This is a genomic window from Allorhizobium sp. GW101-3B10 (assembly GCF_059424725.1).
The window spans coordinates 4,893,341-4,951,011 of sequence record NZ_JBWKZR010000001.1 but is presented as its reverse complement, the minus strand read 5'-3'; the positions used below and the strand labels follow the sequence as shown (position 1 = coordinate 4,951,011).

Below are 57,671 nucleotides of genomic sequence, written 5' to 3'. Positions count from 1 at the left end.
GACCAGCCGGTGCCGAGGCCGTGTGCGGCGGCAGCGTGGCTTTACCGGCACGCCGTACCCGCCGGCCGGCCGAGGAAACGCGCGAGGACATCCTCAACACCGCTGAACATCTGTTCCGTACCCGCGGTTACGGAAGCGTGGCGATCGCCGACATTGCAGCGGCGCTTGGCATGTCGCCGGCGAATGTGTTCAAGCACTTCCACACGAAGACCAGCCTGGTCGATGCCATCTCCTCGCGCCATATCGAAAACATGATCGCCCGCCTGGGCTGTCTCGATACGGCTAGAAGGGCGCCCGGGCGTCTGCTGGATTTCGTCAAGCAGCTGATGGAAAGCCACCTCGGCGACCTCGAGCGTAACCCTCACCTTTTTGAAATGGTCCTGCTGACCGCCAAGGACGACCTCCAGTGTGGCCATCGCTATCGGGATATGCTCGTGGACGAGCTGTCGTCCATTGTCGAAGATGGCATTGCCGAGGGCGTGTACACGGTCACGGAAAGCCGCAAGGCTGCAAATTCGGCCTTTTTGGCCCTCGCCTGCGTTCTTCACCCTGTCATGATTGCGAACGAAAAGGCTGACATATTGGCAACACGCTGCGAAGATGTTGTCTCGCTGATCAATGCCGCACTGCAAAGCCCCCTTGCAAAGTGACGATAGTATCAATACGTCACTTGGAAATTGATACCAAGCATTTTGTTCCATTGCCCCAGTGCGTGTTCGGTCGACCGATTAACAAATGTCAATTTCGATGACGGACCGTCATGCTTTAGCGCTTCACTGCCCTGCCCCAATGATGACCCGGAAAAGACGATGAAAAGACACCTCAAGCTGACCACGGCCCTTTTGGCACTCTCCGCCGCTCTCGCAGGCTGTAACGATGCAGCGACCGAGAGCAAGGCGCCCACCGGAGCTGGTGCCGAACGCCCTCCGTCACCGGTCAGTGTCGTCATCATGAAGAAGGGGGAACAGCCGCTCACCACCCTGCTTCCGGGTCGCGCCGCAGCCTTCCAGGTCGCCGAGATCCGCCCGCGCGTCAGCGGCATCATCAAGGAAATCGCCTTCAAGGAAGGCGGCGAGGTGAAGGCAGGCGACCTGCTTTACAAGATTGAGGACGATACCTACCGCGCCCAGGTGGCGCAGGCGGAAGCCAGCCTCTCCAAGGCCGAAGCGGGCGTTCCGAGCGCCGAGGCAAATCTTGCGCGCTACGAACGTCTGGTCGGCAGCGGTGCCACCCAGATCGAATTCGAAAACGCCAAGGTCACGCTGCTCCAGGCCAAGGCCGACGTGGCGGAAGCCAAGGCGTCGCTGAACTCCGCGCAGATCAACCTCGACCTCACCAGCATCGAAGCGCCGTTCGACGGCGTCACCAGCGCCTCGAATTTCTCAATCGGCAACGTCGTGACAGCCAATCAGACCGATGCGCTGACGACACTGCGTCGCCTCGATCCGATCTATATCGAACTGACGGAATCGAGCGCCAACCTGCTGCGTCTCAAGCAATCGATCGCCGCCGGCCGGTTGAACGAAGGCAAGAGCGACGGCACCGCCGACATCCACCTGACTCTGGAGGACGGCATTGAATATCCACATGTGGGCAAGCTCGACATGTCGGATATGGCGGTCAGCGAGACGACCGGCACCTATTCGATCCGGGCCGTTTTCGACAACCCCGACGACATGATTCTGCCCGGCATGTATGTCCGCGCCAGCGTGACTGTCGGCAAGGAGAACGGCTATCTGATTCCCCAGCGCGCCGCCACGCGCGACGCCCGGGGTGAACTGACCGCCAAGTTCGTCAACGCCCAGAACACCGTGGAAACCCGCACCTTCTCCGAAAGTGTCGTTTCCGGCAACAATTGGCTGGTCACCGAAGGCATCAACGACGGCGACAAGCTGATCGTCGACGGCTTTCAGTGGATCGGCGACGGCGCCCCGGTAGCCCCGGTGGAAGCAACTGTCGATGCAAAGGGCCTGGTCGTCGAGGCGCCCAAGGCGCCGGAAGCAACCCCGGCCGCAAAGCCGTGATTTTGCGGCTCAGCAAGCAGCATACAGGCGCTAAGGGGTAACCAATGGCCAAGTTTTTCATTCGCCGTCCAATCTTTGCCTGGGTGATCGCAATCGTGATCATGCTGGGTGGAGCTCTGGCGATCTCATCGCTCTCCATTTCTCAATATCCGGAGATCGCGCCGACCACCGTGCGCATTTCCGCAACCTACAACGGTGCCAGCGCCGAGACGGTCGAGAAGTCGGTCACATCGATCATCGAAGACGGCATGACCGGCCTCGACGACCTGACCTATATGACCTCCTCCTCGAGCACAGGTCAGGCGTCGGTAACGTTGACATTCGGCAACAGCATCGAGCCGGACATTGCCCAGGTGCAGGTGCAGAACAAGCTGCAGTTGGTTCAGTCTCAGCTTCCCGACGTCGTGCAGTCGGCCGGTATCTCGGTAACCCGCTCCACCTCGAGCATCCTGCTCGTGGGTGCTCTGGTATCGACGGATTCGAACCGCAGCCCCGTGGAACTCGGCGACATCTTCTCCTCGAAGATCGAAGATCAGATCAAGCGCCTGGAAGGCGTCGGCAGCATCGAGGTCTTCGGCACGGGCTACGCCATGCGCGTGTGGCTCGACCCCTTCAAGCTCAACAAGTTCCAACTGACCCCGACCGACGTCACCTCGGCCATCAAGGCTCAGAACACGCAGGTTTCGGTCGGCTCGATCGGCGGGCAGCCGGTCGCGGAGGGGCAGCAGATCGACGTCACCGTTACCGCCCAGAGCCAGCTCACCAGCGTTTCGGATTTCGAATCCATCATCCTGAAGGTCGAGACTGACGGCGCGACCGTTCGACTGAGCGACGTCGCCCGCATCGAGATCGGCCAGGAAAGCTATTCCACGAATACCCGCTCCAATCGCAAGCCCGCGACCGGCTTCGCAGTGAACCTCGCAACCGGCGCAAACGCGCTGGATACGGCGGAGCGCGTCAAGACTGCGCTTTCGGCGATTGCTCCGGCACTGCCCGAAAACGTCATCATCACCTATCCGTATGACACCACCCCCTTCGTCCAGCTCTCGATCGAGAAGGTGGTCCACACGCTGATCGAAGCCATCGTGCTTGTCTTCTTCGTGCTGTTGATTTTCCTGCAGAACCTGCGCGCCACCTTCATTCCGATGATCGCGGTTCCCGTCGTGCTGCTCGGAACCTTCGGCATCCTGGCGGTGACCGGCTACTCGATCAACACGCTCACCATGTTCGCCATGGTTCTCGCCATCGGCCTGCTCGTCGACGACGCCATCGTCGTGGTGGAGAACGTTGAGCGCATCATGTCGGAGGAAGGCCTCTCGCCACTTGAGGCGACCGAGAAGTCGATGGGCGAAATCACCGGCGCCATCGTCGGCATCGCTCTGGTTCTCACGGCTGTGTTCATCCCCATGGCCTTCTTCGGAGGCTCGACCGGGATCATCTATCGCCAGTTCTCGGTCACTATCGTCTCGGCCATGCTGCTCTCAGCCATCGTCGCCATCGTGCTCACTCCGGCGCTCTGCGCCACGATGCTGAAGCCGATCGACCACACCAAGGAGCGTCGCGGACCGGGCGCTTGGTTCAACCGCAACTTCGACCGGACGACGGGCGGTTATGTCTCCAGCATCGGCTATCTTCTGAAGCGTCCGTTGCGCGTCATGATGATGTTCGTGGTCGTGATTGTCGGTTGCGCCTGGATCTTCTGGCGCCTGCCAAGCTCCTTCCTGCCCCAGGAAGACCAGGGCGTGCTGATGACGATCGTCCAGCTGCCAAACGGCGCGACCACGGCGCGCACCGAGGAAGTCCTCAAGAAGATCGAGGACTACTACCTTGAGAAGGAAAAGGACGCGATTCAGGACGTCTTCTCCGTGTCCGGTTTCAGCTTCGTCGGGCAGGGCCAGAATTATGCGCTGGTCTTCGCCAAGCTCAAGGACTTCGACGAACGCACGGCGCCGGAAATGGCCGCCTCTGCGATTGTCCAGCGTGCGATGGGCTACTTCTTTACCCTGCGCGATGCCATGGTCTTCCCGCTTCAGCCGCCGGCAATTCCGGGTCTGGGCAACTCCAGCGGCTTTTCCATGTACCTTGTCGACAGCGGCAACACCGGCACCGATGCGCTGACCGCGGCCTCGAAGCAACTGATCGGACAGGGCAGCGCGAATGCCAAGGTCAGTTCGCTCAGGTCCAACAGTCCGGATGCCGAAAGCCAGCTCAAGATCCTGCTCGATCAAGAGAAGATGGGCGCCATGGGGCTCGACCTCGCAACGGTCAACTCCATGCTGTCGACCATCTTCGCCGGCCTCGACGTGAACGACTTCACGCTCAACAACGAGCTGAAGCCGGTCTACGTCCAAGGCGACGCTCCGTACCGGATGCAGCCGGACGACCTCGGTCACTGGTATGCGCGCAATACGGCGGGCGAAATGGTGCCCTTCTCGGCGTTCAGCCAGGTGTCGTGGGTCGGTGGACCACCCACTCTGGCGCGCTTCAACGGCATCAGCGCCATTTCATTGGAAGGCGCTGCGGGTCCCGGCGTCAGCTCCGGTGATGCGATGGACGAGATGGAAAGGATGACTGCAAGCCTTGACGGTGGTTACACCGTCGCTTGGCAGGGTATCTCCTATCAGGAGCGTCTGTCTGGCTCCCAGGCTCCCTTGCTCTACGGCCTCGCCGTGCTGATCGTCTTTCTCTGCCTCGCCGCCCTCTACGAAAGCTGGTCGATCCCGTTCTCGGTCATCATGGCGGTGCCGGTCGGCGTACTCGGCGCGCTCGCAGCGGCCTATTTCTTCGGCCAGGCGAACGACGTCTACTTCAAGGTCGGCCTGCTGACCACGATCGGGCTTGCCGCAAAGAACGCCATCCTGATTGTGGAATTCGCCAGAGACCGCATGGATCGCGGCGTAGGTCTGATGGATGCGACGCTGGAAGCAGCGCGCCTGCGCCTGCGGCCGATCATCATGACCTCGCTTGCCTTCATCCTCGGCGTCGTCCCCTTGGCCGTCGCCACCGGTGCAGGCTCGGCGGCGCAGAACTCGATCGGTATCGGCGTGCTCGGCGGCATGCTGGCCGCGACCCTGCTAGGCATTTTCTTCGTGCCGTCCTTCTTTGTCATTGTGCGCAGGCTTACAACCCGTACAAAAATCGAAGAGGCCCTGTCATGACATTCGATGAGTTGATAAGCTAAAAATGATCTGCGCCGCGATTAGCGAATCACGGCGCGGTTGAGGCACGGGGCGCGCGGCGACAGGTGATGACAACCTTGACCGATGCGTTCGACACCCTGAATGCAATCTAGGATAAGACGATGGTATCCATTCGCGTAGCCGCCCCCCTCATATTGTTGCTGCTGTCCAGCTGTGTAACCGGCCCGGACCATACGCCGCCCCAGACCCCGTTGCCGGAAAAATTCGCCGAAGGCGGAAAGAAGAGCAATGGCGAGGTCGCCATGGCCGCCTGGTGGACCGCCTTCAACGACAAGCGTCTCAATGGTCTGGTCGAACAGGGCCTCAACCAGAATCTCGACGTCCTGCAGGCGCTCGAGCGCATCACTGCTGCGGAAGCGAATGTCGTCGTGGCCGGCGCCGGCGGCCTTCCCTCGTTGAACGTGTCGGGCGACGAAACTGTCTCGAAGTCCAAGGGCACCGGCGACTATGGCACCCGCACCACGGATACGACCTCCACGGCGAGCGGCGGCGTAAGCGTGTCCTGGCTTCTGGACCTCTTCGGCCAGTATCGCCGCGCCAAGGAAGGCGCCACGGCCTCGCTCGATGCGGCCTATGCCAGCGCCGATGTCGCCAAGCTGTCCTATCTTTCCGACCTGGTGACCTCCTATATCAACGCGCGCTACTATCAGGAGCGCATCGCGATCGCCCGCAAGAACCTCGCTTCGCGGCGCGAGACCCTGGATCTGACCAAACTGCAGCTCGAAGCAGGCGCGGCTTCGCGTCTCGACGTCGTGCAGTCGGAAGGTCTGGTCAACTCGACGCTGGCCGACCTTCCGGGCCTCGAAACGAGCTTCCGCCAGTCGGCCCATCACATCGCCACGCTGCTCGGCCTGCCCGCCTCTTCGCTGATCGCCGACCTGCAGAAGGGTGCGCCTCAGCCCCTCGCCCGCCGGAGCATCAATGCCGGCGTACCGGCCGACCTCATTCGGAACCGCCCGGATATTCGCAAGGCCGAGCGCGAACTCGCGGCAGCCGTCGCCGAGATCGGTGTCGCCGAGGCACAGCTCTATCCGTCGATCACGCTCGGCGGTTCGATTTCGCCCCAGTGGATCTCGACCAAGTCGCTCGCCGGCAGCCTGACCTCCTGGTCGTTCGGCCCGAGCCTGACCCTGCCGATCTTCGATGGCGGCCGCCTGAAGGCCAATGTCAACATCGCCGAGTCCTCGGCTCGCGAGGCATATCTCGCCTGGAAGGCTTCCGTGCTCAACGCGGTCGAGGAGGTCGAGAATGCGCTCGCCGCCGTCAACCGCGACAGCCAGACCGTCAGCGCGCTGACCGCGACCGTCCGCTCCTACGAGGAAGCCCTGGCACTCTCTACGGCAAGCTACAAGGACGGCGCATCCTCGCTGCTCGACGTGCTCGACGCCCAGCGTTCGGTCTCCACCGCGCAGGCGAGCCTCGCCCAGGCCGTCCAGCAGATGGCAGCCGACTACGTTGCGCTCAACGTCGCTATCGGCGGCGGCTATGCCTTCGACAAAAAGGCCGGCATGTAACTGCCTTCGATCAGAGAAACAGGAAAATCGACGGCCGGAAACGGTCGCCGATTTTTTCTTTTTCAGGAAACAGACCGTGATGGGCCGATCGAGCCCAGCCCGTCAGAAGGTGGCGGGCGTATTGATCCACAGCAGCACCGTCTCGCCGTCGAAGCTATTGTGCCAGGAGTGCGGTCTGCGGCTCTCGAAATAGAAACTGTCGCCTGCATGCAGTTCGAAGAAACGGTCCCCGTCGAGAATGATCTCCAGGCTGCCCGACAGCACATGGATGAACTCTTCGCCTTCGTGCTGATAGGCCCCTTCGCTGGAGGCACCGGGCGCCAGCTGGAAGCGGTTGCATTCCATCTGGTTGCGGCCTTCGGCCAGCACCTGCACCTTCACCCCGGAGGTGGTGGTCGGCCAGGTCGGCCATTTGCCGTCGCGGATAAGGGACTCTCCGCCCTGGCCCTGTTCCTGACCGCTCAGCGAAGCAAGCGTCGTACCCAGAAACGCCGCAACGCCATGCAGCGCCGTAAAGGAAAGCCCTTGTGATGTCCTCTCGAAGGTGGACAGCTGCGAAACCGAGACGCCGGTCGCCTGGGCAACGGCCTCAAGCGTCTTGCCCGCATCTCGCCGCAGACGGCGGATCTTCAGGCCGACGGGCATTTCTGCCGGCTCGGAACCAACCTCCGCTTCGCCCTCTGGAAAGCCTGCCGCATCCGCAGCATCTTCGTCCCGAAGGCTTTGGCGGATCGCCGCGGGATTGAGCCCCTTTTCGCTGCGCAACCAGGCAATCGTCTTCAGGCGCTCGACAAGCGCGCGATCATAGAGCCGCTGACCGGACGGGGTTCGGATCGGCTCGATCAAATCCTGCGTTTCCCACAGCCGGAGAGTCGAAGGGGAAACCCCCACCATCCGGGCGGCTTCGGCAATCTTGAAACGGATATCATCCATGCGGATCGAACCTGTCAGCGCGATGTCATCGCCATGCGTGATAATTGCGACAAACCATATTGCAAGTCTACAGAAAAAATGTAGGAAATATTGCAGCCTTGCGATCGAACACGAATGGCCGACGCCGAGGGTCAAACCGTCACCAGAGGAATTTTTGAAATGAAGAACTCCGAAATCGCAGTTCGCAAGAACGAAGCCATCTCGCGCGGCGTCGGCATGACCACCCAGGTCTATGCCGCCAAGGCCGAAAATGCCGAGGTCTGGGATGTCGAGGGTCGTCGCTACATCGACTTCGCCGGCGGTATCGCGGTTCTCAACACCGGCCATCGCCATCCGAAGGTCATCGAGGCGGTGAAGAAGCAGCTCGATTGCTTCACGCACACCTGCCACCAGGTCATGCCCTACGAGAACTATGTCGCGCTGGCCGAACGCCTCAACAAGCTGGTTCCGATCGCCGGCCCGAAGAAGACCATTTTCGCCACGACCGGCGCCGAAGCCGTCGAGAACGCCGTCAAGATCGCCCGTTGCGCCACCGGCCGCTCGGCCGTCATCGCCTTTACCGGCGCCTTCCACGGCCGCACCTTCATGGGCATGGCGCTGACCGGCAAGGTCGTTCCCTACAAGGTCGGTTTCGGCCAGATGATGGGCGACGTCTTCCACGTCCCCTTCCCGATCGAACTGCACGGCATCAGCGTCGAGGAATCGCTCGACGTTCTCGACAAGCTGTTCAAGGCCGACGTCGACCCAAAGCGCGTCGCAGCGATCATTCTCGAACCGGTTCAGGGCGAAGGCGGCTTCTACGAAGTGCCGCGCGCGCTGATGAAGGCCGTGCGCCAGATCTGCGACGAGCACGGCATCCTGCTGATCGCCGACGAGGTCCAGACCGGTTTTGCCCGTACCGGCAAGCTGTTCGGCATGGAAAACTACGACGTCCAGCCTGACCTGATGACCATGGCCAAGAGCCTGGCCGGCGGCTTCCCGCTGTCCGCCGTCACCGGCCGCGCCGAACTGATGGACGCCCCCGGCCCCGGCGGCCTCGGCGGTACCTATGCCGGCAACCCGCTGGCGATCGCCGCGTCCCATGCCGTGCTCGACGTCATCGAGGAAGAGAAGCTCTGCGACCGCGCCAACCAGCTCGGCGGCCGTCTCAAGCAGCGCCTTGAGGCCCTGCGCGCCGACATTCCGCAGATCTCCGACATCCGCGGCCCGGGCTTCATGGTTGCCGTTGAGTTCGGCCAGGCCGGTTCGACCAAGCCGGATGCCGACCTCACCAACGCCATCCGCCTGAAGGCGCTGGAAAAGGGTCTTATCCTTCTCACCTGCGGCGTCTATGGTAACGTCATTCGTTTCCTGTCGCCGATCACCATCCAGGACGAGGTCTTCAACGAAGCGCTCGACATCATCGAAGCCTCGATCCGCGAAGTTGTGGGAGAAAAGAAGTAATGACCATTTCCAACATCCTCGCCTCGAAGCTGAAGGATGCCTCCCTCGCTACCGACAAGGCTCTTGTCGGCGACGAGTGGGTTTCGGCGTCCACCAGTGGCAAGACTTTTGAAGTGACCAATCCGGCGACCGGCGACGTAATCGCCGTCCTCCCGGATCTCGGCAAGGCGGAGGTCGCCCGTGCGATCGCCGTCGCCGACAAGGCGCAGAAGAGCTGGGCCAGGAAGACCGGCAAGGAACGCGCCGGCATTCTGCGCAAGCTCTTCGACCTGATGGTCGCCAATGCCGACGACCTGGCCACCATCCTGACGATGGAAATGGGCAAGCCCTGGCCGGAAGCCCGCGGGGAAATCCTCTATGGCGCGTCCTATGTCGAATGGTTCGGCGAAGAAGCCAAGCGCGTCTATGGCGACACCATTCCGGGTCACCAGGCCGACAAGCGCATCATGGTCATCCGCCAGCCGGTCGGCGTCGTCGGCGCCATTACGCCGTGGAACTTCCCCAACGCCATGCTGGCACGCAAGATGGCCCCCGCCGTCGCTGTTGGCTGCGCCATGGTGTCGAAGCCCGCCGCCCAGACTCCGCTTTCGGCCCTGGCGCTCGCCATCCTCGCCGAACGTGCCGGCCTGCCGCTCGGCGTCTTCTCGGTCGTCACCTCGACCGACGCCGCCATGGTCGGCAAGGAGTTCTGCGACAACGACAAGGTCCGCAAGCTGACCTTCACCGGCTCGACCAATGTCGGCCGCATTCTGATGCGCCAGGGCGCCGACCAGATCATGAAGCTCGGCCTTGAACTCGGCGGCAACGCCCCGTTCATCGTCTTCGACGACGCGGATCTCGACGCTGCCGTCGAGGGCGCGATGATCTCCAAGTACCGCAATGCCGGCCAGACCTGCGTCTGCGCCAACCGCCTCTATATCCAGTCCGGCGTCTATGATGCCTTCGCCGCCAAGCTCGCCGAGCGCGTCGGCCAGATGAAGGTGGGCGACGGCTTTGCCGAAGGCGTGACCACCGGTCCGCTGATCGACACCAACGCCCTGAAGAAGGTCGAGGAGCATGTCGCCGACGCCGTCTCCAAGGGCGCCAAGGTGGCATTGGGCGGCAAGCCGGCCGACCAGGGCGGCCTGTTCTTCCAGCCGACGATTCTCACCGGCGTGACCTCCGACATGAAGGTCGCCGTCGAGGAGACCTTCGGCCCAGTCGCACCGCTCTTCAAGTTCGAGACCGAAGAGGAAGTGATCGAGCTCGCCAACAACACCGAGTTCGGCCTTGCCTCCTACTTCTACTCGAAGGACGTGGCGAAGATCTTCCGCGTTGCAGAGGCGCTCGAATACGGAATGGTCGGCATCAATACCGGCCTGATCTCTACCGAGGTCGCGCCGTTCGGCGGCATCAAGCAGTCCGGCCTCGGCCGCGAAGGCTCGAAATACGGCATCGACGACTATACCGAGCTGAAATACATGTGCCTGGGCGGCATCGAATAAGCCTCAGACATTCAGATCGATCCATCCCCGGCGCTCGCGCCGGGGATTTGTTTTGCCCTGTTGCGCAATTGAAAAGGCCCGGCGCCAACGGCGGCCGGGCCTTTTCGTCAGATGGAAATGGACGCGAAAATCAGCTCTTCGCACGCTCGACGTAGGAATTGTCTTCGGTCGCGATGACGACGCGCGTGCCAGCATCGATATGCGGCGGAACCAGCGTGCGCAGGCCGTTCGACAGGATGGCCGGCTTGTAGGAAGACGACGCCGTCTGGCCCTTGGTGACCGGTTCGGTCTCGACGATCTCGAGAATCACGTGACGCGGCAGCTGGATGGCGAGCGCGATGCCTTCGTGCATCGACAGGACGCAGGTCATGCCTTCCTGCAGATAGGCCTTCTGGTCGCCCATGGTCTCGGCATCGACGACGACCTGGTCATAGGTTTCCGGGTTCATGAAATGGAAGCCTTCGCCGTCCTCGTAGAGGAACTGGAAGTTGACGTCTTCGACGAAGGCGCGCTCGACCTGCTCGGTGGTGCGCCAGCGTTCCGACACCTTCACACCGTCGACGATGCGGCGCATGTTCACCTGGGTGACCGGCGTACCCTTGCCAGGATGGAAGTTTTCGGCGGTAAGAACGACATAGAGCTTGCCGTCCACATCGATAACGTTGCCCTTGCGAACCGAAGAGGCGATGACCTTGACCATTGGAATTCCTTGTAACTGCGAGAGTCCCGTCGTAAAGGACGACCCGCCGTCCCTGCTGACGTTTTTTTGAATTTTCCTGCGCGCAACTAACCCAAAATCGTCCGAATAGCCAGCCCGCGTTGCAACAAGGACCGAGAAAGCCGGAATGAACGATCGCCGCCGCTCCTCTGCCCAATGGTGGACGCCTTCGGCCCATGCCGACCGGCGCCCCTTCCTGCTCGGCCGCAATGCCATCCAGGCGGCATTCCGTGGCTATTTCGCCGATCGCGACTTCATCGAGGTGGATACGGCGACGCTGCAGGTTTCGCCCGGCAACGAGGCCCATCTGCACGCCTTTGCCACCGAAGCGATCGGCAATGACGGCATAGCGTCCCCGCTCTACCTGCACACCTCGCCCGAATTCGCCTGCAAGAAGCTGCTGGCCGCCGGGGAGCGCCGCATCTCCTGCTTCGCCCATGTCTACCGCAATCGCGAGCGCGGACCGCTGCACCACCCCGAATTCACTATGCTGGAGTGGTACCGCGCCGGCGAAGGATACGAGGTCCTGATGCAGGACTGCGCCGCCCTTCTCGCCCTGTCCGCGGAAACGACGAAGACGCGCAGCTTCGCCTATCGCGGCCGGACCTGCGATCCCTTCCTGGAGCCGGAACGCCTGTCCATCGCCGATGCCTTCAAGCGCCATGCCGCGATCGACCTGCTCGCCTCGGTGCGGGCAGACGGTTCCACCGATCGCGATCATCTGGCAGCCGAACTGCGCAAGGCCGGCATGCGGGTCGCCGAAGACGACACCTGGGCGGACCTGTTCAGCCGGGTGATCGTCGAGAAGGTCGAACCGCATCTGGGCTTCGGCCGTGCCACGATCCTCGACGAATACCCCGTCTGCGAGGCGGCGCTCGCCCGGCCTTCCGCAAGCGACCCGCGCGTTGCCGAACGCTTCGAGCTCTATGCATGCGGCGTCGAGCTTGCCAATGCCTTTGGTGAACTGACGGACTCCGACGAACAGCGTCGCCGCTTCGAGGCCGAGATGGCGGAAAAGGAGCGCGTCTATGGCGAGACCTATCCGCTCGACGAGGATTTCCTCGACGCGCTTGCCATCATGCCGGACGCCTCCGGCATCGCCCTTGGCTTCGACCGCCTGGTCATGCTGGCGACGGGTGCCCTGCGCATCGACCAGGTAATGTGGGCGCCGGTGTCGGAGACGTCGTTGTGAGCACGGCCGGCCTGCGCAATGTCGAAGACCTGATCACCGCCGGCCTTGTTCGCCCGGACGAGCGTAGTGCGCTCGAGCGCGTGGCTGCGAAATATGCGATCGGTCTCACCCCGACCGTAGAGGCACTGATCGACAAGTCGGACCCGGCCGATCCCATCGCCCTGCAATATGTGCCGACAGCGGCGGAAATGATGGAAACGCCCGACGAACGGGCCGATCCGATCGGTGACCATGTCCACAGCCCCGTCGAGGGCATCGTCCACCGCTATCCGGACCGCGTGCTGCTGAAGGTCGTGCATGTCTGCCCGGTCTACTGCCGATTCTGCTTCCGCCGCGAAATGGTCGGGCCACAGGGCGACGGCACCCTGCCGCCGGCACAGCTGGAGGCGGCCCTGGCCTATATTCGCTCCCAGACGGAGATCTGGGAAGTCATCCTGACGGGCGGCGATCCGCTGATCCTGTCCCCCCGTCGCCTGCACGAAATCATGACCGCGCTCGCCGCGATCCCCCATGTGAAGATCGTGCGCATCCACAGCCGCGTCCCGGCCGTCGATCCTGCCCGGATCAATGGCGAACTCGTCGATGCCCTCAAGGCGAGCGACAAGACGATCTATGTCGCCCTGCACGCCAACCATCCGCGTGAAATGTCCACAGCCGTCCGGGATGCCTGCGCCCGGCTCGTCGATGCCGGTATCGCCATGGTCAGCCAGAGCGTACTCTTGAAGGGCATCAACGACGATCCGGACGTGCTCGCGGAGCTGATGCGTGCCTTCGTCGAAGCCAGGGTCAAGCCATATTACCTGCATCACCCGGATATGGCGCCGGGAACCGGCCATTTCCGCCTGTCGATCGCCGAGGGCCAGGCGATCATGCAGGCCCTGCGCAGCAAGGTCTCCGGCCTCTGCATTCCCACCTACATCCTCGATCTGCCGGGAGGGCACGGAAAAGTGTCCATAGGCGACGGCATGCTGAGCGAAATCGAACCCGGGCGCTATGCGGTCACGGATCGCAACGGCGATATTCGCCACTACCCCTAGACCGGAAATTCTTCCCGATCTCACGCTTTTTGCCGCGTCGCGGAACGCGCGTATCCGTCATTCCGGCATTCGTTGACGATCGTCAGCGCCGCTCAGTTTTCCTTAACTACGGCATTTAGCGGAATCTTATGCTTTCGCGCCTAAGAAATTACCCAACATTTTGGAAGAATAGCATCCGGGAAGGGTAAGTAGATGAACGAAACAATTCGGACTTTGCTGGCAAAGCTCGGTGGCCTGCCTGTCTCCGTTGAGACCGTTGCCGACGACGCCGATCTCTATGCGGCCGGCCTTTCGTCGTTCGCTTCGGTGCAGCTGATGCTCGGCCTCGAGGAAGCCTTCGACATCGAGTTTCCGGACCACCTGCTGAACCGCAAGTCGTTCGCCAGCATCGATGCGATCGAAGCCACCGTCAAATCCATCATCGAGGATAGAAAGGTCGCCTGATGGACCTCTCCACGAAACAGCAAGAAATGCACCTGAAGGCCCGCGCCATTCGGGTCGCTACCGTCGCCGCCGCCCATGCCGAAGACGTCGACAAAGCAGGACGTTTTCCCCGCGAAGCGATCGAGGAAATGAAGGCCGTCAAGCTGATGGGCATCATGATCCCCGAGGAACTGGGCGGCGAAGGTCTGTCCACGTCCGAGATCGCCGAGGTCTGCACCATCATCGGCCAGGCCTGTGCGTCGAGCGCGATGATTTTCGCCATGCACCAGATCAAGGTCTCGAGCCTTGTCTCGCACGGCCATGAAGCCGAGTGGCACCGCAACTTCATGCGCAGGGTCGCCTCGGAACAGTTGCTCCTCGGCTCGGCAACGACCGAGGCCGGTATCGGCGGCAACATGCGCAACAGCATCTGCGCGATCGAAGTGATGGACGGACGCTGCTATCTGGAGAAGGACGCAACCGTCATCTCCTACGGCATCGACTGCGACGCCATCCTGATCACCTCGCGCAGCCACAAGGACGCCGCTTCTTCCGACCAGGTGATGACCGTCTTCCTCAAGGACCAGTACACCCTCGAGCATACCCAGACCTGGGACACGCTCGGCATGCGCGGCACCTGCTCCGACGGTTTCATCTTCAAGGGCGAGGCGCCGGCCGAACAGATCCTTCCGCAACCCTTCGCCGAGATCGCCGCGCAGTCCATGCTGGCCAGCGCCCACCTGTTGTGGAGTTCGCTCTGGTACGGCATCGCGGTCGACGCCTTCGCGCGTGCCCAGAACTTCGTGCGCGCCGTCGCCCGCAAGGCACCCGGCACGCAGCCGCCCGGCCTCGTCCAACTGGCCGAGATGTCGAGCCAGCTTCAGGTGATCCGCGCCAATATCGTCAACGGCCTCCAGTCCTTCGAGGCGGCCCGCAAGGACCAGGACCGGCTTTCGTCGATGGGATTCGCCGTGGCGATGAACAACGTGAAGATCGCATCCTCGGAAATGATCCTGCCGGTCATCAACCAGGCCATGCGGATCTGCGGCATTCTCGGTTACAAGAACGGGACTCCCTACAGTCTCGGCCGGCATCTCCGCGATGCCCATTCCGCGCAGCTCATGATCTCGAACGATCGCATCCTGGCGAACACCTCGAACATGCTGCTGGTCCATAAACAGGAAACAGGTTTGTTGGGGTGAAGCCAATGGATATGCAGACGAGCTTTCTGGACCGCCTCTTCGAGAGCGGCCTGCTGATCGAGACCGGCGTCGACGGCCTTTATGGACGCGGTGGCCGTTTCGAGGATGTCATTGCCGCCTTCGAGCGGCTGATCGACCGCTACGGCGCGGCCGACGGTGCGGAAGCGATCCGCTTCCCGCCGGGCATGAACCGCGCCTATTTCGAAAAAAGCGGCTACATGAAGAGCTTTCCGCAGCTGGCCGGCACCGTGCACAGCTTCTGCGGCAACGAGCTCGACCATGTCAGCCTGCTGAAATGCATGGACGCCGACGAGGATTGGACGGCCGAGCAGAAGGCGACCGACATCGTGCTGACGCCGGCGGCCTGCTACCCGCTCTATCCGACGATCGCCAAGCGCGGCAACCTGCCGGAAAAGGGCGGGCTCTACGACCTGCAGTCCTACTGCTTCCGTCATGAGCCCTCGAACGACCCGGCCCGCCAGCAGCTGTTCCGCATGCGCGAATATGTCTGCATGGGCAGCCAGGACCACGTCACCGACTTCCGCCAGACCTGGATGGATCGCGGCGTGAAGATCATGGCCGAAGTCGGCCTGCCGGTCGAAATCGACGTCGCCAACGACCCGTTTTTCGGCCGCGCCGGCGAGATGCTCGCCAACAACCAGCGCGACCAGAACCTCAAGTTCGAGCTGCTGATCCCGATCACCTCGGTCGCCAATCCGACGGCCTGCATGAGCTTCAACTATCACCAGGATGCCTTCGGGTCTAAATGGGGCCTGAACCTCGCCGACGGCTCGGTCGCCCATACCGCCTGCGTCGGCTTCGGTCTGGAGCGCATTGCGCTGGCGCTGTTCCATCACCACGGTCTGGACGTCGACCAGTGGCCCGCATCGGTCCGCGCGGCACTCTGGGGCTGACCCGGTGACGTCTGCGGTCTTTCCCGGACTGGATCCGGCCACCTACACGCCCCATGCATTGCATGCGAGCGAACGCATGTGGCCGGAAACCAATTGCTATGTCGATCTTTGGATCGAGGTTCTGGCAACGCTCGGCCTCGCGCCCGAGGCCATGCTCGGCTTCACGCTGACCCAGGACTTCGAGGGCGACCAGCTGACTTTCTTCAAGGTGCCGTTGGAAGACCTCGAAGAGCTCTACGGCATTCGCGTCACCGAATTGGCGATCTTCGACACCGTCGAGGCCCATGTAGCCCAGCAGATCGCGCGTGGCCGCCTCTGCCTCGTCGAGATGGACAGCTATTTCATGCCGGACACTCGCGGCGTCGGCTACCGCCAGGAGCATGGAAAGACCACGGTTGCCATCAATCGCCTGGATCTCGACGCCAGGACGATGGACTATTTCCACAATGGCGGCTTCTTCCGTGTCGAAGGGGAAGACTTCGACGGGCTATTCCAGCATCATTTGCCGGAAAGCGCCCTGCCCTTCCTTCCCTACACCGAGTTCGCCAAGTTTCCAGCCACAAGGCCTTCGAACGAGCACCAGCACGAAACCGCCCGGCGCCTGCTGAAGCGGCATTTTGCCCGCCGTCCCGACGCCAATCCGATTGCCGCCTTCGCCGAAGTCTTCCCGACTCAGGTCGAGGCGATCGCGGAACGGCCATTCGGCTATTTCCACACATACGCCTTCAACACGCTGCGCCAGTTCGGCGCCAACTTCGAACTCCTTGCCAGCCATCTGGCCTGGCTTTCGCCCTTGCAGTTCGAGGAGGCCGCAGCGCATGCCTTGAAGATTTCGGAGACGGCCAAGACCGTACAGTTTCAGCTGGCCCGTGCGGTGACGCGGAAAAAGTTCGATCCGTTGCGATCCGCTCTGGACCCGGCGGCCGAGGCTTGGGACAAGCTCATCGGAGAACTTGGCAAAACCCTCGCCTGAGGAGGCATGATGACGGGCATGACCACTTACCTCGCAGCGGACGAACGCCCGCTGGAGCACGGCTGGACGCTGCTCGTCACCGAGGCGGGACGCTATGGCGGCCCCAAGGAGGTGCATCGCCCCGCGGCCCGCATTCCCGCACCTGTTCCCGGCACGGTGGCTTCGGCGCTGACAACCGCCGGCCTCTTCGATCCGGAAAGACCGCAACCGCTGCACGACAAGGATGCCTGGTATTTCCGCTCGCTCGAAGGCGAAGCGGAAGGCCCGGCGATCCTGCGTCTTGCCGGACTTGCAACCATCGCTGAGATTTATGTGAACAGCGAACTGCGCCTGTCCTCGGACAGCATGTTCGAGGCCCATGATCTGGACCTCGTCCTCACCGGCCGCGACGAGATCGCCATCTGCTTCCGGGCCCTTGCGCCCCATCTCGACAAGCGCGGCCCGCGGGCACGCTGGCGCCCCCAGATGATGGATCACCAAGGCCTGCGGCTGATCCGCACGACGTCACTCGGCCGCATGCCAGGCTGGTGTCCCGAAATCCACCCCGTCGGGCCTTATCGGCCGATCAGCCTGATCCGCCGATCCAAGCACGCGATTTCCAATCTAGCCGTCCGCGCGGACCTCGACCTGGACGGCACCGGCCGGCTCTTTGTGTCCTTCGCGCTGGAGGGCGAGGCCAAGGATCTCAGCCTGTCCTGCGCCGGTCACGACACTCATCTTCAGCTGAACGACGACGGCAGATGGGCGGGCGAGCTCGCCATTCCCGCCATCGAGCTCTGGTGGCCGCGCACCCACGGCGAGCCGAAACTCTACGATGCGCGTCTGACGATCGACGGCCAGCCGCATTCGCTCGGCCTCGTCGGCTTCCGCCGCATCGAGATCGACCGGGGACCGGATGGGCGCGGCTTCGGCCTCGTCGTCAACGGCGAACCCGTGTTCTGTCGGGGCGCCGTCTGGACCAATGCCGACATCCTGCGCCTGCCTGGTGCTGCCGAAGACTATGCGCCCTGGCTGACGCTCGCCGCCGAGGCAGGCATGAACATGATCCGCATCGGCGGCACCATGGCCTACGAGAGCGCCGATTTCTTCCGCCTCTGCGACCGGCTGGGGCTGATGGTCTGGCAGGACCTGATGTTCGCCAACTTCGACTATCCGACAGCCGACGATGCCTTTGCCGCAAGCATCGATCGCGAGATGCGCCAGTTTCTCGGTTCCATCCAGGGCTCCCCCTCCCTCGCCATTCTGTGCGGCGGCAGCGAGGTCTACCAGCAGGGCGCCATGCTGGGCCTGCCCGAGCGCATCTGGAAGACGTCGTTCTACGAGGAGACCCTGCCGTCTCTTGCTGCCGAAACCCGCCCGGACGTACCCTACGTGCCAAATTCGCCCTCGGGCGGCGCCATGCCGTTTTCGCCCAATGAAGGCGTCACTCACTATTACGGTGTCGGCGCCTATTGCCGTCCGCTGGAGGATGCGCGCCGAGCCGAGGTTCGCTTTGCCGCCGAGAGCCTCGCCTTTGCCCATGTTCCGCAGCAGGCAACGCTCGATACCCACCTGCCCGTCGCCCCGGTCCACGACCCGCGCTGGAAGGCCCGCGTCCCCCGCGACCGCGGCGCCTCCTGGGACTTCGAGGACATCCGCGATCACTATCTTCAGGACCTCTACAGGCTCGACCCTGCCCGGCTGAGACGCGAGGATCCGACCCGCTATCTCGACCTGTCGCGCGCCGTCACCGGCGAAGTGGTGGCCGAGACCTATGCCGAATGGCGCAGCACGGCTTCCACCTGCAACGGAGCGCTCGTCTGGACGCTGCAGGATCTGGTTCCCGGTCCCGGCTGGGGCGTGATCGATTCCACCGGCGAACCGAAACCGGTCTGGTATGCGCTCAAGCGCGCCTTCCGCCCCGTCCAGGTCAATCTCACCGACGAGGGCACCAACGGCTTGGACGTCCACATGCTGAACGAAACGGCCGGCAACCTTGAGCTTGTTCTGGAGCTGGCCAGTCTTCGTGACGGCAGCCAGCCCGTCGTCAGCGGGCGCCGGTCATTGACCATTGCGGCCCGCGGCGCGCTTCGCATTCCGGCAACCGACCTGTTCGGCGCTTTTTTCGATACGACCTATGCTTTCCGCTTCGGCCCGCCTTCCCATGACGTGACAGTCGCCCGACTGACAGATGCCGAAACCGGCCGCCTTGTCGCCGAGGCCTGGCATTTTCCACTCGGTCGGGACAAGGCCATGCACGACGCCCCTGTCGAGGTCCGCGTCGAAGAGGAGAACGGCCGTTGGGTTCTGCTGCTGTCGACGCCGATCTTCGCGCAGTCGGTGCATATCGAGGTCGAGGGCTACCGCTCCGAGGACGATTGGTTCCATCTGGCGCCGGGCTCGGTGCGCCGCGTCGCTTTGTCCCCGCGAGACGACACTGCGGCCGGACTGAAGCCGACCGGGACCATCACCCAATTGGGTTCGCGCCGCCGCATCGCCTTCTGAAACGTCTTCCCCCGGCTCATTCGCCCGGCGGAAAGCGCCGGGCCATGTCGATCAAGGCGTTGAGATAGGCACGCCGCGCCGGCGCCGGGGTGAAATTGTGGTCGGCCTCAGGGACGATGGACAGCCGGACGTTGGGATAGCGCCGCAGGCCCTGCCCCTTTGGGCCAAAATGCTCGGCGAAGTGCTCGAAACCGACGTCGTTCTCGCTGTAGAGCAGATAGAGCGGCATCTTCCGTTCGGCAAGCGACTGGAAGGATTTGCGGACCTCCGCATATTCTCCGCCGCTCCCCGGCAGCATCTGGAGAATCGGCGTGGCCTTGCGTGCGACACGACGCCAGAACGCCCGGCCCATGTTGGCGATCGCCCGCTTTACGTCGACGCGCCCCTGCAGGAGCCGCCGAAACGTCTCCGGCTGGAACATCTTCTCGCGATAGACGTCGAGCGAGCGCGGCATGTAGCGAAGGGATTCGTCGATATCGCGACCCTGCTGCCAGTGGAAGACGAAGGGATTGACGGCAATGGCGCCGGAGACGCGCTGGTCGGCGACGGCGCTCTTGAAGGTCAGATACCCCCCGCTGCAGCGGCCGGACACGACGACAGGCGTCAGGTCGCGCCGAGCCAGGAAGTCCAGCGCCGCCCGAACGTCGTCGATCTGGCTGTCCTGGTAGAGCACCTGGTCGGGCACGCCGGGCACCGGCGGACTGTCGCCGATATTCGCGCCGTCGAAGCGCAGGCTCGCGACGCCGGCGGCCGCAAGGTTGCGCGCCATCATCACACTGGCGCGCCCCCAGCCGGAATGACGGTCATAGGCCGTGCCGAGGATCAGCACGGTCGCACCGCTGCGGGGACCAAGCGGCTCGCACAGCATGCCGTACACGCGTCCACCGTCACCGAAGTTGACCGGCGTCTCGCGAAAATCCGGACCGAGCAGGCTTGCCACTGACGCGTGCCGTTCGACGGGCAAGGGCGCCTCGACGGGAAGTGCAGCGGCGACAGACCCGATCCACTCGAGCACGACCTTGCGGATGTCGTCCGGCATGGTGGAGATGGCCGGGTTCGAAATGAATTCGTCGTAGCCGGTATAGTCGGCTTCGCGCACATCGACGCCCATCGCTGTCAGCTGTGCGGAAAACTCCGTATCCGCCGGTCTGTCGGCACGCTTGACCACCAATGCCCGGGGCGCCGGACGATGCGTCAGGCCGGTGAGACTGAGCTTGCGCAAATCGGCGGCGATCTCGTCGGGCATCCTCAGCCCGGCAATCCCCACGCCGTCGCGCAGCCGATGGTCCTCAGGCACGCCGAGACCTTCGTCCACCATGCGAGCCCAGATCTGCATTTCCCGCAGGAAGGCCCGACCCGATGTGACGGGCGCAAGGCAGGCGATCGCCGCAAGCCCCTCGATGCGCTCGGCAACGCGGACGGCCAAGGCGGACCCGAGCCCCTGGCTGACCACGATCACGTCGCGACAACCCGACTGCCTGCGCAACACCTGCGCCGCCTCGACGACACAGTCCTCCCACGACGAAAGCCCGCCGGCATGGTCGTCGCGATCCAGCGCGTCTCCGGTGCCCGGATAGTCGAAGCGCAGGCTCGCAATGCCCTGGTCCGCCAACGCATCGGCAACGACCCGCCAGAACTTGCGCATGCACATTTCCTCGAGCCCCCACGGGCTGACGAAGAGCACACCGGTCGCCCTCGCCCTTCCCCCTGCCGGCATGAACAAACCGACCGTGTCGCCGAATGTCACGGGCCTCGCGGCAGCCGTGGTCGCGACAACCGGAACGGATGGCTGGATTTCTGATTTCGTCAGTCGAGTTCCCATGGTTCCCCCCAGTGCGCGCGCGCGTCAGCTGTCCCCTTCGAACGATGCAGGTTTCACAAGCAGAAATCGGAGCAGCCGGTCGCCGGCAGCCGCAGCGCGCGCCGGAAGGCGTGCGATCAGATCCTCGATCGGCGCGTGATCTTCGACGGGAATTGCCGCCAGCAGCCGCAAGGCGATGAAATAGACCAGCGCGCCGCATGCGATCGACACGATCAGGCCAAGCACGCCGCCGATCACATGCAGAACAGCATAGGCGGCGAGCCCGCACAACAGGGCGGCGGCGGCGACCTTGCCGACGGTGCGGTACATGCGCGAGAGCGAACCCTCGAACTGCATTCCGCGCATCATCAGGACGGCCATGACCAGGAAGACGAACAGGCGAACAGCCGCCGCTCCCTCGCCACCGAACGAGGGCACGACCAGCAATGAGCCCGTCACCATGATGACGGCGCCGAGCAGGCCGATCATCAGCCGATCCTTGATGCGGTCGAGGGAGAACAGGTACTGCGTGCAGATCATGCCGAGCACGAACACGGGCGCCACCAGCGCCAGAATGACCAGCATCGGGCCGCTGGGCGCAAACGCCTCTCCGAACACGACGGTGACCAGTGTCGGAGCGATGGCGGCCAGACCGAAGCTCAGCGGCAGGGTGATATAGCCGATACTGCGCACGACGCTTTCGAACACGGCGACCGGAAGCCGGTCGGTGTCGTGCAGCTTCAGCTTTTCCGAATAATAGGGAACCAGACTGCCGGTGAGCTGGACCGGCAACTGCAGGGCGAGGTTGGCGAGCGACAGCGCGGCCGCATAGTAGCCGACCATTTCGACGCCGTGCGAGCGCTCCAGGAAGAACAGCTCGACGCGGTTCAGGAAGATCGAATCGATGATGTATTGCACCGACAGGATGAGCGACGAGCTGACGAGATAGCGCGGGGCGATGCCGCAGGCATTGGTGCGGCTCTTGAGGATGCCGAGCGAATAGAAGAATTGCGGCACGAAGCCGAGGATATAGCCGCAGATCGCCCCGGGAATGCCGAAGACCAGCGCGCCGGCGAGAACGCCGGCAAACTGGAGAATGCCGGCAATCACCGACATGCGGAAGAAGGCGGCCACGTCCTGCTCGCCGAGCATGACATTCTTGGTGAAGGAGCCGATCGACTGGACGAAGATGAGAATGCCGGTCAGCAGCACGACGAGCGGGGCGGTTTGCGCCCAGTGCTCCTGCTCGGCCACCCAGAAGGCGAGAAAGTAGAGAACGGTAACGACAACCGTCGCCAGCACGACCGGGCGAAGAAGATAGGCGGCAAAGCCGCGCCGCGCCGCATCGTCATGTCCCTGTACCTTCAGCTGCGGCAGGAGTCGAAGCAGGATGACGCCGGTGCCCAGTTCCGAGATCAGCGCCGCCGTCACCGCAAGCCAGAGCGAGAAGGCAATGATGCCGTTAGCCTCTGGCCCGAGCAGGCGGGCGGTGATGATGGAGCAGACGAAGCCGATCAGCAGCAGGGCGAGGCCGGCTGCGGCGTTCAAAGCTGAATTGGCGACGATGCGCTTGACCATCAAGGATACTCTGTTTGAACGCGGGCAACCCTGGCCATTGCGCCGACGGGTGCCGTTGCCTGTCCGTATGGGACAAGCCTTAAGGTTTCATTCGCAGGCATGCGCGTGCCTGCACCGCCTCTGTCGCCGCCGCTCATTTCACGTCCTTGTGATCGAAAAGCAGTCGTACCGCCTCCTGCCAGCCGCGGATCGATGCCGTCTCGATCGTTTCCCGGTCGAAGCTCTGGGCACGCCGGAATGCTTCGATGATCGATGCCTCATCACCCGGATCGTAGGCGCAGACATGGTCGCGCCCGCCGGCCGCGAAGGTGGGAGCGACGATCGGCAGGCGGCAGTAGCTGTACTGGATCATCTTCAGGCTGGACTGGCTGAGATAGTCGGCCCCCTCGCTGCGTCCGTAGGGGGCAAGGCCGATATCGGCGAACTTGATGAAGGGCACGATCGTCTCGAAGGCCACTTCGCCATGCACCACGATGTTGGTGCGCCGCTCGGACGGCACCGCCTTCTTGCCGAACAGGTGGAAGGTCCAGTCCGGATAGGCGGCGGCCAGCGTATCGATGACCCGCGCGTCGAACAGCATGTCGCCGACGCTGACGGCATTGCGCGGCGTCGCATAGGGGCTCTCCACCGCCCTGTCGAAACTGTCCCTGGCGATCCCGTGCGGCAGATAGAGGATCGGCGCATCCGCGGGGAAGTCGGCGCGCATGGCTTCGGCCATGATGTGGATCAGGTCGTAGTCGCCGATACCCTTGGCGAGAGCCTGCTCGACGCAAGGGTGAACCCGGATCGTCTTCAGGCGGTCGGCCGCGTGGTAGATGATGCGGGCCTTAGGCGCCGCCTGCCGCATTCGATGGGTCAGCAGGGGCGGCGGTCCGCTTTCGATCAGGATGTGGGTATAGCTCGCCATTCGGTCCATGACCGCCTTCGGCAGAAGCCGGTCGTAGAGCCGGAAGAGCGGCCCGCTCAGGGCGTTGAGCAGCGGCAGCTTGAGGTTCATCGGGTGGAAGGGCGCGTACCAGAGAAACTCCTCGAGCTCCTCGCCTACAAGGTTCCAGCGATTGAGCGGCCGCTGGCGGGCATAGATGAAGCGTCCGTCCTTGAGAAAACGGCTGAGAAAGCTCAGCCGGCAGGCGAGGAAATCCACGTGATCGCCGCCGGCGCGCAGCGCATCGGCCATGAAATGCAGGTCGACCTTGCGCGGCGCCTCGGCAAAATGATGCCCGGTCACGATCAGCACCCGACGCTTCGAACCGGAGGTCGTCATGCGGACAGGCTCCGGTTATCGGTGACACCGGCCGTTCCCAGCGCCTGGCGATAGACGTCGATATAGCGATCGGCAACACTCTCCCAGGCATGAACCGAAGCTGCCGCCATCATCTCGGCGCGTTTGCCCGACGGATCGGCCAGCAATTCCTGATAGGCCTGCTCGATGCGTGCGGCGCTCTCCTCCGGCCGTGAGAAATCGGCAAGCGGAATGCCCGGATGCTGCCCCGCGAGCACCTGATAGGCATCGTTCGAATGCAGCACCGGCACCAGTCCGGCGCTCATCGCTTCGACTGCGACCAGCCCGAAGCCTTCATATTCGGAAGCGGAGGCGAACAGCGAGGCCTGCGCGATCAGGCGGCACACCGCGGCATTGTCGACACCGACATGCAGCGTCACATGATCGGCCAATCCACGCCGGGTGATCTCGCTGCGCAGGTCTTGCTCGCTAAGATCGGACGGAGACCCGACGACGTCGAGATGCCACTCCGGCGACACTGCCTGCAGGGCCTGCATGGCGTCGAACAGGCGATCGAGCCGCTTGTTCACCGAGAAACGGCCGATCGTGACGATCCGGCGCTGAGGGTTGGTCGACGAGAGAGCCGCGAATTTTGCGGTATCCACGCCGTTCTCGACCAGTACTGCGCGCTGGGCGGCAATCTGGGAGAACAACGCCATGTCAGAGCGGCTGCAACACAGCAGCGAGCGATAGGCGAGTGCCGACAGACGCGTCACCGAACGGAACCAGATCCGCTTGATCGCCGCGAATTTCGGCGTGTGGAAAAAGCCGCCATGGGTCGTCGCCACCATAGGCTTGCCGTGAAAAGGTCGAGCCCAGGCCAGCGCGTCGAAGAAGAAATCGATGCCGTGAACGTGGACGAGATCGGCATCGCCGATATGGCGAAAGACACCCGGCGCCAGCGGATAGCGGGTCGACCCCTTCCACGGGATGCGCACGACCTCGACGCCATCGATGACCTCGCGTTTGCGCAGGACACGATCGCGGGACTGGAACAGGCGGTCGAGCGTGACGACGCGAACGCGAAAGCCGCGCTGCATGAGCAGCCGGCTGAGATTGGCGACGACATCTTCGAGGCCGCCGCGGCCAGGCGCGTACTGGCGCACCACCTGGACGATCAGCGGACCCTCGCCGGCCTTGCGGCCGCCAACCGTTTCCGCTCGCTCGAGGCTTTTCATTCTTCACCTGTCGGCGTCATTCATCGACGCGGGTAAGACCAAATTGAGAGGACCCATCAAGCAGCGCAAACTCTTAAAATCGGGTTTGTCCGAGCGTTTTCGCCAATGCCTTGCTGTACCAAGGTTAACGAGCCTCGATACTCTCGTTCAGAACTCGTTAACCACGATCTGCGAAGGTCGTTTCGATGGGAACTGTCCGGCCGGCCCTTGCCCAACGGCCTACACGCAGTCCGACGGCATCTTCCCTTCACGCGGACATCTCGCATTCACCGCGGGCTTTCCGGACGATTGACGCACCGAAGAAACATGGCCGGCCAGCGGTTCTGGGCAGGAAAATGGACATCGACATTTTTCAACTACCGGCAATCTTGAGGCGACGGATCCACTACGTCGTGGTCGCCGTCGCCCTGTGCGTGGCGATTGCGTCGGTCTATGTCCTGCAGTTGAAACCCACTTTTTCCTCGACCGCGGAAATCCTCCTCGATCCGCTCGGGCTTTCCGCCGAGAGCGTGGACGGCAAGGGCACCGGCAATTCCGCCCAGCAGGACCAGTCCAATCTCGACAGCCAGATCTACGTCATGCAGTCGCGCGGCGTGATGAGCGACGTGGCGCGCAAGCTCGATCTCGTCGAGGATCCGTTCTTCGCCCCGAAGAAATCGGCATCCGCCAAGCCGGTCAGCGACGCCGATCGCGTCGTCGCGGTGGCGGAAGCGATGAAGACGCACGTGACCATCGAGCGCGCGGGCCAGTCTCTGGTCTTCACCATCTCCGCCGAGCATCCGGATGCCGGCAAGGCCGCCGACATCGCCAATGCCGTGGCCAATGTCTACCTGCAGCAGCTGGACCAGGCACGCGGCGATGCGGCGCGCCGGGCAAGCAATTCCTTCCAGGTCCAGGCGAGTGAGCTTCGCGACCGCGTTCTCAAGGCGGAACTGGCGGTCGAAAAATTCAAATCCGAGAACGGTCTCGTCAGCACCGGCGAGCAGGGTCTGGTCATCGACCAGCAGGTGCAGGGCATCAACGACCAGCTGATCGCGGCGCGCGGCGTCGAGGAACAGCAGCAGACGATCTACGAGCAGGCCAAGAACCTGACGATGAGCGCTATCGAAGCCGGCGCCATCCCGGAAGTACTGCAGTCGACCTCGATCGGCCTGCTGCGGGACCGCTATGCGGAACTGCTCGACAAGCGCACGCAGCTCGCGACCAATCTCGGCGCCAACCATCCCCAGCTCAGGGCCATCAATTCCCAGGTCGCCAACATGCAGCAAGCCATCGAGGCGGAGCTTGCCCGCGTGCGCCAGTCGATGCGCGTCAACTACGAGCGCGCCGCCGCCAACACCAAGGCGCTCACCGATCGGCTGCAGAACCTGACCAAGACCAGCTTCGACAGCAGCGCGGCGCAGATCAAGATGCGCCAGCTCGAAAGCGAAGCCGATGCCGTGCGCGCCATCTACAAGACCTTTCTCAGCCGGGCGGAAGAACTTGCCCAGCAGCAATCGGTGAACATGAACAATTCGCGGGTGATCACCGCAGCCGTGCCGATGCCCAAATCGTCGCTCAAGCTGAAGCTGATGATCCTGGTCGCCGCCGGCCTGTTCGGAACCGCGCTCGGCAGCGGGCTCGCGGTGCTCAGGGAGCTCCTCTCCGGCACCCGGAAGCCCGAACAGTCGCCGCTTGAGCGGGCAGGCCTTCCTGTCATATCCCGCATCGCCACCGGATCTCCGGTGGTGGAAGAACCGCCCTCGCGCCTGCGCTCGCTGTTCTCCTTCGGGAATAAACCCGCCCCCGTTGCCCCGGTACCGCAGGGTGACGGCATATTGCAGGCGGCCCGCGCGTTGCGCGAGGCAACAGCCGGACAGCACCCGGCAACGGTCCTGTTCATCTCCGCCGGACACGTCCCGCAGGCCAGCAACATCGTCGCCGACATCGTTCATGCACTGATCGACGCGGGCCTCGGAATTCTCTATGCACCGGGCACCATCGCGGAGGCCCGGACACGCTTGCGTTCTGGGTCGACGCCCAGCCTCGCGGCCGCCCTTGCCCGGGACGAGACCATTGCCGCGGCCCCGCTCTCCGATATTCTGAAATACGAAAATTTTCCGGCGATGGCTCAGCCCTCGCGCCCCGGCCGGCCCACGCTCTCTCGCTATGTAGACAAGGCCCGCCAGTCGGGCAAGGACCTGATCGTCATCAATGCCTGCCGCACCGCTGCCGCCGAACACCTGCCGCTGCTGATCCAGAGCGCCGACGCCATCATCGTCGTCGTCGAACCGGCGACCGTCACGAACGCCGACATCGACGCCACGCTGGATGTGGTGGGCTATGCCCGCGATCTGGTTCTTGGCACAATACTTGTCGAGACGCCGTGATGCAGGGCGGCGGTGACCTCCGATTCAGGGGACACGCGGTCATACAACCGACGAGCACGCATTCCGCGGCCGAAATCAGCCCCGCCCGCGGCAATGGGGCCGTCGGCCGGGTTCCGGGCGCGGCCCTCGATACCCTGCGCCGCCAGCTCGCCACCATCGCCGTTCTCGGCGGCCTGACGTTCAACGCCTTCTTGTGCTTTCTCAACACCAATGTGATGGGCATTCGGGAAAGCCACGTGATGCTGTTCGAGATGGCGCTGATCGGCTGCGCCTATCTCGCAGCGCTCAGCCGCCGTATCGACCTCTATCTCGTTTCGGCATTCTTCCTCAGCTACATGCTGTTGCTCTTTGCCCTGCGCGGTGAGATCGACCTCAAGGCCGTCCGCGACGTCCTGATCCCCATCGGCTTCTATTTCATCGGCACCCAGGTTCGCGACATCAGGCTCGCCGACCGCCTGGTGACCATCTCGATCGCCATCGTTCTCGCCTTCGGCCTGTTCGAATATTTCCTCACCGAGCTCTATCTCGATTTCTTCAACGTGCTCGGCTACTTCATCGCCCGCGGTTCGCTGACGCTCGAGGATACGTTCGGCGCCACCCGCGGCCTGTTCATCAGCGGCCTGCGCCCGGAGCCGCGCACGCTGCTGTCCTTCCTCGGCCAGCACCGCGTATCCTCGGTCTTCCTCGAACCCGTGTCCGCCGGCAATTTCGGGGCGATCGTCTTTGCCTGGGCACTGTTTCGCACCGACATGCGCTATCGCTTTGTCGTCATGGCCGCGGCGATCGCCACGGTCGTGCTGGCAGACGCTCGTTTCGGCTTCTACACCTGCATCCTGATGACACTCATGCTGCCCTTCTACCGGCTGGTGGCAAAGCCGGTCTGGATGGTGCTGCCCTTTCTGCTGCTGGCGCTTATCGCGGTCTACGGGCTGGCCACCGGCACCGATGGCGGCGCCAACGACATCGCCGGGCGTTTCAAGGTGACTGCCGCAATCCTGACCCGCCTCGACCTGCCGGTCGTGCTCGGCATCGCCACCACCGACGAGTTCACCGCCGACTCGGGCCTCGCCTATACGCTCACCAAGTTCGGCCTTTTCGGCTTCGTCGCACTGTGGGCCGCTTTGGTCTTCGCCCCGTTCAAGGACGCGAAGGCCTGGTCCTTCCATTCCATGGTGCTGATCTATCTGCTGCTGCTGATGATCATCAGCAACTCGTTCTTCTCGATCAAGACGGCGGCGCTGCTGTGGTTCGTGCTCGGCACGGCGCATTCAGTCGACTGGTCGAAGCTAACCTCGCGACCGGCAGCATCCATGGCCCCGGAACCGGCCCGCACGAACCGTTCAGGGCCTCTCGAGCGCAGGGCATGAAGAGCCGGACGCGGAAAAATCCTTGAGCGCCGGCGCGAGCCCCTTGATCTGTTCCCGGTCGCCTTCCTCGGTCGGCTGGATGTTCAGCGCTTCGCTGGCCGGCCACCAGTCGCCCGCCACCCAATAGGCCCATCCGACCCAGAGTTCGCGATCCCCCTCGACCACGGCGACCATGTCGGCGAGTGCCGAAACGCAGGCGGCGTCCTTCGGCACGCCGAATTCGCCGAGATAACCCCGCTTGCCATGGGCGCGCAGCCAGCGGGAAAACCTCTCGATCGCCGCGACCGCGTCCTTTGCACGGCTGCAGTTCTCCTTGGTTCCGGAGAAGTCGTCGTCGAAATACTGGTGCACCTCGTAGGCGAAATTGTCGACCGGATCGACGACACCGAGCATCGCTTCACCGTTCGGCGTACCGTAGCTTCCGCCTTCCCAGCTGTGGGCGCCCGTCCAGGCCGTGCCCGGCACAAGAACGAGATTGTCGGCGCGTTCGCCGCGGATTCGCGCCAGCGCGGCATTGGCCGCATCGAGCCACTGCTCTGCCGGCATGTCATGCGGTTCGTTCATCAGGCCGAAGGTGATGTCCGGCTGATTGGCGAACTGGCGCGCAAGGCGTCCCCAGAAATCGGCAAAGTCGTCGCTGCTGACCGTGTCCGATCCGATCACTCCATCGTGGTAACGTGCATAGTTATGCGGATCGAGGACGACACGCAGTCCGGCCGCCCTCAGCTTTTCGACGCTTTCCTTCAGCCGCCCCAGTTCGCCGGGGTCGAGCTCACCGCGCAATTGCGGCTGAAGACGCTCCCACAGGAAGGGAAGTCGAACCGAGGTGAAGCCCTTCTTGGCGAAATACTCGATCGTCTGATCGGAGGGATAGAGATAGTCGGTGCCGGCAACGCCCTCCGGCTGGCCGAACTCGGCGCCCGACAGGTTGACGCCGCGAAAGCACGGCTCGGCGGCCTGTGCCGGTCCAGCAAGAAGGCCGAGGACGGCAAGCACCGCCCCGATACGTCGTGAACGTTGGAAGGATGGCTCGAAGCCGCCGGAAGACTGAAACATGCGAGCCATGGTAACCTTTCGCGTTCGATGCCCCGCAGGGTAATGACTGCGCCGCCGCCCGGTCAACCGATCCGATCGCGCCATGCGTCCATCGCGCTTGCCAGCGACGACGGGGATACGCAGATGAAAGGCGCAATGGGAACGGAGTTTTCCCGGCCCGTCCCTAAGCTTGCTGCCAATGGGTGAGACGAGCATCACCGCGGCACACCGAAACGCCGATCTTTCCGGCGCGTCGTGACTGCGATAAGACAGCGGCCTCCACCCCCGGGACGAGGAAAAGGTTGAGACTATGACGAGCTATGTACTGACGGTATCCTGCAAATCCACCAGAGGCATCGTGGCTGCCATTTCCGGCTATCTGGCCGAGCAGAGCTGCAACATTGTCGACAGTTCCCAGTTCGACGATCTCGACACCGGCAAGTTCTTCATGCGCGTCAGCTTCATCTCGGAAGGCGGCGTCAAACTCGACAAGCTGGCCGAAGGGTTCAAGCCGATTTCGGACAAGTTCGGCATGATCAGCGAGATCCATGACGCAGCACATCGGGTGAAGGTGCTGCTGATGGTGTCGCGCTTCGGCCACTGCCTGAACGACCTGCTCTACCGCTGGAAGATCGGCGCCCTGCCGATCGAGATCGTCGGCGTCGTCTCGAACCACTTCGATTACCAGAAGGTGGTCGTGAACCACGACATTCCCTTCTACCACATCAAGGTGACCAAGGATAACAAGCCGCAGGCGGAAGCGCAGCTTCTCGACCTGGTCGAACAGACCGGCACCGAACTCATCGTGCTGGCGCGCTACATGCAGGTGCTCTCCGACAATCTGTGCAAGAAGATGTCCGGCAAGATCATCAACATCCACCACTCCTTCCTGCCGAGCTTCAAGGGCGCGAACCCCTACAAGCAGGCCTTCGAACGCGGCGTGAAGCTGATCGGCGCCACGGCCCACTATGTCACGGCCGACCTCGACGAAGGCCCGATCATCGAGCAGGACGTCGCCCGTATCACCCATGCCCAGAGCGCCGACGACTATGTCTCGATCGGCCGCGACGTCGAAAGCCAGGTGCTGGCACGGGCGATCCACGCCCATATCCATCATCGCACCTTCATCAACGGCAACCGGACCGTCGTCTTCCCGGCGAGCCCCGGCTCCTACGCCTCCGAACGCATGGGCTGAGCATGCCTTAAAGCGCCCGCCGGACCCGGCGGGCGCTTCGGTGCGCGGGATGGACGGCTGTCATACCTTTGATAAGGTCGGCAATATGATTCTCGAGGGAGAACGCCCATGCCCGACTCCGCATTGCTCAAGCGCACTGAACTGCCCCGACCCAACGTGTCGGCAGAGCAGGCGGCTGGCGTTCTCAGGGATTATTACGGTCTGGAGGGCGCGCTCAAGGAACTCGGCAGCCAGCAGGACCGGAACTTCCGCATCGACACCGGCGAGGCGTCCTACGTCCTGAAGATCTGCCGCGCCGAATACGCGACGATCGAACTGGCCGCGCAGAACGCCGCCATGCGGCACCTGGCAACGCTTGCAGACATGCCCCGCATCCCCGAGCCCATGCTGGCCGAGGGCGGCGAGGACATCCTGGTGCTGACCATCGACGACGAAGACTATCAGGTACGGCTGCTCACCTATCTCGACGGCGAGCCGCTGACGCAGCGCAAATATCTGGCGCCGCAGGTTGTGGCCGAACTGGGAGCGCTGACCGCCCGCATCGCACTCGGCCTCAAGGATTTTTCTCATCCGGGTCTCGATCGTGAACTGCAGTGGGACCTTCGCCGCGCCGGCCCCGTCGCGCTCCACCTACTGAAGGCCGTGACGGACCATGCGCAGCGCGACCGGATCGCCAAGGCCATGGTGACGGCAGTCAAGCGCATCCAGCCGCTCGCCGGCAAGCTGCGGGTGCAGGCGATCCATCACGACATCACCGACGACAACGTGGTCGCCCGGCCCGACAGGGAAGGCCGCCTCATGCCGGACGGCGTCATCGATTTTGGCGATGTTGTCACCGGCTGGCTGGTCGCCGACCTCGCCGTCACCTGCACCGCGCTGCTGCATCATTCCGATGGCGACCCGTTCTTTATCCTGCCGGCGGTTCGCGCCTTCCAGGAACGGTTTCCCCTCAACGAAGCGGAGCTGAAGGCGCTCTGGCCGCTGATCGTGGCGCGCGCCGGCGTGCTCGTCGCCAGCACCGAGCAGCAGCTGGCGATCGATCCGGACAACGACTATGTGCAGGGCAACGCCGCCCACGAGCGGGAGATGTTCGAGGTGGCAACCTCGGTTCCCCTGGCGCTGATGGAAACCGCGATCCTCGACGCGGTCGGCCATAGCGCCCCGGCCTTCGACACCGGCATGTTCGCACGGCTCCTCCCCGAGATCGCACCCGAAACGGTGCGCCTGACCGACCTGTCAGTGACGAGCGAGACGCTGGCCGAGGACAACTGGTCCGACCCGCAGATCGACTGGAAGCTTCTCGCCCGCGCGGCCGCCGAGACCGGCGTCGCCTCGACGCGCTACGGCGAATACCGGCTTTCCTACACCCGAACGCTGTCGGATCGCGCGCCGGCCACCTTCGCCCTGCATATCGATGTCTGCCTGCCGGCCACGACCGCCGCCGTCGCGCCATTTTCGGCGCGGATCGTCAAGGATGGGCATCACCTCATTTTGTCGACGCCGGAGATTTCCTTGCATCTGGACGGCATCGACTGCCCGCTGGAAGACGGCGCGGAGATCGAGGCCGGCGCGCCGATCGGCACGATCGCCGGCACGGCCGGCGCGGTCGGCGGTCTCAGGATCCAGCTCTGCCGCGATCCGGATCTCGTTCCGCCCCTCTTCGCCAGGCCGACCCATGCCACGGTCTGGGGCTGGCTCTGCCCCTCACCCGCCGCGCTGATCGGCGCGGACCTCGATGCACCGGCGCCACAGAGCGCCGCCCTGCTTGCCAAGCGCCAGAAGAGCTTCGCAAGGCCGCAGAAGAATTACTACGCCGACCCGCCGCAGATCGAGCGCGGCTGGAAGGAGCACATGTTCGCCGTCACTGGCCGGTCCTACCTCGACATGGTCAACAACGTCTCCATCGTCGGCCATGGCCACCCTCGGCTGGCGCGTGCCGCCGGGCACCAATGGTCGCTGCTCAACACCAATTCGCGCTTCCACTACGCCGCCGTCGCGGAGTTTTCCGATCGCCTCGCATCGCTGGCGCCCGAAGGACTCGATACGGTCTTTCTCGTCAACAGCGGCTCGGAGGCCGTCGACCTTGCCCTTCGCCTGGCCTGGGCCAAGAGCGGATCGCACAATATCGTCAGCCTGCTCGAGGCCTATCACGGCTGGACCGTCGCAAGCGATGCCGTCTCCACATCGATCGCCGACAACCCGCGCGCGCTCGAGACCCGCCCCGCATGGGTTCACCCGGTGACCGCGCCCAATACCTATCGCGGCCCTTTCCGCGGCGCCGCATCGACCGCCGACTATGTGGCAAGCGTCGCCAAGGCACTGGACGCGATCGAGGAAGCAGGCGAAAGCCTCGCCGGCTTCATCTGCGAAAGCGTCTACGGCAATGCCGGCGGCATTCCGCTGCCGCCCGGCTACCTCGCCGAGGTCTACGGCATGATCCGCGCGCGCGGCGGTGTGTGCATCGCCGACGAGGTGCAGGTTGGTTACGGCCGCCTCGGCCATTTCTTCTGGGGGTTCGAAGAACAGGGCGTAGTGCCGGACATCATCACCGTCGCCAAGGGCATGGGCAACGGCCAGCCGCTCGGCGCGGTCATCACCAGCCGCGACATCGCCGACGCGCTGGAGAAGGAAGGTTATTTCTTCTCCTCGGCCGGCGGCAGCCCGGTGAGCTGCGTGGTCGGCATGACTGTGCTCGACATCATGCGCGACGAGGGCTTGCAGGAGAATGCCCGGGAAACGGGCGACTATCTGAAATCCCGGCTCGAAGCCCTCGGCCAGCGATTCCCGCTGGTCGGCGCGGTCCATGGCATGGGGCTCTATCTCGGCCTCGAATTCGTCCGCGACCGCGAGACGCTGGAGCCGGCCACCGAGGAGACGGCGGCAATCTGCGACCGGTTGCTTGATCTCGGCGTCATCATGCAACCCACGGGCGATCATCTTAACGTTTTGAAAATAAAGCCGCCGCTCTGCCTGTCCCGGGATGGTGCCGACTTCTTTGCCGCCATGCTGGAAAAGGTGCTTTCCGACGGCTGGTGAGCCTGGGCGGCATCGCCGGTCAGGTCCTTAATTCAATATAACGGCGGTCGTTCAACTTTTCGGATGTTGTAAACGCTTCACAAATGGCAAACCGAAGCTCTGCAGAAGCCGCCTTCACAGCCGTTCCGGGGAGTGTCTATCTTCCTGCCAGACAGCATCCTGGTTGAAGGAAACGAAATGCCGAGCCTGCCCGATACGATCTCCACCCCTTGGATAATGTGGGGCATCGCGCTTTTCCTGCTGAAGCACCTCGTTGCCGATTTCGTCCTGCAGACCCGATGGATCGCCGTCGGCAAGCAGCATCGCGAGGCCTGGCTTCTGCCGCTGACACTGCATGCCGGACTGCACGGGGCGATGACGGGCCTGATCTTCTCCATCGTTGCGCCGTCTCTTGCCTGGATCGGCCTCGTCGACTTCCTCGTGCATTTCGCCATCGACCGGGCAAAGGCCATCCTCCAGTCCCGGCTGGGGCTCGACGCCGCCAAGACCGGCTTCTGGTGGCTGCTCGGCACGGACCAAACGCTCCACCACCTGACCCATCTCGGTTTTGCAGCGCTGCTGGCCGCAAGCCGAACACTCTGATCGCTGCCGTCAGGCGGTTTCGGAGGGCCCCGACCGCTCCCGCGCCGCTTCCTCGGTGATCCATTTGCGAAACGCCACGAGTGGCGGATAGGCAGCGCGTTCGCGCGTGAAAGCCAGGTAGTAGCGTCCCTCGCTCTCAACCTCGCGGTCGATTGCCGGGACCAGATCGCCACGCGCCAGCTCCTCGCGGAACAGGAAGATCGGCAGAAGGGCGACGCCGAGCCCGCCGATCGCCGCCTGCGAGGCTGCGGCGAACTGGTCGAACAGCATGCCGTGAATGGATTCGAACGCCACGCCATTGGCAGTCAGCCACTTTTCCCAGGCATCCGGCCGGGTCGTCAGATGCAGCAGCGGCACATCGAGGATGTCGGCCGGCCTTTCGAGCCTGTGCGCCGCCTTGAACGCCGGGCTGCAGGCGGGAATCGTCGTCTCGCCCATCAGCAGGGTGAGATCGGCACCTGGCCACACCGGTTCGCCGAAATGGATCGCCGCGTCGATCGAATCCAGCCGAAAATCGAAGGGGGACAGGCGGGTGATGAGATTGATGGTAATGCCCGGATTGGCCGCGAGGAAATGGGCGAGCCGCGGTGCGAGCCATTGCGCCCCGAAGGTCGGAAGGACCGCAAGGTTCAGCGTACCGCCATGCGGATTGGCGCGCAGGTTGAGCGAGGCGCTGGAAATGCGCCTCAGCGCCTCGCGGATTTCCCGGGCATAACCGTCGCCGGCGACGGTGAGGCGAATGGTCTGACGTTCGCGCAGGAAGAGTTCGACGCCCAACTGGTCCTCCAACGCCTTGATCTGGCGGCTCACCGCGCTCTGCGTGAGGTCGAGTTCGCGCGCCGCAGCCGTGATGCTGCCGGTTCGCGCTGCGGCCTCGAAGGCGGCAAGCAGGGAGAGCGATGGAAGGAAGCGCCGGGCCGGGAGCATGTTATACCTCGACGGAATGAACTCTTGAGAAATTATCGTTGGAACGGGTTAGATTCGTCTTCTAGATTTCGCAAGACTTTACGTTTCGGAATGATGCGAGCGAAAGACGCCTCTGGCGACTTCATGCAGCAAGAACCAGCCGCGACCGCCCGTTACCGCAAGCGACACGTCTTTTCGGCCGCCTCCCGCGACCACCCTGAAGGAAAGCCCGATGCTGAACGATCCCCGCTCCCACGGCCTGTGGGAAAAGACCGCCCCGGCCGCACCCGTGACGCCGCCGCTTTCGGGGCAGGTCGAGGCCGACGTCGTCATCGTCGGCGGCGGGTATACCGGCATTTCCGCAGCGCTGCACCTGGCCGAGGCCGGAACGAAGGTGGTCCTGCTCGAAGCGACCGAGATCGGTTTCGGCGGTGCCGGACGCAATGTCGGCCTGATCAACGGCGGCATGTGGGTCATGCCGTCCGAAATTCCCGGCGTGCTCGGTCCGGTCTATGGCGAGCGCGTCCTCGACCTGCTCGGCAATGCGCCACTCCTGGTGCGGGCTCTGATCGAAAAGCATGAGATCGCCTGCGAACTGGAGAAGAACGGCACGCTGCACTGCGCCGTCGGCGAAGCCGGCCTTCAGGAAATCAAGGAACGTTGCAGCCAGTGGGCAGCGCGGGGCGCGGATGTCCGCATCCTGTCGGCCGAGGAGACGGCCAAGCGGATCGGGACCACAGCCTATGCCGGATCGCTCCTCGACATGCGCGCCGGAACGCTTCAGCCGCTGGCCTATGTTCGGGGGCTCGCCAAGGCAGCGATCGCTGCCGGCGCGAAGATCCATACCGGTAGCGCCGCCGTCTCGACGGAACGCGATGGCAATCGCTGGGTGGTGAAGACGGCAAACGGTTCGGTTTCGGCCGACTGGATCATCGTCGCTTCCGAGTACTATTCGACCGGTCCGTGGGAGGCGGTACGCAAGGAACAGGTGCTGCTGCCCTATTTCAACTTCGCCACCAGGCCGCTCTCCGCCGAACAGCTGAAGAAGATCCTGCCGGGCCGCGAAGGCTGCTGGGACACCAAGGAAGTGCTTTCCTCCTTCCGTATGGACCGGGCCGGTCGCCTGATCTTCGGCAGCTGCGGCGCTCTTCGCAACACAGGCCTCGGCATCCACCGCGCCTGGGCCAAGCGCGCGCTCAGGAAGCTCTTCCCCGATCTCGGCAACGTCGAGTTCGAAACCGAATGGTATGGCCGCATCGGCATGACCGACGACGCTATCCCGCGTTTCCACAGGTTCGCACCGAATGTCGTGGGCTTTTCCGGCTATAATGGCCGCGGCATTGCGCCGGGGACGGTTTTCGGTAAGACACTGGCTCGCCATATCCTCGGCGAGCTCTCGGAGGCGGATCTGCCGCTGCCGGTCAGAGACGTCGTCGAAGCTCCGCTTCGCAACCTGAAGGGCGCCTACTACGAGGCTGGCGCCCAGATCGCCCATTTCACCGGCGCGCGCTTCTGAAGAGACGCACCTCGAAGACAACCGATAACGGAACATCCGAAATCACTGGAAGGAACACCATGACCCTTGCCAACCTGAACTTCGCGGCCGAAGTGGCCGCCATCATGGGCCGCCTCGGCGTCCCCGCTGCCAGCCTCGCCGGCGGCACGCTGTCCGTCCGCTCGCCGATCAATGGCGAGAAGATCGCCACCGTGGCCGAGATCAATGCTGCCGACACCAAGACCGCCATCGGTGCAGCCCATCAGGCCTTCCTCGAATGGCGCCTTGTCCCGGCGCCCAAGCGTGGCGAGCTGATCCGCCTGCTCGGCGAAGAACTGCGCGCCGCCAAGGCCGATCTCGGCCGTCTGGTCTCCATCGAAGTCGGCAAGATCACCTCGGAAGGTCTTGGCGAAGTCCAGGAAATGATCGACATCTGCGATTTCGCCGTCGGCCTGTCGCGTCAGCTCTACGGCCTGACGATCGCCACCGAACGCTCCGAGCACCGCATGATGGAAACCTGGCATCCGCTCGGCGTCACCGGCATCATCTCGGCCTTCAACTTCCCGGTCGCCGTCTGGGCCTGGAACTCGGCGCTGGCGCTGGTCTGCGGCAATTCCACCATCTGGAAGCCGTCGGAAAAGACCCCGCTCACCGCCATCGCCACCCAGGCGATCTTCGAAAAGGCAGTCAGCCGCTACGTCGCGGACGGCGGCAAGGCGCCTGCCAACCTGTCGACCCTGCTGATCGGTGGCCGCGACATCGGTGAAGTCCTCGTCGACCATCCGAAGGTTCCGCTGATCTCCGCAACCGGCTCAACCGCCATGGGCCGCACCGTCGGCCCGCGTGTCGCTACCCGCTTCGGCCGCTCGATCCTTGAGCTCGGCGGCAACAATGCGGCGATCGTCGGCCCGACCGCCGACCTCGACCTGACCCTGCGCGGCGTCGCCTTCGCGGCCATGGGCACCGCCGGACAGCGCTGCACCTCGCTGCGTCGCCTCTTCGTCCATGAAAGCGTCTACGACACGCTCGTCCCGCGCCTGATCAAGGCCTATGGTTCGGTCACCATCGGCAACCCGCTCGAAGCAGGCAACCTGATCGGTCCGCTGATCGACAAGGGTGCCTTCGACCGCATGCAGCATGCCCTGGATGCCGCCAAGGCGGCCGGCGGCAAGGTTGCCGGTGGCGAACGGGTGAATGCAGGCGATGCTGCGGAAGCCTTCTACGTTCGTCCGGCGCTCGTCGAAATGCCGGCCCAGACCGGCCCGGTCGTCGAGGAAACCTTCGCGCCGATCCTCTACGTCATGAAATACAAGGACTTCGATGAAGCGCTGGCGCTGAATAACGACGTTCCCCAGGGCCTGTCGTCGTCGATCTTCACCAACGACCTGCGCGAGGCGGAAGCCTTCGTGTCGGACCGCGGCTCGGATTGCGGCATCGCCAATGTCAACGTCGGCCCGTCCGGTGCTGAAATCGGCGGCGCCTTCGGTGGCGAAAAGGAAACCGGCGGCGGCCGTGAATCCGGCTCCGACGCCTGGAAGGCCTACATGCGCCGCGCCACCAACACGATCAACTACGGCAAGACGTTGCCGCTCGCCCAGGGTGTCAAGTTCGACGTGGGCTGATCGACGATCCTGCAGACCGGATTGGAGGCCACGCGGTTCGGAGGGACCGCGTGGCCTTTCCTTTTTTGAATTTTCCATGACATTTCAAGCGCCTCAGACCAAGGTTTGACGGGCCGCACTGGCCTTCGCTTTCGGAATCGGCCAAGGTGCCCCCTGTGATCTGGCGGCATTTCGAGGCGAGCGAATGGATATTCACGATCAGTCGGCGGCGATCGCCTTTCTGAGCGCCCCGGAAACCTACGGCGAAACGGGGACGGTGAAGATCATCGAAACCCATATCTCGCTGGTCTTCCTGATCGATGGCCGCGCCTACAAGCTGAAGCGTGCGGTCAAACTGCCCTATGTCGACTTTTCGACCTACGAACTGCGCCTGCACTACTGCCGGCGCGAGGTAGAACTCAACAGCCGCGCCACGCCGGACCTCTATCTCGGCATCCGCCGCATCACCCGTGAGGCGGACGGGCGAATGGCCTTCGACGGCAAAGGCGAGGCACTGGACGTGGTCGTCGAGATGAATCGGTTTGCCCAGCACGACCTGTTCGACCGCATGGCGACGGAGGGCAGGTTGAATGCGCCTCTGATGCGCCAGACTGCTGCGATGATCGCCGCCGTGCACGCCACCGCCCCTGTTGTTCACGCCGGCAGTGGCTCGGCCAACATGGCCGGCGTGCTCGACATCAACGAGGCGGGCTTTGCCACCAGCCATGTGTTCGCAAAGGATGCAGTCAGGCATCTCACCGATGCGTTCCGGCGCTCCTGGGCGGACCACGTCGCCCTGATGGATCGGCGGGAAACCGAGGACAAGGTTCGGCTCTGCCACGGCGACCTGCACCTGAGAAACCTGTTCATGAGCCCCGCCGGACCGCGCATGTTCGACTGCATCGACTTCAACGACCAGATCGCCACCGTCGACGTGCTCTATGACCTCGCCTTCCTGCTGATGGATCTCTGGTTTCGCGGCTTCGCAGATTTTGGCAATGTCGTGGTCAATCGCTACCTCGACATCAGCCGGGACGACGACGGCTTTGTCCTGCTTCCCTTTTTCATGGCGGTTCGCGCTGCCGTGCGCGCCCACGTGACCGGCACGCAGATCGAGGAAGGCGCCGGTGCGGGCGGACCTCTGGCGGAAAGCGCAAGAGGCTACTTCGATTTCGCCGCTTTGCTGCTGGCGCCAGGCTCGCCTCGGCTCGTGGCGGTCGGCGGTTTGAGCGGTTCCGGCAAGTCGACGCTCGCCGATGCGCTCGCGCCGCGACTGGCAGGACCGCCTGGAGCCCGCATCCTCGAAAGCGACCGCATCCGCAAGGCGATGTTCGGCGCGGCTCCCGAGGAGCGCCTGCCACTCGAAGCCTATCGTCCGGAGGTCTCCCGCAAGGTCTACAAGGAACTCGGCGATCGTGCGCATCTCGTCCTCTCCGGTGGGGGAGCCGTGCTCGTTGATGCCGTCTTCGACCGTCCGGAAGATCGCGACACTATCCAGTCGCTCGCGGAAGAACTCGGTGTGCCCTTCACCGGCATCTGGCTGGAGGCCGACGCCCCTCTTTTGAAAACACGTGTCCAATCAAGACCGCAGGGCCTCTCCGACGCGACAGTCGATGTGCTGCAGGCGCAGCTGGCGAAGGACCTGGGGCAGATGCGCTGGAACCGCATCGATACCGCCGGCCCGATCGAAGCGGTGCTGGCTGCGACCGAAGCGCTCCTCGCCTGAGCGCTAGCGGATATTGAAGCGCACCGGCGCGGTGATCGTCTTGCTGACACCCGGTGGCGGGGCCGGAACGGGCGAGGCCCGACGCACCATCTCCAGCACAGCCTGATCGAGGCTCGAATGGCCTGACGAGCGCGACAGCGACACTGAGAGCACATTGCCGCCGTCGTCGATGCGGAACCGCACGTAGACGGTGCCCTCCTCGCGATTGCTGCGCGCCTCGGACGGGTAACGCTTGCGGCGTTCCAGATGCGACATCAGACGTGACTGCCACTTGGCGGGACTGACATTGCGCCCACCGCCGGCGCTTGTCACCTTTGCCGCAGTCCGGTCGGACTGGGCCGTCTCGACCTTGGCCTTTCGCGCGGCTTCGGATGCCGGCGGAGGCGGCGTCTTGGGCTTCTCCGCCTTCTTCTTTTCCGGCGCCTTCTTCGGCTTTTCCTCGACCGGCTTCGGCGGCGGCCGCACGAGGGGGATCGGAACGGTCACATTCTCCAGCTGCGCCATCACCATCTGTTCGACCGGATCGATCTCCTCGGCCGGCTCCGGCAGGGGCTCGGGAGGAAGCGGCGGAGGCTCGACCACGGGCTCCGGCACCTGCTCCACCACCTCTTCGACGGGCGGCTCGGGGGCGGGTTGCGGCATGGGTTCGGGTGGCGGTTCCTCGACCGTCTCCGGTACCGGCTCGTGCGAGGCCGTCTTGATCTCTTCGGCATCGACCTGATCGGGGACGATCTGCTCCGCCTCCGTCACATCGGCAACCGGTTCGGGGGCAAGTTCGATCATGATCGCGGCCGGGGGGGCCGCGTCCTCGGCGACCATCTCCGGTTCCCGCAGCAGCAGCGCCACCGCCCCGGCATGAACGGCCGCGACGCAGAGGGCCGCCGACGTCCACAGCAGCAGTTCGCCGAACGCCCGGCCCGGCGAACGTTGCAGCGGGTCCCGGCTCACGGCCGCACCACTGTTTCGGCAGCCGCCGGCTCGTCGGACAGCTGCGCCGAAGGCAGCGTCTCGAGCCCCACCAGCGCGATCTTCAGATAGCCGGCATCCCGCAGCAGGTTCATCACCTCCATGAAGGCGCCATAGTCCACCGCCTTGTCAGCGCGCAGGAAGATCCTGGCTTCCTTGTCGCCATCGGTCAGGCGATCGAGATCCGCACCGAGCGTCTCGCGGGCAGCCGCCTCGTTGCCGAGCGAGAGGCTCATATCATCCTTGAGGGTGACATAGACCGGCTCGTCCGGACGCTCCGCAGGCTTTGCCGTCGACGCCGGCAGGTCCACGCTGACATCGACGGTCGCGAGCGGCGCCGCCACCATGAAGATGATCAGCAGCACCAGCATGACGTCGATGAAGGGCGTGACGTTGATCTCGTGGTTTTCCGCGAGATCGTCGCCGGAGTGATTTTCCCGTATGCCGCCGGCCATGTCCGTTACTCCGCAGCGAGCGGCATGGGAGCCGCCGGTACGCCATTGGGCACCTTGCGATAGTCGAGATCGCGGCTGACCAGCCGCTCGATTCCCGCGGCCGCGTCCCCGAGCAATTGCCGGTAGCCGGTGACCGAGCGGGCGAAGACATTGTAGATGATGACCGCCGGGATCGCGGCCACCAGGCCGATGGCGGTCGCCAGCAGCGCTTCGGCGATACCGGGCGCGACGACGGCAAGGTTGGTCGTCTGCGACTCCGAAATGCCGATGAAGGCGTTCATGATGCCCCAGACCGTTCCGAACAGCCCGACGAAGGGCGCCGTCGAGCCGATCGTCGCGAGCACGCCGGTGCCCTTGGCAATCTGGCGGCCGGCGCGCACCTCGATGCGGGCGAGCGCCGAGGCGACGCGCTCCTTTACTCCGTCACCGCCGACATGATCGATGGCGGCGTCCGACAGGCGGATTTCCGCGCTGGCGCTGCGCAACATGGACGCGACGACACCGCCGTGGCGCGCGACCCGGCCAAGCGCGGTCTCGAGCGTGTGGGCCTCTATGATCGCCTTCAGCCCGCGGGCCGCGCGGAGCCGTGCGCCGGTGAGCTGCAGCGTCTTGGCGAGCCAGACTGTCCAGGTGACAAGCGACGCAAAGGCAAGCGACAGCATCACCCCTTTGACCACCCAGTCGGCGGCCATGAACATGCCGAGCGGCGAGAGATTGTGCGGCAGGTCTGCGCGCGGGTTCTCTCCGCCCTCCGGCGATCCGACCGCGGCCTCGGCCGTGACCGGCACGCCGGCGGGAGACGGGGAAACGGGGGAGACCGGCGCGGGGGTGGGGGCCGTCGCCTCGGTGACGGACGGGGCGATGCTTGGCGCCGCTTGCTGCGCACACGCGACCCCGGATGCGAAAACGACATAGGCCGCAAGGGCAAGACCTGCGGTGGAAGATCCCGAATGGTGACGAAACATTGGGAATTCCTTTTCTGACAACAGGCATTGAAGACATGGCACACCACCCGCGCCCCGAAGATCGGGGCAGCGCAGCGGGATATCTCCTCGTTATTAAACTTGACTTTAGTTGACAAGTAATAAGCGGAGCAATGTCCGAAAAAGTTGAAGAAGCCACACAGGTTTCCGTATCCGGCACCGGTGGCTCAGGTGGAGGTGGACCGAACCCTGGCGCACGCCCTGGGGTAGATCCGACTATTGATCCCTGCCTTCCATCTTGCGGTGGACCTTTGCCGGCTTCTCCTGGCGAAACTCGCGCACGACCAAAGCGTAGAGCGCTTCGGCCGGCGGGCTCAGCGGAATGCCTTTGCGCATGATGATGCCAATGGTGCGCACCACCGAGGGATTGCGGATCGGCACGGCAACGATATCGGTGGACCGGCTCGCTTCGAGGGCGAACTCAGGCAGCACCGTCAACCCGAGACCCGCCTGAACCATGTTGATCGCGGTCGCTATGTGGCGCACTTCATAGCGCCACAACAGGCTCTCCCGACGACTGCCCAGCGCGTCGTCGATCAGGATGCGGTTGCCGGTCAGCGTACCGATGCGGATCAGCGGCTCGCCCTCGAGATCCTGCCAGGTCGCGGCGTCACCCTTGGCGAGCGGATGGTTCTTCGGGCAGGCAAGGACGAAGGACTCCTTGAAGAGCGGTGTGATTTCGAGATCCATGGCCATGGACGAGACGATGGATATGCCGAACTCGACCTCGCCATTGCGCACATGATCGATGATCTCGGAGGCCGAGTGATCAAGGATGCGAACGCGAACATCGCGATATTCCTCGAGAAAGCCACCGAGGAAGCGTGGCAGATATATCGAGGCGACGGTGGGCAGGCAGGCAATCGAAATATGCTCCTGCCGTTCCTTGCCGCGCTGCCGCAACTGCTCGAATGACGTGGTGATCTCCTCCATGATCCGCCGCGCCTTCGGCAACAACTCGACCCCGGTCGGCGTCAGCGTCACCTGACGTGTCGTGCGGGCCAGGAGCTTCAGGCCGAGATCGTCCTCCAGCTTCTTCATTCGGTGGCTGAGCGCTGTCTGCGACAGGTTGAGATGGGCCGCGGCCCGGTGAAAGCTGCCGCGCTCGGCAATGCACAAAAAGGCTTCGAGGCCGAGAAAATCGACGCGCATGGATCATGCCGTTCCTTTGATGAAATCTGGGAATGAATACTGCTGAAAACAGAATTTGATTCAAGCCCGGCGGGGACGCAGGCTCAATCATCGCGCACGTTGCGCCCGCGACCGCGACCGCATTCGCCCTGCTCTTTGATCATTGTCAAAGCACCGTGACAATGCGGTGGTTATTCTCGATAACATTACAATCGCTCCGAGCGACACGTCATCAAGAACACCATCCGGGAGGGTTTCCATGTCCAAAGCGCAGCAGTCCATCGCATGGTTTGAAACACTGGGGCGCCATGACGTCCCACGCGTCGGCGGCAAGAACGCTTCGTTGGGTGAAATGGTACAGACCCTGGCCGCCGGGGGCATTCGCGTGCCCCCGGGTTTCGCCACGACCTCCGACGCCTATTGGAGCTATGTGGCAGCGAATGCCCTCAGGGAACGGATGACTTCCTTCCTCGCACAATGGGAAGCCGGCAAGGCGACGCTGGCCGAGACCGGAGAGGCCATCCGTAATATCTTCCTCAAGGGCGACTGGCCGGCAGACATTGAAACGGCGATCCGTGCGGCCTATCGCGAGCTGTCCAAGCGGGCCGGCTTGGACGAAGTCGAAGTCGCGGTACGATCGAGTGCTACGGCCGAGGACCTTCCGGATGCCAGCTTTGCCGGCCAGCAGGAAACCTTCCTCAACATCAAGGGCGAGACGGCACTGATCGATGCCTGCCGCCGCTGCTATGCCTCGCTCTTTACCGACCGCGCCATCAGCTACCGCAAGACCAAGGGCTTCGACCACATGAAAGTGGCGCTGTCGATCGGCGTGCAGCAAATGGTGCGCTCCGACATCGGCGGCTCGGGCGTGATGTTCTCGATCGACACCGAGACCGGTTTCGACAAGGTCGTGCTGATCAATGCCGCCTGGGGCCTGGGCGAAAACGTCGTCCAGGGCACGGTGGACCCGGACGAATATCAGGTCTTCAAGCCGCTGCTCGACGACAAGGCGCTCGCGCCGATCATCGAGAAGAAGAAGGGCGCCAAGGACATCAAGATGATCTATGCGGTCGGGGAAAAGCCGACCCGAAACGTGCCCACCTCCAAGGCCGAGCGCGCGGCCTGGGTGCTGAGCGACCCGGAAATCGTCGAGCTCGCCCGCTGGGCGGCGACCATCGAACAGCACTACGGCTGCCCGATGGACATGGAATGGGCGCGAGACGGCAACAGCGGCGACATGTATATCGTCCAGGCCCGCCCGGAAACGGTCCAGGCGCGACGTGACGTCGGCATCTTCAAATCCTACACGATCCACAACAAGGGCAAGCTCCTGACCAAGGGCCTGTCCATCGGCGACGCGATCGCCAGCGGTCAGGTCTGCCTGATCGAGACGGCGAAGGACATCGACAAGTTCGTCGAGGGCTCGATCCTCGTGACCCAGACCACGGACCCGGATTGGGTGCCAATCATGAAGCGCGCCGCCGCCATCGTCACCGACCACGGCGGACGCACCTCGCACGCCGCCATCGTCAGCCGCGAACTCGGCCTGCCCGCCGTCGTCGGCACCGGCAATGCCACGGAAATCCTGCATACCGGCCAGGACGTGACCATTTCCTGCGCCGAGGGTGATGAAGGCTTCATCTATCAGGGTATCGCCGATTTCTCGGTCGAGGAGCTCGACGTCACCGACCTGCCGGAGACCAAGACCAAGGTGATGCTCAACCTCGCCAATCCGGGTTCGGCCTTCCGCTGGTGGCGTCTGCCGGCCGACGGCATCGGCCTCGCCCGCATGGAGTTCGTCGTCTCCAACGCCATCCGCGTCCATCCCATGGCGCTCGTTCACTTCGACAGGCTGAAGGACGAGAAAGCCAAGGCCGAGATCGCCACGCTGACCGCCGGATATGACAACAAGCCGGACTATTTCGTCGACAAGCTGGCCCTGGGCCTCGGAAGACTCGCCGCCGCCGTCTACCCCAAGCCGGTCATCGTGCGCATGAGCGACTTCAAGACCAATGAATATGCCGGTCTCGTCGGCGGTGCGGAATTCGAGCCGGCGGAAGAAAACCCGATGATCGGCTTTCGCGGCGCGTCGCGCTACTATTCGCCTCGCTACCGCAACGGCTTTGCGCTTGAGTGCCAGGCGATCAAGCGGCTGCGCGACGAGATGGGCTTCACCAATGTGGTCGTCATGATCCCCTTCTGCCGCTCGGTCGGCGAGGCCGACAAGGTGCTGGGCGTCATGGCGGAAAACGGACTGAAGCGCGGCGAGAACGGCCTGCAGGTGTACGTGATGTGCGAAATCCCCTCGAACGTCATCCTGGCGGCCAAATTCGCCAACCGCTTCGACGGCTTTTCGATCGGCTCGAACGACCTGACGCAACTCACCCTCGGCGTCGACCGGGATTCCGGCGAACTGGCCGACCTGTTCGACGAGCAGGACGAAGCGGTGAAATGGATGATCCAGAAGGTCATCTCCGAAGCCAACAAGGCAGGGGCCAAGATCGGCCTCTGTGGCCAGGCACCGAGCGACCATCCGGAATTCGCCGAGTTCCTGGTCGAATGCGGCATCGACTCGATGTCCGTGAGCCCGGACAGCTTCATCGCGGTCAAGCAGATCGTCGCTGCGGCCGAAAAGGCCAAGGCCAGCCGCGGCTGATAGTCCAGCGGCAAGAAGAAGCGGTGCGGGCAGAATCTCCCGCACCGATTGATCGGTGTCAAAACATGCAGCCCCTATCGTTGTATCGTGATATCGTTCGCATGCCCGCAAAGCGCGCATACCGGCTAGTGCGGGTTTCTACGCAGAACAAGTAGCCTTTTCCAAAATGCCATTCGGCAATCGGACCCTTGCGTCCGCAATAATCGGGAGGATGCCATGCGTAACTTGAAATCCATTTTGACTGCCACAGCCGTTTCCCTTTTCATGCTTCCCGCGACCGGCCATGCCGGCGGCACCGTGGAAGTCCTTCACTGGTGGACCTCGGGCGGCGAGGCCAAAGCCGTCGGCACGCTCAAGGAAGCCTTCGAGAAGCAGGGCGGCAAATGGGAAGACTCGCCGATCGCCGGCGGCGGCGGCGATGCCGCCATGACCGCGCTTCGCGCCCGCGTGATGGCCGGCAATCCGCCGGCGGCCGTGCAACTGAAGGGTCCCGGCATACAGGAATGGGCCGACCAGGGCGGTCTCGCCGATGTCGAGGATGTGGCCAAGGCCGAGAAATGGGACGATGTGCTGCCGCCGTCCATGGCCGAAATCATGAAATACAAGGGCAAGTATGTCGCCGCCCCGGTCAATGTCCACCGCATCGACTGGATGTGGATCAATCCCGCAGTGCTGGCCAAGGTCGGCGCCGAGGTGCCCAAGACCTGGGACGAATTCAATGCGGTTGCCGACAAGCTGAAGGCGGCCGGCATAACCCCGCTCGCCCATGGCGGCCAGCCCTGGCAGGACGCGACGGTCTTCGAAACGATTGTCCTGTCCGAAGGCGCCGACTTCTATCGCAAGGCGCTGATCGAGCTGGACGAGGAAGCCTTGACCGGCGAAACCATGATCAAGGTCTTCGACCAGTTGCGCAAACTGCGCGGCTATGTCGATCCGGGCTTCTCCGGTCGCGACTGGAACCTTGCGACCGCCATGGTCATGAACGGCGAAGCCGGCTTCCAGATCATGGGTGACTGGGCCAAGGGCGAGTTCCTCGCTGCCGGCAAGGTGCCGGGCAAGGATTTCATCTGCGCGCCCACGCCGGGTAACGGCTACAGCTTCAACACGGACAGCTTCGCCTTCTTCAAGGTATCGGGCGATGACCGCATCGAAGGCCAGAAGGTGCTGGCCAGCCTAATCATGTCGCCCGAGTTCCAGGAAACTTTCAACCTGGCTAAGGGCTCCATTCCGGCCCGCACCGACATCAAGCTGGACAAGTTCGACACCTGCGCACTCAAGTCCCACGAGGACATGACCGCAGCCGTGAAGAACAACACCTTCGTTCCGTCCATGGCGCATGAAATGGCGGTTCCGCGCACCGTGCGCGGCGAATTCCTCGACGTCGTCACCAACTTCTTCAATTCGGAGATGAGTTCGGCCGACGCGGCCAAGGCGATGGGCGAAGCGGTAAAGCGCGCCCAGTAAGGCCTGCCTTCGATCGATGACCCACCGGGGTGCGGCAGAGCCGAACTCCGGTGGTTCCCTTTGATGCGGCGCAGAACCGCACATGGGATGAGGACCGTGCGGGAGGATCATGGAAATGAATATCAGAAGCCGAAGGGTCGCCTTCGATCGCTTTTTCGAGCGATGGCTGCCGCAGATCGTCGTGTCGCCGATGTTTGCCGCAAGCCTGCTGTTCGTCTACGGCTTCATCGCCTGGACGATCTACATCTCCTTCACCAAATCCGGCGTCATGCCGAACTATACGCTGGCGGGCCTCACCCAATATGAGCGGCTGTGGACCACGCCACGCTGGTTCGTGGCGATCGAGAACCTGTTCATCTTCACGAGCCTGTTCATGGTCTGCTGCATGGTGATCGGCCTGTTCCTGGCGATCCTGCTCGACCAGCGGATTCGTGCCGAGGGCATGATCCGCACCGTCTATCTCTACCCCATGGCGCTGTCGTTCATCGTCACCGGCACTGCGTGGAAATGGATCCTCAACCCGACGCTCGGCATCGAGAAGATCATCCAGGGCTGGGGCTTCCCCAACTTCAATTTCGACTGGCTCGTCGATCCGAACATGGCGATCTACACCGTCGTCATTGCTGGCGTCTGGCAATCCTCCGGCTATGTCATGGCGCTGTTTCTCGCCGGCCTGCGGTCGGTCGACGACGAGATCATCAAGGCTGCGGCGATCGACGGCGCAGGCCCGCTTCGGACCTACTGGAGCATCATCCTGCCGATCGTCCGGCCGGTCTTCTTCTCCTCCTTCGTCGTTCTCGCGCACCTGGCGATCAAGAGCTTCGACCTGGTCATGGCGCTGACCGGCGGCGGACCGGGCTATGCCACCGACATGCCCGCGACCTTCATGTATTCCTTCGCCTTCCAGCGCAGCGAACTTGGCACCGCGGCCGCAAGTGCCGTCATGATGCTGGTCACCGTGACGGCGATCTTCATCCCCTATCTCTACTCGGAACTGAGGAGGCCGGCGAAATGAGCAGAGCCGCCATCTCCGGCATCGTCCGACCCCGCGGACTGAAGAACACTCTGCTGCGCCTGCTGCTCTTCGCCATCCTTGGGCTCTTTTGCCTCTACTACCTCATGCCTCTGTTCGTGATGATTTCGACCTCGCTCAAATCGCTTGAAGAGATCCGCACGTCGTCGCTGATCAGCCTGCCGAAGGATGTGACCTTCGCCGCCTGGGAAAAGGCCTGGAGTGCGGCCTGCGTCGGCGTACGCTGCACCGGGCTGCAGCCCTATTTCATGAACTCCATCCTGATGGTCGTCCCGGCGGTCGCCATCTCCACCCTGCTCGGTGCGCTCAACGGTTACGCACTGACCAAATGGAAGTTCCCCGGCGCCGACATCATCTTCGCATTGATGCTGTTCGGCTCCTTCATCCCTTTCCAGGTCGTGCTGCTTCCCATGGCCCGCATGCTCGGCTATTTCGGCCTGGCCGGCAGCGTCTACGGCCTGATCCTGGTCCACACCGTCTACGGCCTTTCCTTCACCACGCTGTTCTTCCGCAATTTCTTCGTCAGCGTGTCGGACGGCATCGTTCATGCGGCGAAGATCGACGGAGCCGGCTTCTTCCGCATCTTCTTCACCCTGCTCTTGCCCATGTCGCTGCCGACCATCGTCGTCGCCGTCATCTGGCAGTTCACCCAGATCTGGAACGACTTCCTGTTCGGCGTCGCCTTCACGGTCGGCGACAGCAATCCGGTCACGGTTGCGCTCAACAACATCGTCGCGTCGAGCACCGGCGTGAAGGAATACAATGTCGACATGGCGGCAGCGATCATCGCGGCCCTGCCGACGCTCCTCGTGTACATCGTGGCGGGAAAATACTTCGTGCGCGGTCTGGCCGCAGGTGCCGTGAAAGGGTGATGAGATGGCGAAAGTAGAACTGCGGGACGTCTGGAAAAAGTTCGGCGCGGCCGAGATCATCAAGGGCGTCAGCATCGACCTTGATGACGGCGAGTTCGTCGTGCTCGTTGGACCTTCGGGTTGTGGAAAGTCCACGCTTCTCAACCTGATTGCCGGGCTCGAGACCCTGACCAGCGGCGAGATCCGGATCGGCGACACGCTGGTCAACGACGTGCCGCCGAAGGACCGCAACATCGCCATGGTGTTCCAGTCCTACGCCCTCTATCCGACCAAGACGGTGCAGGAGAACATCACCTTCGGCATGCAGACCCGCGGCGTCGATCGCGCCGTCCAGGACAAGGCGCTCGCCGACGTCTCCCAACTCCTGCATATCGAGCAGTTGCTCGACCGCAAGCCGGGGCAATTGTCGGGCGGCCAGCGCCAGCGCGTCGCCATGGGCCGAGCCCTGGTGCGCAATCCCGACGTCTTCCTGTTCGACGAGCCACTCTCCAATCTCGATGCCAAGCTGCGCATTGAAATGCGCACGGAAGTGAAGAAGCTGCACCAGCGCCTCGGCAAGACGATCGTCTACGTCACCCACGACCAGATCGAGGCGATGACGCTCGCCTCGCGCATTGCCGTCATGGACAATGGCCATGTGCGCCAGTTCGGCACGCCTGAGGATGTCTATGAAAACCCCGTCGACCTCTTCGTTGCCGGCTTCATGGGCTCGCCGTCGATGAACATCGTCAAGGGCAAGGTCTTCAATGAGGATGGCTATGCGATCGCCGTCACCGACGAGGAAGGCACGGTCCGCTTTCCTCTCGGCGCCGAGCAGGCCGGCAAGGTCAAGGGACGGGACGGCGAAGAGATCTATCTCGGGCTGCGTCCCGAAACGATCACCCATGTCGGCGCCCACGCCGCAGAGCAGACCGAGCTCTTCGTCTTCGAGCGCGCGGTCGACGTGGTCGAACCCACCGGTCCCGACACCATGCTGGTCTTCACACTGGGAGGCATGGAAGCGATCGCCCGGGTGCGGCCCGAAGAGCGGGTCAAACCGGGCGAAACGTTCCGCTTCGAGGTCAATATGGGCAAGGCCAAGCTGTTCGACGGCAAGACCGGGGTGCGTCTGTAAGCAGTCGGACGAAGCCGCCTGGCCAAGATCAGCCCTTATTCGCCTCGTAAAGCGCCAGCACGTCGGCACGTCGGCAAAGCTCCGTGCCGGACGTCATGACCGCCGCGGCACCCGCCGCCAGGCCGAAGCGGAAGGCCTCGCCGATCTCGTGGCCCTCGGCCAGTGACCAGGTCATTGCCGCGACGAAACTGTCGCCCGCACCGACCGCCGATTTGACCGGCACTTCGATTGCCGGCGCGCGATGAATACTGTCGGCACCGACCAGGATCGCGCCGTCCGCACCAAGCGTCACGGCGATGTACTGGGCGGCACCGCTACGGACGATGGCCTGAGCAGCCGCCCCGGCGTTCTCGTGGTCGATCTTGTGCCCGACGAAGCTCGCCAGCTCGCCAAGGCTGGGCTTGACGAGGAATACCTTCGCCTTCGCCAGCGTCTCGTGCAGCGCCTCGCCGGACGTGTCGAGGATGAAGCGGATCTTCTTGCGCGCAGCAATGTCCGCCATCCGGACATAGGTCTCTCCCCCGACGCCGCGCGGCAGGCTACCGCTGGCGACGACATAGTCAGCATCGCTTCCCTCGAGCAGATCGAAGACCGGCGCAAGCTCTTCCTCGGTGACCTCCGGACCTTCCGGGACGAAGCGATATTCGAGATTGGTCGAGAGTTCCCGCACGTTATAGGCGACCCGGACAGGATCATGGATACGAAACCGGTGTTGCTTGACGCCGAGCGGCTCGAGCATGGCTTCGAGCAGCGTCCCGGTGGCACCGCCGGTGAGGTAGAGCAGCTCGCATTGTCCGCCGAGTTCGACGATGACGCGTGCGACATTGATACCGCCGCCGCCCGCATGCTGGCGCTGATTGTGCGTCCGGGTCTTGTGGGTGTGACGAACCGCATCGGCATCGCTGGAAATATCGATGGCGGGATTGAGCGCGATGGAGAGAATTTTCGACATGCCCGAGCCTAGCGTCCCTTCATGACAGATCCAAGAAATCGTTTCGCACCGCAACCGACCGAGTGAAGCTATAGCCTCAATGCACCGAGGGCCGCAAGAAAGCGCACGACCGCAACAGCCGTGTTCCTTCGTCTCAGGCCGCCGCCCTCCACAGCCCCTGGGCGTCCCGCTCCAGCAGCGGCGTGGCAAGGACACTTCGGGTCCTATCCGGCCACCCCTCACCAGAAGCCGAAAGCGCCGACCTCCAGCGCTCGGTCTGCAGCATCGCCACCGCGAGCGCCACCGGCTCGATGTCGAGCGCCGCGAGCAGGTTCAACCCTGCCGCCATGGATGCGCCACTCGACATGACGTCATCGACGAGAACGACGCGACGGCCCTTGAGCAGCGGCAACATGCGCGGATCGGCGAACAGGCGCTTCTGCTGGTGCGGCGTGGTGATCGAACTCATCGGCACCGACAACTCGTCGAGATACCAGAACTTGCGCGAGGTCCCGAACGGGACATAGCGGGCGTGTCCGAGCTTCTGCGCCACAGCGCCGGCAAGCGTGAGCCCGAGGGTCGGCAAGCCCACGATCACGTCCGGCCGGTCTTCGGCGAGCCTGTCGGCAAGACAACCGGAGAGCATGTCAAGCACCGCGAAGCTCGCCTGGTTGATGATGAGGGAGGCGATGCCGTGCTGGCCGTCGGCAAGCGGCCGGATCGGCAGGAGCATCTGCCGACCGTCGGGCAAGCTTGCCGGATAGCTTTGGCGGTGCGGACCGGTGGGGTCGAAGCTTCCGGGAGAATGTATCGTCTGCCAATAATCGTGCGGCTGCATGCTGTGACCCTTGCTCCCCGGCTTCGTTCCGGACATTTCGTTCATCGCAACCGCGCGCGTCTTTGGCAATCCGCTCGCGCCCTGCAGGCCCGCCCGCAACCGTTCAGCATTTCTTGACGGAGCGTCCCGATTTAGCGGTTGTCTTTGGCCGATCGCACATTACCTTTGGCCAACGACGCCGCGACCGGGCTTTGCGAGGCTGCGCGGGCAAGATAGGAAGAGACATGTATACCGGTATCGTCCAGGCGGTGGCCCCGGTCACCAACATCATCCGTCATGACGGATACACCGAATTCCATATTCAGTTTCCCGAACCTCTGGTCGAAGGCCTGCAGATCGGCGGCAGTGTTTCGGTGGAAGGTGTCTGCCTTTCGGCGACTTCCATCAAGGGAACGACCGTAACCTTCGACGCCATGGATGCGACGCTGGAGCGCACCAATCTGTCCGACCTTTCCGTCGGCGACGGTGTCAACCTGGAGCGCTCGGCCAAACCGACGGACGAGAACGGCGGCCATGCCATTGCCGGCCACATCGCCACGACCGCGACGCTGATAGGCGCCAAGAGCGAAATGCCGGGCGCTCATATCCGCTTTTCGGTTCCCGAGGAATGGGCGAAATACATCTTCCCGCGCGGCTTCCTGGCCGTGAACGGCGCAAGCCTGACGGTCGCGGAAGCCGAAGGCAACGTGTTCCAGATCAATCTCATTCCCGAGACGCTGCGGCAAACGACCTTCCCCCGTTACAGGCCCGGCGATCGGCTGAACATCGAAGTGGACCACCAGACGATGGTGATGGTCGATGTCGTGGAACGGACGCTGACACGGCTGCTCGACAAGCGCGCCTGAGAAATGCCAGCCCGGCGAATGTTCAGTGACTCGGCCTCAGCGCCGTCCACGGCCGTTCATTGATCAGCGAGACGAGCACCTTGAAATAGTCGGCCGGCTTCTGTGCGCAGAGCCCGGGCGGAATGCCGTTGGCTGCGATCTCGGCGAGAGGCGAGCCGGAGACGATGCGAAACGGGATGCCCTTCTTCCGGAGTACGGCGACGATCGGTGTGACCGCGCCGTCCCGGACATGAAAGTCGAGGATTGCGGCCGAGATGTCCTCCTGCTCCAGAATGTCGAGCGCATCACGCACGGTTTCAGCGGTGACGACATTGACCCCCGCGCGCGACACGCTGTCGGCGGCGTCCATGGAAATGAACACATCATCCTCCACGATTAGGATTGTATCGGTGGGCAGGTTGGCTTTCATCGGCATGGCGAAGATCTCCTTTGCTGCCACAACGCCTGCAACTCGAAGTTTGTTCAGATTTTAGTCAATTCGTGAACGGCTTGGTAAACAAAGGGTTTACCGCGCTACGCGGAACAAATCGCAATTGACAGTTGCCGGTGGCGCATTCAACAGACGGGCATCGCGCCACATCGTTTTCTTTCGATGGAACCAGTGCGGTCGGCATGCGTTTTCCATTGGATCATCACAATGGGAGAATGACCATGCAGATCGTTGGAACACAAGTACACGAAGATATGGGTGGCGTTCCGGGCTACACTGTCGAGTTCGTCGGCGACGGTGGCGAAGTCGTATCCGTTCGCATGAAGCAGAGCGAAAGCGGCGATCTCAATCGGGAAAACGCCCTTGCCAAAGCGCGCGTCCTGCTTCTCCAGGTGGCCACCTTCGACGGCACCACCAAGAAGGAGCGCGACGACAACCTCGCCCGCAGCGGCGACGATGCGGTATCGGATGCCGTTCTGAGCGCCCGGCGCGCGCAGGACGAAACCGAACTCGAATCGCAGGTTGACGAGGGGCTGCTCGACACTTTCCCGGCCAGCGATCCGGTCTCCGCCACCTACTCTTCTACGGCCGGCTCGAAGGAGCGCCACTAACATTCGGATTTGATGCAGAAAAGAGGGCGTGTCGGCATCTGCCGACGCGCCTTGCAACAGTGTCAAGTGCCTCAGGGCCGCCCTCATGCCGTCATTTGATCCCTATTTCGCCACCGATACCGCCCTTCCCCTCTCCGTCATTGTCATGCGGCTGCTCATCGCCATGCTCTGCGGCGGTGCGATCGGCTTTGAACGCGAGCGGAAGAACCGGGCCGCAGGCCTGAGGACCCACATTCTCGTCTGCCTATCGAGCGCGATCGTTGCCATCCTGACCATTGAAATCGCCCACCATTCCGCCTTCCAGGGCGACTCGGCCCGCATCGATCCTCTGCGCCTGATCGAAGCCGTCACCGCCGGCGTCGCCTTCCTGGCAGCCGGTATGATCGTCTTTTCCAAGGGAGAAGTGCGCGGCCTGACCACCGGTGCGGGTCTTTGGTTCGCGGGCTCGATCGGCCTCGCCGCCGGTCTTGGTTTCTGGCACATCAGCCTACTGGCGACCACCCTGGCGCTCATCGTTCTCTGGCTCCTGCACGGACTGGAGCGCCTCGTCGTTTCAAGGCCCGACACGGACTGATCCATGTGCCAGCCAAATCAGGCAGGATACACTTCGCACCCTAGCGCAGCAGGCTCTGGCCTCCGTCGATCCATATCGGCGAGCCGCTGACATGACGCGCCCTGTCGGAGGCGAGAAACGCGATGACCTCCGCCACTTCCTCCACCTGACCCGGATGGCCGCCCGTCAGCGGTATGTCGCCCTGGGGAAAATGGACGGGCACCGTCGCCTCCTCCCGGTGGCGGATGGTGGTATTGTCGTCGATGTCGGTCTCGATCGCCCCCGGACAGACGGCATTGATCCGAATGCGGTGCTGACCGAGCTCGAGGGCCAGTTGCTGCACCATGGCAAACTGCGCCGCCTTGGTCGCGGAATAGGCTGTGGCGCCGGGGGTTGTGAACGTGCGTGTTCCGTTGATGGAGGAAACGACCACGATCGCGCCGCCTCCCGAGAGCCTCAATTTGGGCACGGCGAAATGAAGCGTCAGATAGGTTCCGCGCAGATTGACTGCGATGGTCTGATCGAATTCCTCCGGCTTCAGATCCTCGATCGGCGCCCATGTGCCGTTGATCCCGGCATTGGCCACAACCACGTCGAGCCGCCCCTTGAGGTTCCATAGCGCCTCGACGGAATCCCTCATGGCCGCCTCGTCGCTGACATCGGCAACCAGGACGAATCCATCACCACCAGCTCGCCGGATTTCCTCAAGTGCCTCGTGCAATTCGTCAGCCGTGCGACCGAGCAGCCCGATGAAGGCGCCTCGGCCGGCCAGTATCAGCGCCGCACTCTTGCCGATCCCCGATCCGGCACCGGTTACAAGCGCTACCTTTCCGCTGAAATCCATGGCGTTGCGCCCTCCACTACGATCGATCGCTACGTCTTCGGTACGTGTTCCGGCTTGCCCTTCCGCTTGGTCGAGGCCAGGGCCTCCAGTTCCTTTTCGGTCATGGATTCGACCATATCCTTGGAGGCGCCCTTGAGCGCGCTCTTCCTGGTCTCCCCGCGTTTCGCCGAGAGTGCGGCGCCCGCGGCCTTCTGTTGAGCCTTGGATTTTGCTGGCATTGAAGCCTCCTGGGTTACGAAATGACGCATGGGAGTGGCGCCTTTCGTCAAACTACCGCAGAGTGTCAAAGGTTCCGGCAGCCACGGAGACAGGCGGGATTCCTGGCGCCGTCAGGGAACCAATTCCGCATCGCAGCATTGAAAGTGCGCAATTTCGCTCGATCAAGGATCTACCTATGGATGCTCGCAGCACACAGTTCGCAATCGAAGCCGGTGAATGGCAGGCGCTCGGCGCACGCTTCGATGGAGGGGGCACGAATTTCGCGCTGTTCTCCGCCCATGCCGACCGGGTCGAACTCTGCCTGTACGACGAGAGCGGCAAGACCGAGATCGCCCGGATCGAATTGCCGGAATACACCAATGAAGTCTGGCACTGCTACCTGCCGGGAGCAAAGCCCGGCATGCTTTACGGCTACCGCGTGCACGGCCCCTATGACCCGGCCAACGGTCACCGCTTCAATCCCAACAAGCTCTTGCTCGATCCGTATACGCGCGAAATCGTCGGCGACATCGTCTGGACGAAGGCGCATTTCGGCTATGACATCGACAGCAACGAAAAGGACCTGTCGTTCAGTGCGCTCGACAATGGCGCTGACATGCCCAAGGGCCGGATCATCGATCCCCGGATCAGCCGCGAATACAGTGGTTCGCCGGTCATCCCGTGGGCGGACACGATCGTTTATGAAACCCATGTGAAGGGTTTCACCAAGCTCAACCCGGCGATCCCGGAACACCTGCGCGGTACTTTCGAGGGCCTCGGCCAGTCGGCTGCCGTCGACTACGTGAAGAGCCTCGGCATCACGTCGATCGAGCTCATGCCGATCCATGCCTTTCCCGACGACAGTCACTTGCTCGACAAGGGCCTGCGCAACTATTGGGGCTATGACACGATCGGCTTCTTCGCGCCCGCGGCGCGCTATTATGGACCAAAGGGGCTGGACGGGTTTCGCGACATGGTTCGGGCCTTTCATGACGGTGGCATCGAGGTGATCCTCGACGTCGTCTACAACCACACGGCCGAAGGCAACGAACTGG

The 57,671-nt window shown here is 63.4% G+C and carries 47 protein-coding genes (1 of these 47 cut by a window edge); 30 read left to right on the top strand and 17 right to left on the bottom strand.

The window, feature by feature from the left end; translation table 11 throughout:
* The first annotated feature begins 35 nt into the window (after positions 1-35).
* From AC07Y0_RS24105 to AC07Y0_RS24090, 4 genes are all read left to right on the top strand, one after another.
* A complete protein-coding gene (locus AC07Y0_RS24105; RefSeq protein WP_498680330.1) occupies positions 36-650 on the top strand; it encodes a TetR family transcriptional regulator in 615 nt (204 codons plus the stop codon).
* A gap of 159 nt (positions 651-809) precedes the next feature.
* Positions 810-2,024, top strand: coding sequence for an efflux RND transporter periplasmic adaptor subunit (locus AC07Y0_RS24100; protein ID WP_498680124.1), 1,215 nt, complete (start codon positions 810-812; stop codon positions 2,022-2,024).
* 44 nt (positions 2,025-2,068) lie between these two features.
* Positions 2,069-5,182, top strand: coding sequence for an efflux RND transporter permease subunit (locus AC07Y0_RS24095; RefSeq protein ID WP_498680123.1), 3,114 nt, complete (start codon positions 2,069-2,071; stop codon positions 5,180-5,182).
* Positions 5,183-5,325: 143 nt separating this feature from the next.
* Positions 5,326-6,738: an efflux transporter outer membrane subunit gene (locus tag AC07Y0_RS24090; protein WP_498680122.1), complete on the top strand. Its 1,413-nt coding sequence runs from the start codon at positions 5,326-5,328 to the stop codon at positions 6,736-6,738.
* 102 nt (positions 6,739-6,840) lie between these two features.
* On the opposite strand, the gene AC07Y0_RS24085 is transcribed toward AC07Y0_RS24090, so the two are convergent.
* Positions 6,841-7,671 carry a MerR family transcriptional regulator gene (locus AC07Y0_RS24085; protein WP_498680121.1) on the bottom strand — a complete coding sequence of 277 codons (831 nt, stop codon included), beginning with the start codon at positions 7,669-7,671 and terminating at the stop codon, positions 6,841-6,843.
* 159 nt (positions 7,672-7,830) lie between these two features.
* On the opposite strand from AC07Y0_RS24085, the gene AC07Y0_RS24080 reads away from it, so the two are divergent.
* Together AC07Y0_RS24080 and AC07Y0_RS24075 are read left to right on the top strand one after the other, a co-directional pair.
* A complete protein-coding gene (locus AC07Y0_RS24080; RefSeq protein WP_498680120.1) occupies positions 7,831-9,114 on the top strand; it encodes a 4-aminobutyrate--2-oxoglutarate transaminase in 1,284 nt (427 codons plus the stop codon).
* Positions 9,114-10,598: an NAD-dependent succinate-semialdehyde dehydrogenase gene (locus tag AC07Y0_RS24075; protein WP_498680119.1), complete on the top strand. Its 1,485-nt coding sequence runs from the start codon at positions 9,114-9,116 to the stop codon at positions 10,596-10,598. The genes AC07Y0_RS24080 and AC07Y0_RS24075 overlap by 1 nt, the downstream gene beginning before the upstream one ends.
* A gap of 130 nt (positions 10,599-10,728) precedes the next feature.
* Here AC07Y0_RS24075 and efp read toward each other — a convergent pair whose 3' ends face one another.
* The gene (efp, locus tag AC07Y0_RS24070; RefSeq protein WP_498680118.1) at positions 10,729-11,298 is read right to left on the bottom strand and encodes an elongation factor P; all 570 of its coding nucleotides are present in this window, start codon (positions 11,296-11,298) and stop codon (positions 10,729-10,731) included.
* 145 nt (positions 11,299-11,443) lie between these two features.
* On the opposite strand from efp, the gene epmA reads away from it, so the two are divergent.
* From epmA to AC07Y0_RS24035, 7 genes are all read left to right on the top strand, one after another.
* Positions 11,444-12,508 carry an EF-P lysine aminoacylase EpmA gene (epmA, locus tag AC07Y0_RS24065; protein WP_498680117.1) on the top strand — a complete coding sequence of 355 codons (1,065 nt, stop codon included), beginning with the start codon at positions 11,444-11,446 and terminating at the stop codon, positions 12,506-12,508.
* The gene (locus AC07Y0_RS24060) at positions 12,505-13,545 is read left to right on the top strand and encodes a lysine-2,3-aminomutase-like protein (protein WP_498680116.1); all 1,041 of its coding nucleotides are present in this window, start codon (positions 12,505-12,507) and stop codon (positions 13,543-13,545) included. Before epmA ends, AC07Y0_RS24060 begins: the two co-directional genes overlap by 4 nt.
* Before the next feature lie 192 nt (positions 13,546-13,737).
* Positions 13,738-13,989, top strand: a complete 252-nt coding sequence (locus AC07Y0_RS24055; protein WP_498680115.1) for an acyl carrier protein — start codon at positions 13,738-13,740, stop codon at positions 13,987-13,989.
* The gene (locus AC07Y0_RS24050; RefSeq protein WP_498680114.1) at positions 13,989-15,170 is read left to right on the top strand and encodes an acyl-CoA dehydrogenase family protein; all 1,182 of its coding nucleotides are present in this window, start codon (positions 13,989-13,991) and stop codon (positions 15,168-15,170) included. Before AC07Y0_RS24055 ends, AC07Y0_RS24050 begins: the two co-directional genes overlap by 1 nt.
* Before the next feature lie 5 nt (positions 15,171-15,175).
* Entirely contained in the window at positions 15,176-16,084 is a 909-nt protein-coding gene (locus AC07Y0_RS24045) for an amino acid--[acyl-carrier-protein] ligase (RefSeq protein ID WP_498680113.1), read from the top strand.
* Between the two features lie 4 nt (positions 16,085-16,088).
* A complete protein-coding gene (locus tag AC07Y0_RS24040) occupies positions 16,089-17,057 on the top strand; it encodes a DUF1839 family protein (protein ID WP_498680112.1) in 969 nt (322 codons plus the stop codon).
* 9 nt (positions 17,058-17,066) lie between these two features.
* Complete coding sequence (locus AC07Y0_RS24035; RefSeq protein WP_498680111.1) at positions 17,067-19,541, top strand: glycoside hydrolase family 2 protein; 2,475 nt, start codon at positions 17,067-17,069, stop codon at positions 19,539-19,541.
* Positions 19,542-19,557: 16 nt separating this feature from the next.
* On the opposite strand, the gene AC07Y0_RS24030 is transcribed toward AC07Y0_RS24035, so the two are convergent.
* The 4 genes from AC07Y0_RS24030 to AC07Y0_RS24015 form a co-directional block, all read right to left on the bottom strand.
* Positions 19,558-21,186, bottom strand: coding sequence for an alpha/beta fold hydrolase (locus AC07Y0_RS24030; protein WP_498680110.1), 1,629 nt, complete (start codon positions 21,184-21,186; stop codon positions 19,558-19,560).
* A gap of 201 nt (positions 21,187-21,387) precedes the next feature.
* On the bottom strand, positions 21,388-22,920 hold the full coding sequence (locus tag AC07Y0_RS24025) for a lipopolysaccharide biosynthesis protein (RefSeq protein ID WP_498680109.1): 1,533 nt from the start codon (positions 22,918-22,920) through the stop codon (positions 21,388-21,390).
* Between the two features lie 133 nt (positions 22,921-23,053).
* The gene (locus AC07Y0_RS24020) at positions 23,054-24,184 is read right to left on the bottom strand and encodes a GumK N-terminal domain-containing glycosyltransferase (RefSeq protein ID WP_498680108.1); all 1,131 of its coding nucleotides are present in this window, start codon (positions 24,182-24,184) and stop codon (positions 23,054-23,056) included.
* The gene (locus AC07Y0_RS24015; RefSeq protein ID WP_498680107.1) at positions 24,181-25,380 is read right to left on the bottom strand and encodes a glycosyltransferase family 4 protein; all 1,200 of its coding nucleotides are present in this window, start codon (positions 25,378-25,380) and stop codon (positions 24,181-24,183) included. Before AC07Y0_RS24015 ends, AC07Y0_RS24020 begins: the two co-directional genes overlap by 4 nt.
* A gap of 335 nt (positions 25,381-25,715) precedes the next feature.
* On the opposite strand from AC07Y0_RS24015, the gene AC07Y0_RS24010 reads away from it, so the two are divergent.
* Together AC07Y0_RS24010 and AC07Y0_RS24005 are read left to right on the top strand one after the other, a co-directional pair.
* Positions 25,716-27,749 (top strand): GumC family protein, encoded by a 2,034-nt coding sequence (locus AC07Y0_RS24010; RefSeq protein ID WP_498680106.1) that lies wholly within the window; start codon positions 25,716-25,718, stop codon positions 27,747-27,749.
* Positions 27,749-29,116 carry a UDP-phosphate alpha N-acetylglucosaminyltransferase gene (locus AC07Y0_RS24005; protein WP_498680105.1) on the top strand — a complete coding sequence of 456 codons (1,368 nt, stop codon included), beginning with the start codon at positions 27,749-27,751 and terminating at the stop codon, positions 29,114-29,116. Before AC07Y0_RS24010 ends, AC07Y0_RS24005 begins: the two co-directional genes overlap by 1 nt.
* Here AC07Y0_RS24005 and AC07Y0_RS24000 read toward each other — a convergent pair.
* The gene (locus tag AC07Y0_RS24000) at positions 29,090-30,181 is read right to left on the bottom strand and encodes a glycoside hydrolase family 5 protein (protein WP_498680104.1); all 1,092 of its coding nucleotides are present in this window, start codon (positions 30,179-30,181) and stop codon (positions 29,090-29,092) included. The genes AC07Y0_RS24005 and AC07Y0_RS24000 overlap by 27 nt on opposite strands.
* Before the next feature lie 280 nt (positions 30,182-30,461).
* Between AC07Y0_RS24000 and purU the strand changes: the two genes are divergently transcribed.
* From purU to AC07Y0_RS23985, 3 genes are all read left to right on the top strand, one after another.
* On the top strand, positions 30,462-31,346 hold the full coding sequence (gene purU / locus AC07Y0_RS23995; RefSeq protein WP_498680103.1) for a formyltetrahydrofolate deformylase: 885 nt from the start codon (positions 30,462-30,464) through the stop codon (positions 31,344-31,346).
* A 108-nt stretch (positions 31,347-31,454) separates the two neighbouring features.
* Positions 31,455-34,382 (top strand): aminotransferase, encoded by a 2,928-nt coding sequence (locus tag AC07Y0_RS23990; protein ID WP_498680102.1) that lies wholly within the window; start codon positions 31,455-31,457, stop codon positions 34,380-34,382.
* 177 nt (positions 34,383-34,559) lie between these two features.
* Positions 34,560-34,964: a DUF3307 domain-containing protein gene (locus tag AC07Y0_RS23985; protein WP_498680101.1), complete on the top strand. Its 405-nt coding sequence runs from the start codon at positions 34,560-34,562 to the stop codon at positions 34,962-34,964.
* A gap of 9 nt (positions 34,965-34,973) precedes the next feature.
* Here the strand turns inward: AC07Y0_RS23985 and AC07Y0_RS23980 are convergent, their stop codons facing one another.
* Positions 34,974-35,891, bottom strand: coding sequence for a LysR family transcriptional regulator (locus AC07Y0_RS23980; protein WP_498680100.1), 918 nt, complete (start codon positions 35,889-35,891; stop codon positions 34,974-34,976).
* A gap of 211 nt (positions 35,892-36,102) precedes the next feature.
* On the opposite strand from AC07Y0_RS23980, the gene AC07Y0_RS23975 reads away from it, so the two are divergent.
* From AC07Y0_RS23975 to AC07Y0_RS23965, 3 genes are all read left to right on the top strand, one after another.
* A complete protein-coding gene (locus AC07Y0_RS23975) occupies positions 36,103-37,386 on the top strand; it encodes an NAD(P)/FAD-dependent oxidoreductase (protein ID WP_498680099.1) in 1,284 nt (427 codons plus the stop codon).
* Between the two features lie 59 nt (positions 37,387-37,445).
* Entirely contained in the window at positions 37,446-38,987 is a 1,542-nt protein-coding gene (gene amaB / locus AC07Y0_RS23970; RefSeq protein WP_498680098.1) for an L-piperidine-6-carboxylate dehydrogenase, read from the top strand.
* A gap of 184 nt (positions 38,988-39,171) precedes the next feature.
* On the top strand, positions 39,172-40,692 hold the full coding sequence (locus AC07Y0_RS23965) for a bifunctional aminoglycoside phosphotransferase/ATP-binding protein (RefSeq protein ID WP_498680097.1): 1,521 nt from the start codon (positions 39,172-39,174) through the stop codon (positions 40,690-40,692).
* A gap of 3 nt (positions 40,693-40,695) precedes the next feature.
* Here AC07Y0_RS23965 and AC07Y0_RS23960 read toward each other — a convergent pair whose 3' ends face one another.
* The 4 genes from AC07Y0_RS23960 to AC07Y0_RS23945 all read right to left on the bottom strand — a co-directional run bounded on the left by AC07Y0_RS23960 (position 40,696) and on the right by AC07Y0_RS23945 (position 44,248).
* Positions 40,696-41,640 carry an energy transducer TonB gene (locus tag AC07Y0_RS23960; RefSeq protein WP_498680096.1) on the bottom strand — a complete coding sequence of 315 codons (945 nt, stop codon included), beginning with the start codon at positions 41,638-41,640 and terminating at the stop codon, positions 40,696-40,698.
* On the bottom strand, positions 41,637-42,113 hold the full coding sequence (gene exbD / locus AC07Y0_RS23955) for a TonB system transport protein ExbD (RefSeq protein WP_498680095.1): 477 nt from the start codon (positions 42,111-42,113) through the stop codon (positions 41,637-41,639). Before exbD ends, AC07Y0_RS23960 begins: the two co-directional genes overlap by 4 nt.
* A 5-nt stretch (positions 42,114-42,118) precedes the next feature.
* The gene (gene exbB, locus AC07Y0_RS23950; RefSeq protein WP_498680094.1) at positions 42,119-43,078 is read right to left on the bottom strand and encodes a tonB-system energizer ExbB; all 960 of its coding nucleotides are present in this window, start codon (positions 43,076-43,078) and stop codon (positions 42,119-42,121) included.
* Positions 43,079-43,312: 234 nt separating this feature from the next.
* The gene (locus AC07Y0_RS23945; protein WP_498680093.1) at positions 43,313-44,248 is read right to left on the bottom strand and encodes a LysR family transcriptional regulator; all 936 of its coding nucleotides are present in this window, start codon (positions 44,246-44,248) and stop codon (positions 43,313-43,315) included.
* 238 nt (positions 44,249-44,486) lie between these two features.
* Between AC07Y0_RS23945 and ppsA the strand changes: the two genes are divergently transcribed.
* The 5 genes from ppsA (at position 44,487) to AC07Y0_RS23920 (ending at position 51,366) form a co-directional block, all read left to right on the top strand.
* Positions 44,487-46,883: a phosphoenolpyruvate synthase gene (ppsA, locus tag AC07Y0_RS23940; protein WP_498680092.1), complete on the top strand. Its 2,397-nt coding sequence runs from the start codon at positions 44,487-44,489 to the stop codon at positions 46,881-46,883.
* Between the two features lie 225 nt (positions 46,884-47,108).
* On the top strand, positions 47,109-48,347 hold the full coding sequence (locus AC07Y0_RS23935) for an ABC transporter substrate-binding protein (protein WP_498680329.1): 1,239 nt from the start codon (positions 47,109-47,111) through the stop codon (positions 48,345-48,347).
* Between the two features lie 115 nt (positions 48,348-48,462).
* The gene (locus tag AC07Y0_RS23930; protein ID WP_498680091.1) at positions 48,463-49,362 is read left to right on the top strand and encodes a carbohydrate ABC transporter permease; all 900 of its coding nucleotides are present in this window, start codon (positions 48,463-48,465) and stop codon (positions 49,360-49,362) included.
* Entirely contained in the window at positions 49,359-50,252 is an 894-nt protein-coding gene (locus tag AC07Y0_RS23925) for a carbohydrate ABC transporter permease (protein WP_498680090.1), read from the top strand. Before AC07Y0_RS23930 ends, AC07Y0_RS23925 begins: the two co-directional genes overlap by 4 nt.
* 4 nt (positions 50,253-50,256) lie before the next feature.
* The gene (locus tag AC07Y0_RS23920; protein WP_498680089.1) at positions 50,257-51,366 is read left to right on the top strand and encodes an ABC transporter ATP-binding protein; all 1,110 of its coding nucleotides are present in this window, start codon (positions 50,257-50,259) and stop codon (positions 51,364-51,366) included.
* A gap of 28 nt (positions 51,367-51,394) precedes the next feature.
* Here the strand turns inward: AC07Y0_RS23920 and AC07Y0_RS23915 are convergent, their stop codons facing one another.
* Together AC07Y0_RS23915 and AC07Y0_RS23910 are read right to left on the bottom strand one after the other, a co-directional pair.
* Entirely contained in the window at positions 51,395-52,318 is a 924-nt protein-coding gene (locus AC07Y0_RS23915) for a 1-phosphofructokinase family hexose kinase (protein ID WP_498680088.1), read from the bottom strand.
* A 133-nt stretch (positions 52,319-52,451) separates the two neighbouring features.
* Complete coding sequence (locus AC07Y0_RS23910; protein WP_498680087.1) at positions 52,452-53,135, bottom strand: phosphoribosyltransferase; 684 nt, start codon at positions 53,133-53,135, stop codon at positions 52,452-52,454.
* 224 nt (positions 53,136-53,359) lie between these two features.
* On the opposite strand from AC07Y0_RS23910, the gene AC07Y0_RS23905 reads away from it, so the two are divergent.
* Positions 53,360-53,980, top strand: coding sequence for a riboflavin synthase subunit alpha (locus AC07Y0_RS23905; protein WP_498680086.1), 621 nt, complete (start codon positions 53,360-53,362; stop codon positions 53,978-53,980).
* Positions 53,981-54,002: 22 nt separating this feature from the next.
* Here the strand turns inward: AC07Y0_RS23905 and AC07Y0_RS23900 are convergent, their stop codons facing one another.
* On the bottom strand, positions 54,003-54,395 hold the full coding sequence (locus tag AC07Y0_RS23900; protein ID WP_498680085.1) for a response regulator: 393 nt from the start codon (positions 54,393-54,395) through the stop codon (positions 54,003-54,005).
* Positions 54,396-54,631: 236 nt separating this feature from the next.
* On the opposite strand from AC07Y0_RS23900, the gene AC07Y0_RS23895 reads away from it, so the two are divergent.
* Positions 54,632-55,021 (top strand): hypothetical protein, encoded by a 390-nt coding sequence (locus AC07Y0_RS23895; RefSeq protein ID WP_498680084.1) that lies wholly within the window; start codon positions 54,632-54,634, stop codon positions 55,019-55,021.
* 85 nt (positions 55,022-55,106) lie between these two features.
* The gene (locus tag AC07Y0_RS23890) at positions 55,107-55,595 is read left to right on the top strand and encodes an MgtC/SapB family protein (protein WP_498680083.1); all 489 of its coding nucleotides are present in this window, start codon (positions 55,107-55,109) and stop codon (positions 55,593-55,595) included.
* A gap of 40 nt (positions 55,596-55,635) precedes the next feature.
* Here AC07Y0_RS23890 and AC07Y0_RS23885 read toward each other — a convergent pair whose 3' ends face one another.
* Together AC07Y0_RS23885 and AC07Y0_RS23880 are read right to left on the bottom strand one after the other, a co-directional pair.
* The gene (locus AC07Y0_RS23885; RefSeq protein ID WP_498680082.1) at positions 55,636-56,418 is read right to left on the bottom strand and encodes an SDR family oxidoreductase; all 783 of its coding nucleotides are present in this window, start codon (positions 56,416-56,418) and stop codon (positions 55,636-55,638) included.
* Positions 56,419-56,447: 29 nt separating this feature from the next.
* On the bottom strand, positions 56,448-56,636 hold the full coding sequence (locus AC07Y0_RS23880) for a DUF3008 family protein (protein WP_498680081.1): 189 nt from the start codon (positions 56,634-56,636) through the stop codon (positions 56,448-56,450).
* 176 nt (positions 56,637-56,812) lie between these two features.
* On the opposite strand from AC07Y0_RS23880, the gene glgX reads away from it, so the two are divergent.
* Positions 56,813-57,671, top strand: the 5' end (the start) of a protein-coding gene (gene glgX / locus AC07Y0_RS23875) for a glycogen debranching protein GlgX (RefSeq protein WP_498680080.1). The gene runs 1,226 nt beyond the window's last position; the window shows 859 of its 2,085 coding nt (coding positions 1-859); its start codon is at positions 56,813-56,815; its stop codon lies off the right edge, out of view.

Excerpts from the sequence above, each read along its gene's own strand:
- AC07Y0_RS23920 (WP_498680089.1), top strand. The coding sequence starts at position 50,257 with ATGGCGAAAGTAGAACTGCGGGACGTCTGGAAAAAGTTCGGCGCGGCC.
- AC07Y0_RS24035 (WP_498680111.1), top strand. The coding sequence starts at position 17,067 with ATGACGGGCATGACCACTTACCTCGCAGCGGACGAACGCCCGCTGGAG.
- AC07Y0_RS24050 (WP_498680114.1), top strand. The coding sequence starts at position 13,989 with ATGGACCTCTCCACGAAACAGCAAGAAATGCACCTGAAGGCCCGCGCC.
- AC07Y0_RS23880 (WP_498680081.1), bottom strand. The coding sequence starts at position 56,636 with ATGCCAGCAAAATCCAAGGCTCAACAGAAGGCCGCGGGCGCCGCACTC.
- AC07Y0_RS23985 (WP_498680101.1), top strand. The coding sequence starts at position 34,560 with ATGCCGAGCCTGCCCGATACGATCTCCACCCCTTGGATAATGTGGGGC.
- AC07Y0_RS24075 (WP_498680119.1), top strand. The coding sequence starts at position 9,114 with ATGACCATTTCCAACATCCTCGCCTCGAAGCTGAAGGATGCCTCCCTC.
- AC07Y0_RS24090 (WP_498680122.1), top strand. The coding sequence starts at position 5,326 with ATGGTATCCATTCGCGTAGCCGCCCCCCTCATATTGTTGCTGCTGTCC.
- purU (WP_498680103.1), top strand. The coding sequence starts at position 30,462 with ATGACGAGCTATGTACTGACGGTATCCTGCAAATCCACCAGAGGCATC.
- AC07Y0_RS23965 (WP_498680097.1), top strand. The coding sequence starts at position 39,172 with ATGGATATTCACGATCAGTCGGCGGCGATCGCCTTTCTGAGCGCCCCG.
- AC07Y0_RS24080 (WP_498680120.1), top strand. The coding sequence starts at position 7,831 with ATGAAGAACTCCGAAATCGCAGTTCGCAAGAACGAAGCCATCTCGCGC.
- epmA (WP_498680117.1), top strand. The coding sequence starts at position 11,444 with ATGAACGATCGCCGCCGCTCCTCTGCCCAATGGTGGACGCCTTCGGCC.
- ppsA (WP_498680092.1), top strand. The coding sequence starts at position 44,487 with ATGTCCAAAGCGCAGCAGTCCATCGCATGGTTTGAAACACTGGGGCGC.
- AC07Y0_RS23910 (WP_498680087.1), bottom strand. The coding sequence starts at position 53,135 with ATGCAGCCGCACGATTATTGGCAGACGATACATTCTCCCGGAAGCTTC.
- AC07Y0_RS24015 (WP_498680107.1), bottom strand. The coding sequence starts at position 25,380 with ATGAAAAGCCTCGAGCGAGCGGAAACGGTTGGCGGCCGCAAGGCCGGC.
- AC07Y0_RS24000 (WP_498680104.1), bottom strand. The coding sequence starts at position 30,181 with ATGGCTCGCATGTTTCAGTCTTCCGGCGGCTTCGAGCCATCCTTCCAA.
- AC07Y0_RS23975 (WP_498680099.1), top strand. The coding sequence starts at position 36,103 with ATGCTGAACGATCCCCGCTCCCACGGCCTGTGGGAAAAGACCGCCCCG.
- AC07Y0_RS24095 (WP_498680123.1), top strand. The coding sequence starts at position 2,069 with ATGGCCAAGTTTTTCATTCGCCGTCCAATCTTTGCCTGGGTGATCGCA.
- AC07Y0_RS23885 (WP_498680082.1), bottom strand. The coding sequence starts at position 56,418 with ATGGATTTCAGCGGAAAGGTAGCGCTTGTAACCGGTGCCGGATCGGGG.
- AC07Y0_RS23905 (WP_498680086.1), top strand. The coding sequence starts at position 53,360 with ATGTATACCGGTATCGTCCAGGCGGTGGCCCCGGTCACCAACATCATC.
- AC07Y0_RS24055 (WP_498680115.1), top strand. The coding sequence starts at position 13,738 with ATGAACGAAACAATTCGGACTTTGCTGGCAAAGCTCGGTGGCCTGCCT.
- AC07Y0_RS23900 (WP_498680085.1), bottom strand. The coding sequence starts at position 54,395 with ATGCCGATGAAAGCCAACCTGCCCACCGATACAATCCTAATCGTGGAG.
- AC07Y0_RS24085 (WP_498680121.1), bottom strand. The coding sequence starts at position 7,671 with ATGGATGATATCCGTTTCAAGATTGCCGAAGCCGCCCGGATGGTGGGG.
- AC07Y0_RS24045 (WP_498680113.1), top strand. The coding sequence starts at position 15,176 with ATGGATATGCAGACGAGCTTTCTGGACCGCCTCTTCGAGAGCGGCCTG.
- AC07Y0_RS24025 (WP_498680109.1), bottom strand. The coding sequence starts at position 22,920 with ATGGTCAAGCGCATCGTCGCCAATTCAGCTTTGAACGCCGCAGCCGGC.
- AC07Y0_RS24100 (WP_498680124.1), top strand. The coding sequence starts at position 810 with ATGAAAAGACACCTCAAGCTGACCACGGCCCTTTTGGCACTCTCCGCC.
- AC07Y0_RS23890 (WP_498680083.1), top strand. The coding sequence starts at position 55,107 with ATGCCGTCATTTGATCCCTATTTCGCCACCGATACCGCCCTTCCCCTC.
- AC07Y0_RS23945 (WP_498680093.1), bottom strand. The coding sequence starts at position 44,248 with ATGCGCGTCGATTTTCTCGGCCTCGAAGCCTTTTTGTGCATTGCCGAG.
- amaB (WP_498680098.1), top strand. The coding sequence starts at position 37,446 with ATGACCCTTGCCAACCTGAACTTCGCGGCCGAAGTGGCCGCCATCATG.
- AC07Y0_RS24010 (WP_498680106.1), top strand. The coding sequence starts at position 25,716 with ATGGACATCGACATTTTTCAACTACCGGCAATCTTGAGGCGACGGATC.
- AC07Y0_RS23990 (WP_498680102.1), top strand. The coding sequence starts at position 31,455 with ATGCCCGACTCCGCATTGCTCAAGCGCACTGAACTGCCCCGACCCAAC.
- AC07Y0_RS23915 (WP_498680088.1), bottom strand. The coding sequence starts at position 52,318 with ATGTCGAAAATTCTCTCCATCGCGCTCAATCCCGCCATCGATATTTCC.
- exbD (WP_498680095.1), bottom strand. The coding sequence starts at position 42,113 with ATGGCCGGCGGCATACGGGAAAATCACTCCGGCGACGATCTCGCGGAA.
- AC07Y0_RS24020 (WP_498680108.1), bottom strand. The coding sequence starts at position 24,184 with ATGACGACCTCCGGTTCGAAGCGTCGGGTGCTGATCGTGACCGGGCAT.
- AC07Y0_RS23980 (WP_498680100.1), bottom strand. The coding sequence starts at position 35,891 with ATGCTCCCGGCCCGGCGCTTCCTTCCATCGCTCTCCCTGCTTGCCGCC.
- AC07Y0_RS23895 (WP_498680084.1), top strand. The coding sequence starts at position 54,632 with ATGCAGATCGTTGGAACACAAGTACACGAAGATATGGGTGGCGTTCCG.
- AC07Y0_RS23925 (WP_498680090.1), top strand. The coding sequence starts at position 49,359 with ATGAGCAGAGCCGCCATCTCCGGCATCGTCCGACCCCGCGGACTGAAG.
- AC07Y0_RS24005 (WP_498680105.1), top strand. The coding sequence starts at position 27,749 with ATGCAGGGCGGCGGTGACCTCCGATTCAGGGGACACGCGGTCATACAA.
- exbB (WP_498680094.1), bottom strand. The coding sequence starts at position 43,078 with ATGTTTCGTCACCATTCGGGATCTTCCACCGCAGGTCTTGCCCTTGCG.
- efp (WP_498680118.1), bottom strand. The coding sequence starts at position 11,298 with ATGGTCAAGGTCATCGCCTCTTCGGTTCGCAAGGGCAACGTTATCGAT.
- AC07Y0_RS23930 (WP_498680091.1), top strand. The coding sequence starts at position 48,463 with ATGAATATCAGAAGCCGAAGGGTCGCCTTCGATCGCTTTTTCGAGCGA.
- AC07Y0_RS24030 (WP_498680110.1), bottom strand. The coding sequence starts at position 21,186 with ATGCGCAAGTTCTGGCGGGTCGTTGCCGATGCGTTGGCGGACCAGGGC.